Origin of the sequence: Sphingomonas sp. 3-13AW, assembly GCF_049311085.1 — a bacterium.
GTDB lineage: Bacteria > Pseudomonadota > Alphaproteobacteria > Sphingomonadales > Sphingomonadaceae > Sphingomonas.
Genome location: NZ_JASNVZ010000023.1, coordinates 1 through 54,150 on the forward strand (window position 1 = coordinate 1; position 54,150 = coordinate 54,150).

Below are 54,150 nucleotides of genomic sequence, written 5' to 3' on the forward strand. Positions count from 1 at the left end.
CCTTCTGCCGCCTCAAGGACTTCCGCCGCGTCGCTACCCGCTACGACAAGCTCGCGGCCAACTTCCTCTCAGGCGTCGCGCTCGCAACAGCTATCGCGTTCTGGCTCTGAATGAGTCTCAACCCTAGCGGTCGACGCGCGGCTTCCAGGTCATCACGCGGTAGACATAGCCGACCACGATCACGATCGAGAGGATGATCGTCACCGGCCCCACAAATTGCTCCAGCTCGCGGAAGTTGGAGCCAAAATAAAGGCCGGCCCAGGCGAGCACCGTGTTCCAGATGGCGCTGCCGGCAAAGGTCGCGATGATGAACCGCCAGTGCGGCATGCAGGCCATGCCCGCGGGCAGCGAGACCATGGTGCGAAACGTCGGCAGGAAGCGGAACACGAACACCACCCAGGCGCCGCGCGAATGGAAGAAGCGCTGCAGCTTCTCCACATCCTCCCACTCCAGCGTCAACCAGCGGCCCCAGCGATCGACAAAGGGCTTGAGCCCCCGATAGCCGAAACGCCGCCCCAGCGCGTACCAGAAGTAATTGCCCGCGACCGATCCGACCGTGCCCCACAGCACCAGCGGGCCCATCGACATGGTGCCGCGGGCGACGGCCATGCCGCCCAGGCCCATGATCACTTCGGAAGGGACCGGCGGCACCACGTTTTCAAGCGCCATCAGCAGGGCGATGCCGAGGTAGCCACCCCAGGCGATCGCCTCGAGAATAAAGTCTGTCATGGCGTGCCTAACGCGCGAACCCGGGGATGGACCGCCAAGCTCAGCTCCGTTCTGCCACGCGACGCTCGATCGCTTCCCAGATCATCGCACCGGTGTCGGTGCCGTTGAAGCGGTCGATCGCGACGATGCCGGTGGGGGAGGTGACGTTGATCTCGGTCAGCCACTTGCCGCCGATCACGTCGATGCCGACGAACAACAGCCCGCGGCGCTTCAGTTCGGGGCCGAGCTCCGCACAGATCTCCCGCTCGCGTGGCGTGAGCTCGGTCTTTGCCGCCGATCCGCCGACCGCCAGGTTCGACCGGATCTCGCCTTCGCCCGGCATCCGGTTGATCGCGCCCGCGACCTCGCCGTCGATCAGGACGATGCGCTTGTCGCCCTCGGCGATTTCCGGAAGGAATGCCTGCACCATGTGCGGCTCGCGATAGGCGGTGTTGAATACCTCGATCAGCGACGACAGGTTCTGCCCGTCGGCGTCGATCTTGAAGATCGCCTTGCCGCCGTTGCCGTGCAGCGGCTTCACCACGATCGAGCGGTGCTCGGCCAGGAACAGGCGCGCCGCCTCCACCGATCGCGTGATCAGCGTCGGCGGCATGAAATGCGCATAGTCGAGGACGAACAGCTTTTCGGGCGCGTTCCGCACGTTCGCGGGGTCGTTCACCACCAGGGTGCGATCGGAAATCCGCTCCAGCAGGTGGGTGGCGGTGATATAGCCCAGGTCAAAGGGCGGGTCCTGCCGCATCAGCACGACGTCGGCCTCGTCGCCCAGGTCGAGGTTGACCGGCGCGCCAAAGCTGAAGTGGCTGCCCTCCACCCGCTGCACCGTCACCGGATGCGCGCGCGCCCAGAGCCGGCCCGCCTGATAGTTCAGATCCTCGGCCGCATAGTGGAACAGCCGGTGGCCCCGCGCCTGTGCCGCCAGCATCAGGGCAAAGCTCGAATCGCCCGTGATGTTGATCGAATCGAGCGGATCCATCTGGACGGCGACGGTCAGCAGCATGCCGGAACTCCTTGTTGCCCGGCGGAGGTAGGGCCGCACCCCGGGATTGTCACGCGACGCTCGGCCTCGTCAGCCGATCCATGCATTCTCGATGTGGCGCAGCGGCACCCCGCGCGCGACCAGCACCACGTCGATGCGGATGTCGTCGCCCGGCCCGGCATAGCGCGGCGCGAGCATTTCCGCCGCCGCCGCCACGCGCCGCAGCCGCCGCTCGTCGATCGCAAGGTCGAGGGCGGCAGCGGTCCCGCGCGCCTTCACCTCGACGAACGCCACGATCGATCCGCGCCGCACCACCAGGTCGATCTCGCCCGCCTTGGTCCGGACCCGCCGGTCGAGGATGCGCCAGCCCTTCAGCCGCAGATACCACGCCGCCCACCGTTCCCCCGCGCGGCCCTGCGCCTCGGCCACGCGGCGGTCCCTCATTGGCCCTTCAACTCCATCGCGCGGGCATAGAGTTCCTTGCGGTCGAGGCCGAGTTTCTTGGCGACCTCGCCCGCCGCCTTGGAGACGGGAAGGCGGGTCAAAGCTTCCATCAGCGCGGCGTCCGCGGTTTCCGCATCGGCAGGCGGCGCCTCGCCCGGCGGGCCGACGACGATCACGATCTCTCCGCGCGGCGGCGCTTCGGCGTAGCGTTCGGCAAGCTTGGATAGCGTGCCCGTCACGCATTCCTCGAACTTCTTGGTGATTTCGCGGGCGACCGCCGCCTCGCGATCGCCGAGCCCCTCGGCCAGGGCGGCGAGCGTGGCGCCGAGCCGCGGCCCGCTTTCATAGAGGACGAGGGTCGCGCGCACTGCCGCGACCTCGGCGATCGCCTCGGCACGGGCATGCTGCTTGGGCGGCAGGAAACCCAGGTAGAAGAAGCGGTCGGTCGGCAACCCCGCCAGCGTCAGCGCCGCGATTGCCGCGCACGGCCCCGGCACCGTCACCACCAGATGGCCCGCCGCCCGCGCGTCGCGGACCAGCTTGTAGCCGGGGTCCGAGATCAGCGGCGTGCCCGCGTCGGACACCAGAGCCACCGCTTCCTGCGCCATGCGCGCGACGAGTCCGGGGCGAACGCCCTCGGCATTATGGTCGTGATAGGGGATCATCGGCCGCTTGGTGCCGATGTGGCGAAGCAGCCCCGCGGTGACGCGACTGTCCTCCACGGCAATCACGTCGGCGGACGAAAGGATCGTCGCTGCGCGGGGGGACAGGTCGCCGAGATTGCCGATCGGGGTCGCGACGATGTAGAGGCCGGGGGAGAGTGGTGCGATCATCAGGGGAATGTCATGGCAGAGGCGGCGACCGTACCGCAATGGACGCGTCGGCTGATCCGCACGGCGGCAGTCGCAGGAGCGCTCATGCTGGCAGGGTGCCAGACGCTGGTTCCGCGGGGTGTTCCCGACCGGGGACCGCCCCCGCCCAAGGAGCAGCCCACCCAGGGAACCGGCCAGGAAACGATTCAGGCGGGTATCCCGGAGGACAAGCAGCGCCACCGCGTCGCGCTGCTGGTGCCGCTCACCGGCCCGAACGCCGGGGTGGGGCAGAGCCTCGCCAACGCGACTCAGCTGGCGTTGCTCGACTCGCGCAGCGAACAGGTCCGGATCACCACCTATGACACTGCGCCCGGCGCCGCCGCGGCGGCGCAGCGCGCCCTGGCGGAGGGCAACCGCCTGATCCTCGGGCCGCTGCTGGCGGACGATGTCCGCGCGGTCGCGCCGATCGCCAAGCGCGCCGGCGTGCCGGTGCTCAGCTATTCCAACGACATTACGGTCGCCGGCAACGGTGCCTATGTGATGGGCTATTCGCCGTCCCAGTCGATCGGGCGCGTGGTCAATTATGCCAAGCAGACCGGCATCACGAGCTTTGCCGGGCTGGTCCCCTCGGGCGTCTATGGGCAGCGCGCCTCGACCGCGTTCCTGCGCGCCGTCGAAAGCGCGGGCGGCCAGGTCGTCTCGCTCCAGACGTACAACCGCGGCAACGGCGGCATTGCGGCGGCGGTAACCCGCCTTCCCAAGAACTCGCCCTATCAGGCGATCCTGATCGCCGACAGCGCAGGGACGGCGGCCACCGCCGTGCCGCTGCTGCGCAAGGAAGCCGCCGACGCGCGCGTGCTCGGGACCGAGCTGTGGAACACCGACGCGGCCGCGCTCAACAAGCCGGCGCTCAACGGCGCCTGGTTCGCCAGCGTCTCCGACGGCCTCTACCGGCAATATGCGACCAAGTACCGCGCCCGCTTCGGCACGGCGCCGTACCGCCTGTCGAGCCTGGGCTATGATTCGGTGCTGCTCACCATCCGCATCGCGCGCGACTGGAAGCTGGGCAGCCCGTTCCCGGAGTCGAAGCTGACGGACAGCGGCGGTTTTGCCGGTCTCGACGGCGCGTTCCGCTTCGGCCGCGACGGCATCGCCGAGCGCGCGCTGGAGGTACAGGAAGTCCGCAACGGCGCGACCGTCACGGTCTCGCCGGCACCGCGCACCTTCGAATAAGGCCATAGGGGCTCCGGCCGTGGCCGGAGCCCCTCAGTCGCCTGCGACAGTCCGAAGGATCGCGTCGAGCAGCGGCATGCCTGCCGCCGTGACCGCCAGCCGGTCGCCCGCATGGGTGACGAGGCCCTGCGCGGCGAGGCGCTCGATCGCGTCCAGCTTCACCACCGAAGCGATGGTCGTGTGGCCGAGCGCCGCGACGCGTGCCAGGTCGATCCCCTCGCCCATGCGCAGCCCCATCACCAGCGCCTCGGTCACGCGCTCGGCGGGCGTCAGCGCAACTTCGCTTTCGGCGCCATGGCCGTTGCGCTCGACTGCCGTCAGCCAGTTCTCGGGCTTCTTGCGGCGGAAGGTCGCGATGCCGTCGCGCCGCCCGTGCGCACCCGGACCGACGCCCGCATAGTCGCGGTATCGCCAATAGGTGAGGTTGTGGCGGCTCTCCGCCCCCGGCCGGGCATGGTTGGACACTTCGTAGAGCGGTAATCCGGCGGCGCGGGTCCGTGACTGCGTCGTCTCCCACAGGTCGGCGGCAAGGTCTTCGTCGGGCAGCGTCAGTTCGCCCTTCGCCGCCAGCGTCGCAAAGCGCGTGCCCGGCTCGATAGTCAGCTGGTAGAGCGACAGATGCTCCGTGCCGAAGCCGAGCGCGCGGTCGAGTTCGGCCTCCCACTGCGCCACGCTTTGCCCGGGCCGCGCATAAATGAGGTCGAAGCTCACTCGCTGGAAATGGCGTTGGGCCGTGGCCAGCGCGGCCAGCCCCTCGTCGACACCATGCGCCCGCCCGAGGAATCCGAGCGCCGCATCGTCCAGCGCCTGCAGCCCCAGCGACACGCGATTGACGCCAGCCGCCGCCAGATCGGCAAAGCGTGCGGCCTCGACTGACGAGGGATTTGCCTCGAGCGTGATCTCGATACCGGGCTCGGCGGCCCAGGCCTGCGTCGCCGCCTCGATCACGGCGGCGACGGTAGCGGGCGGCATCAGCGAGGGGGTGCCGCCGCCGAAGAAGATCGAGGCCAGTCGCCGGCCGGGAAGGCGCACCGCCTCATAGGCGAGGTCGGCGAGCAGCGCGTCGCGCCACGCCTGTTGGTCGACCGCCTCCCGGACATGGCTGTTGAAGTCGCAATAAGGGCATTTCGAGACGCAGAACGGCCAGTGGACGTAGAGCGCCAGCGGGGCATCGGATGAGGTTTGTTCCGCGGACATCACTGCCCCATATGGTGCGCATGCGAACGAGGCAAAATATCCTGTTGGCGGCGTTGATGGCGCTTGCCGCCTGCTCCTCCCCCGAGACGGCCGAGCGGGTGGTCGAACCGCGCGGATTCAAGGGGACGGCCCCCCGCGGAACCGCGCTGATGCGCCAGGCCATGCAGCAGGGGCATGATGCGGCGCGGGCCGAGGTCGGGCTGCCGCCGCTGGTCTGGTCGGATGCGCTGGCGGATGGTGCCCGCACCTATGCCCAGACGCTGGCCAAGACGGGGCGCTTCGAACATTCCCCGGAGTCGCTGGCGGCGAATCGCGTCGGCGAGAACCTGTGGACCGGTACGCGCGGCGCCTATCGCTTTGACGAGATGATCGGCCACTGGCGCGGGGAGAAGCGGGATTATCTGCACCTGCCGGTGCCCAATTTCTCGCGCACCGGGAAATGGCAGGACGTCGCCCATTACGGGCAGCTCGTGTCGCGCCGGACGCTGCGCTACGGCTGTGCCTTCGCGAGTAACAAGCGCGACGACTATCTGGTCTGCCGCTACGATCCGCCCGGCAACCTGGTGGGGTCCACCGTCTACTGACGGCGGCGGATGCACCGGGCACCCGCCGCCCGCAGGATTACAGGACCGCCGCGACCATCTGGCGAAAGGCGTCGGCGCGATGGCTCATCGCATGCTTCTGCGCGGGCTCGATCTCGCCAAAGGTCTGATCCATGCCGTTCGCCACGAACATCGGGTCATAGCCGAAACCGCGATCTCCGCGCGGAGGCCAGACCAGCGTGCCGTCGACCCGGCCCTCGAACCATTCGACATGCCCGTCCGGCCAGGCAAGTGCGAGCGCGCACACGAAATGGGCAGCGCGGCTGACGTCGGGGCCGAGTGCGGCCAGCCGCTCCTCCACCCGGCGCATCGCCAGGTCGAAATCCTTGCCGTCGCCGCCCCAGCGTGCCGAGAAAATGCCGGGCTCGCCGCCCAGCGCCTCGACGCACAGGCCGCTGTCGTCCGCCAGCGCCGGGAAACCCGACAGGTCGGCGGCCTGCAGCGCCTTCAGCTCGGCATTGGCGACAAAGGTCGTGCCAGTCTCTTCGGGCTCCGGCAGGTCGAGCGCGCTCGCTGAAACCGGCTCGATGCCATGGGGGCCGAGCAGTTCGGCGATCTCGCGCACCTTGCCGGGGTTGTGGCTGGCGATCACCAGCTTGCCGGGGGCAAGCTTGCGGATCGCCTGCGGCTCGCGACCTTCGCCGCTCACCGGCCGGCGGCCTTCAGCTGGGCGGCAAAGATCTCGCCGCAGCCGATCCGGGCGAGGCGCAGCAGCCGCAGCAGCGCTTCCTCGTCATAACAGGCGCCCTCGGCCGTCGCCTGAACCTCGGCGATGTTGCCGTCGCTGGTCAGCACGAAATTGGCATCGGCGTCGGCCGCCGAATCCTCGGGGTAATCGAGGTCGAGCACCGGCGTGCCTTCATAGATGCCGCAGCTGACGGCGGCGACCTGGCGCGAGATCGGATCGGCGGTCAGCTTGCCTGCCGCCAGCAGCCCGTCGACCGCCAGCCGCAGCGCTACCCAGGCGCCGGAGATCGCGGCGGTGCGGGTGCCGCCATCCGCCTGGATCACGTCGCAGTCGATCGTGATCTGGCGCTCGCCCAGCGCCTTCAGGTCGCAAACAGCGCGCAGCGAGCGGCCGATCAGCCGCTGGATTTCCTGCGTACGGCCGGACTGCTTGCCCTTGGCCGCTTCACGGCTGCCGCGGGTGTGGGTGGCGCGCGGCAGCATGCCGTATTCGGCCGTGACCCAGCCTTCGCCCTTGCCGCGCAGGAACGGCGGCACCCGCTCTTCGACGGATGCGGTGACCAGCACCTTGGTCTCGCCAAAGCCGATCAGCACCGAACCTTCGGCGTGGCGGGTGAAGTTCGGCTGGATGGAGATGGTGCGCATTTCGTCGGGGGCGCGGCCGGATGGGCGCATGGGTTCATTCTCCTGCAAGATCGTTGCGGGCACCTAGACTGCCGACGGGCGTTTCGCCAGTCCGCGCAAGGGAGGGACGAGACTTGATCCGATTGACGATCGTGGCGGGGGCGGCACTGGCCCTTGCGGCATGTACCCCAAATGGCGGCGGTGCCGCATCGGCTGGCAGCGACGCTGCAACGGCAGGAGAGACGATCCGGCTGGAGACGGGACGCTGCTTCGGGGCGTGCCCGGTCTATAGCGTGACGGTGCGTCCGGACGGCACGGGCACGTTCGTGGGACAGCAGTTCACCGCCGTCACGGGGAGCCGCGACTTCACGCTCACGCCCGCCCAGTATCGCGCCTTCGCCGCTCGTCTGGCGCCGTATCGACCGACGGAAGGCGAGCAGCGCTATGCGCCCGGGTCTCCGCTCTGCCCGACCTATGCCACCGACATGTCCTCGATCGATGTGAGTTGGTCGGGCGGCGCCGGTGGGACGCGGAACCTGTATTTCTACCTCGGTTGCGTCAGCGAGGACCGGCCGGACGCACGCACCGCGCTGCGGACGGCGCCGGAACTGCTGCCGATCGCGGCGTTCATCGGCGAGCGTCCCGTCGGCCGCTGAAGCGCAGGCGTGCCAAGGCCGTTCCGATTCCCTGTGCAACTTCCTACATAGGTGCCATGAACCCACCCATTACCGAGTTGACCGACCGCGCGCGTGACGTGTTTCGCACGGTGGTGGAATCCTATCTGGAATCCGGCCTCCCCGTCGGCTCGCGCACCATTTCCCAGAGGTCGGGGCTGAAGCTTTCCGCCGCCTCCATCCGCAACGTCATGCAGGATCTGGAAGAGGCGGGGCTGCTTGCCGCGCCGCATACCAGCGCCGGGCGCATGCCGACCGACCAGGGCCTCCGCCTGTTCGTCGATGGCATGATGCACGTGATGGAGCCCTCGGCACAGGAACGCGCCGCGATCGAGGCGCAGGCGAGCATCGCCGGATCGGTCGAGGAGGCGCTTGCCGGTACCACCGCCGCGCTTTCCGGCCTGTCTTCCTGCGCGGGCATGGTGATGGTGCCCAAGCGCGACGTGGTGATGCGGCAGTTCAGCTTCGCTCCGCTCGGGCACGACCGCGCGCTTGCCGTGCTGGTCGGCTCGGACGGTTCGATCGAGAATCGCGTTGTCGAGCTGCCCCCCGGCATGACTGCGTCGGCGCTTACGGAGGCGTCCAATTATCTCACCGCGCGGCTCGGCGGGCAGACGCTTGCCGATGCCCGCGCCGGCATTGAGCAGGAGATCCAGGCCGAGCGGGCCGCGCTGGACGAAGCGGCGCGCACCCTGGTGTCGCGAGGCCTCGCCCTGTGGAGCGAGGATGGTGACCGACGCCCGGTGCTGATCGTGCGGGGACAGGCGCGGCTGCTCGATCCGTCCGCTGCCGCCGACCTCGACCGCGTCCGCCAGCTGCTCGACGAGCTGGAGGGCAAGGAGGAGATCGCGCGCCTGCTGGTTTCGGCGAGCGAGGGCGATGCCGCCCGCATCTTCATCGGTTCGGAGAACAAGCTGTTCGCGCTTTCCGGCTCGTCGGTGATCGCCAAGCCCGTGCGCGCGCTCGACGGCCGCGTCGTCGGTGTGGTGGGCGTGATCGGCCCTGTGCGGTTGAACTACGCGCGAGTCGTGCCCATGGTGGATTTTACCGCTGCAACGCTCACGCGGTTGCTGGCCTGATGTTCGAGAGAAGAGAATGATCCAGGAAGAGAAGACGCCGAACGAGTCCCCGGAAGACCTGCGCGAGGAAACCGCCCAGGAAGCGCCCGAGGTTGCCGAGCACGACCGTGCCGGTGATCTGGAAGCGGAGCTTGCCGAGACCAAGGCGCAGCTCCTCTATGCGCGGGCCGATATCCAGAACGTCCGCCGTCGCGCCGAAAAGGAAGTGGGCGACGCCCGCTCCTATGCGGTGACCGGCTTTGCCCGCGACATCCTCTCGGTCGCAGACAATCTGTCGCGCGCGCTGTCCGCGATCCCCGCCGACCTGCGCGAGGACGAAAAGCTGAAGGGCCTCGTCGTGGGCCTGGAAGCGACCCGGCGGGAGCTGGAGAGCGTCTTCTCGCGCCACGGCATCTCCCGCATCGACGCCGAGGGCGAGGTGCTCGACCCCAACCGCCACCAGGCGATGCTCGAAATCCCGAACGGCGATGTCGAGCCGGGCACGATCGTGCAGGAAATCCAGACCGGCTACATGATCAAGGACCGGCTGCTGCGTCCGGCGCTCGTCGGCGTCGCCAAGAAGCCCGACGCCTGAGCGGGACGGCCGGATAGCGATAGCGCCATGTCTCCGGGCGCGCCCAGCGCGCTGAACCTGCCGCGGTTCGATCACCTCTCCAACCGCCGTGCGATCATCGATCGCGCGGCGCTGGCGGAGGAGCTCGCCGCCCTTGATGTCCCTGACACGGCCGGGCTGCGTCAGGCGGCGAGCATGTTGCTGCGCGACGCGCTCGACCAAGGCCGTGCGGAGATCGAGCGCCGCTTCCTCGAAAAGCCCACCCAGGGCCTGCAGACGGCGGCGGCGGGGGCCTATCTCACCGACCGCGTGCTGCGGCTGCTGCTCGATTTCATCGTCACCCGCCTTCACCCCAACCCCAATCCCACCGCGGGTGAGCGGATGGTGGTGGTCGCGGTCGGCGGATACGGCCGCGGCGAAATGGCGCCGTACTCCGACGTCGACATCGGCTTCCTCACGCCGGGCAAGCAGCCGCCCTGGTGCGAGCAGGTCATCGAATCGATGCTGTACGCGCTCTGGGACATCGGCCTGAAGGTCGGGCATTCGTCCCGTTCGCTGGACGAGATGATCCGCCAGTCCCGCGCCGATCACACGGTCCGCACCGCGCTTCTGGAGGGCCGATTCCTGTGGGGCGATGCCGCGCTCTATGACGAGGCAGCCGGCCGCTTCCGCGCGGAAGTGCAGGACGACGGCGCCCGCCATTTCGTTGCCGAAAAGCTCGCCGAGCGCGAGGCGCGGCATCGCAAGATGGGCGACAGCCGCTACGTCGTCGAACCCAATGTGAAGGAGGGCAAGGGCGGTCTGCGCGATCTCCACGCGCTCTTCTGGATCGGCAAGTTCGCCTATGGCGTGCGCCGCGCGGCCGAACTGGTCGACCACGGCCTGTTCACGCCGCAGGAATATCGCCAGTTCCAGCGCGCCGAGAACTTCCTGTGGGCGGTGCGCTGCCACCTGCACCTGATCGCCGGCCGCGCCGAGGAGCGGCTGACCTTCGACGTTCAGCGCCAGATCGCGGAGCGGATGCGCTACGCCGACCGGCCGGGCAAGTCGAAGGTCGAGCGGTTCATGCAGTTCTATTTCCTGCAGGCAAAGCGCGTCGGCTATCTCAGCGGGCTGTTCCTAGCCCACCTGGACGAGACGTTTGCGGGTCGCGGGCGCCGCTTCGGCCTGCCGCAGCTCCGGCGCCGGCCCAGCCGGCTCAAGGGCTTCGTGCTCGACCGCGGGCGGCTGGCGCTGCCGCATGACCGCTTCTTCGTCGAGGATCCGGTTCGCCTGGTCGAGATCTTTGCGCTGGCCGATCTGCACGCGGTGGAGGTGCATCCGCTTGCGATGCGGGCGGCGGCACGCGACGCCCATCTCATCACCGATCACCGCCGTGATCCGCGTGCCAACGCCCTGTTCCTCGATGTGCTGACGTCGCCGCGGACGCCGGAAAAGGTGCTGCGCTGGATGAGCGAGGCCGGGGTGCTCGGCCGGCTGGTTCCGGACTTCGGCCGCGTCGTCGCCCAGATGCAGTTCGACATGTACCACCATTATACGGTGGACGAGCACACCATCCGCGCGATCGGGCTGCTCAACCAGATCGAACGCGGCGAACTGGCGCAGGACCACCCGCTCTCCACGGCGCTGTTCCCCGGCGTCGTCCAGCGACGTGCGCTCTATGTCGCGGTGTTCCTGCACGACATCGCAAAGGGGCGGAACGGTGACCATTCCATCCTGGGCGCTGCCGTCGCGGAACGGCTCTGCCCGCGCTTCGGCCTGACCGCGGCAGAGACGGAAACCGTGGCCTGGCTGGTTCGCTACCACCTGCTGATGTCCGCCACCGCGTTCAAGCGCGACCTCTCCGACTTCAAGACCATCCTCGATTTTGCCGAGGTGGTGCAGAGCCCGCAGCGGCTGCGCATGTTGTTGATCCTGACCATCGTCGACATTCGCGCGGTGGGGCCGGGGGTCTGGAACGGCTGGAAACGCCAGCTCCTGAGCACGCTTTTCGACTCCGCCGAGGAAGTGCTGCGCCTGGGGCACAAGCAGCGCGGCCGTGGCGAGCGGATCGCCGCCAAGCAGCAGTCGCTGCAGCAGGCGCTCGGCTGGGACGATGGTCGCATGGCCACGCTGGTGGGCCAGTTGCCCGAAGCCTATTGGGTGGCGGAGCCGCTCGACGTGCTGGAGCGGAACGCGCGGCTGATGGACGGGGCGGGGGACTGCCCGCTCGCGATCGATGCGGTGGCCGATCCGGAACGGGATGCGACGCTGGTGACGGTCCATGCCGCCGACCACCCCGGCCTGTTCTACCGCATCGCCGGTGCGATCCACGCGGCGGGCGGCAACATCATCGACGCGCGCATTCACACCACCCGGACCGGCATGGCGTTGGACAATTTCCTGGTCCAGAACCCGCAGGGTGGCCGCTTCGACGAGGCGGGGCAGCTCGACCGGCTCCGCACCGCGATCACCGACTCGCTCGCGAATCGTGCACGGCTGACGGAGCGGCTGTCGGCCAAGCCGCTCCAGCACCCGCGCGCCGGCGCCTTTTCGATCACGCCCAACGTGCTGATCGACAATCAGGCGTCGAACCGCTTCACCGTGGTGGAGGTCAACGCCCGGGACCGGCCCGCGCTGCTCCACCATCTCGCCCACGCGCTGTTCCAGTCGAAGGTGACGATCCACTCCGCCCATGTCGCCACCTTTGGCGAGCGCGCGGTGGATACCTTCTACCTCACCGACCTCACCGGGGACCGCATCACCGCCCCCGCCCGCATCCGCGCGCTGGAAATGCGGCTGCTGGAAGCGGCAGGGGGGTCGGTCGACGCAGTGGCGGCGTAGCGAAGCCCCTCACACGAACATCAGGAACAGGAGCCACATGGAGAGGAGGGCAAAGCCGATCCGATGTGCCCAGGGATTTCGCCAGAACATCAGCACGATCGGAATCCCCAGCCGCGGACCGTAGACGGCCCCTGCAAACAGAAAATAGTCCAGAAGGCTGGGAGCCGTGACTAGGATGATGTTGTAGGTCGCGCTCACGAGGGGCGGGACCAGCAAGGTGCCCAGGATGACATGGCGCTGGCCGAAGTAATGCGCTTCCAGCGATCCGCCTTCCTGCAGATCGCCTGGAAACATCGCGTGGCTGACGAAGATGTACGGAAGTGCCATCGCCATGGAGACTAGCATTTCCCACGGGCCCATCGTCAGGTTGTCCCGGGCATTCCAGAACGATCCCCATTGCTGGGCTACGGCAAGGAGGATGAACAGTCCCAACAGCGGAGGGACGATCCCGATCGTCCAATTGCCCCGCCGCCGCCATGTATCCGCAAAGCTGGACGTGACGTTTGCGACGGCCAGGCCAAGAAGCAGCCCGTAGAACGAGAATAGAAACTCGAAACCATTCATGATGCCTTCCCCCCGGACTGCGTAGATCGCGGCTACGGCAGGCACTATGCCGCTGCAACTTCTAAACGTCAGGGGCGGTGATCATGGCAGGGCTGGGGACTTGACCTTGTGCTACCCGCAAAGCCGGGGCCCAGCGGGGGGCATGGCTTTTCTACACAAACGAAAACGGGCGACGAAAACCGCCGCCCGCTGTCGTTGTTGGCTGAAGTCGCCGTGCTTACTTGGGTGCGAGCACCATCAGCATCTGGCGGCCTTCCATGCGCGGATAGGCTTCGACCTTGCCGATCTCGGCCACGTCCTGCTGCACGCGCTGGAGCAGCTGCATGCCGAGCTGGCCGTGCGAGAGCTCGCGACCGCGGAAGCGCAGCGTGATCTTGACCTTGTCGCCTTCGCCCAGGAAGTCGTGGATCTTCTTCATCTTCGTATCATAATCATGATCGTCGATGTTCGGACGCATTTTGATCTCCTTGATCTCCTGCGTCTTCTGGGTCTTACGGGCGATGTTCGCCTTCTTCTGCGCCTCGTACTTGAACTTGCCTACGTCCAGGAACTTGGCGACGGGCGGGTCCGCGTTCGGCGAGACCTCGACCAGATCGAGCCCGACCTCCGCGGCCTGCTCGATTGCCTCGCGCGTATACATCACACCCAGATTCTCGCCGTCCTGGTCGATCACGCGGACCTTGGGCGACTGGATGAATTCGTTGAAACGCGGGCCGTTCATCGGCGGGGGCGCCATCGGGCGGCGCATCGTGGGCGGACGGATAGGTGTAGCTCCTTGAGGTTGTAACGAGTCTCTATGTAGGGGACGCGGACGCCCGTGAAAAGTTCACTCGCGCCGAACTTGCTTCAAAAGACGCCGATTGCTGTACGGTAAACCACGTAGGAGGCGTTTCTCAACGCCCCCTCGTCGCTTAACTCCGGCGCAGGTCCGGTGCCACGGCCTCGGCGGTCAGCATCGCGACCGCTTCGTCCAGGCTCAGCATCTGCTGGCCCTGGCTGCCCAGGCGGCGCAGCGCGACGGTGCCTTCCTCCGCCTCGCGCTTGCCGACCACCAGCAGGTTGGGGACCTTGGCCAGCGAATGCTCGCGGACCTTGTAGTTGATCTTCTCGTTGCGAAGGTCGGTCTCGACCCGCAGGCCCGCCGCCTTCAGCTTGGCGACCACTTCCTGCGCGTAAGGATCGGCGTCCGAGACGATGGTCGCGACCACCGCCTGCACCGGTGCGAGCCACAACGGGAACCGACCCGCATGATGCTCGATCAGGATGCCCAGGAAGCGCTCGAACGTGCCCAGGATGGCGCGGTGGAGCATGACCGGGCGGTGACGATTGCCGTCCTCGCCCACATAGCTCGCGTCGAGTCGCTCCGGCAGAACCCGGTCCGACTGGATAGTGCCGACCTGCCAGGTGCGGCCGATCGCGTCGGTGAGGTGGAATTCCAGCTTGGGCGCATAAAAGGCACCTTCGCCTTCCAGCTCCTCGAAGTTCGCCTTGATCTCGTCCGACAGGCCGGATGCCAGCACCGCACGGCGCAGCTCGTCCTCGGCGACGTCCCACATCGCGTCGCTGCCGAAGCGCTTTTCCGGGCGCAACGCCAGCTTCACGGCATAGTTGTCGAAGCCCAGGTCGCGGTACACGCTGTCCAGCAGCTCGCAGAATTTGCGGACCTCGTCGACCAGCTGGTCCTCGCGCACGAAGATATGCGCGTCGTCCTGGGTGAACTGGCGCACGCGCATGATGCCGTGCAGCGCGCCGTGCGGCTCGTTGCGGTGGCAGCAGCCGAACTCGGCCATGCGGATGGGCAGGTCGCGGTAGGATTTGATCCCCTGGCGGAAGATCAGGACGTGCGCCGGGCAGTTCATCGGCTTGAGCGCCATCAGGTCGGCATCGCCCGAGATCACCGCGCCCTCGTCCTCGGTGTTCGGGACTTCGTCGGGCACGACGAACATGTTCTCGCGATACTTGCCCCAGTGGCCGGACTGCTCCCACTGGCGCGCGTCCATCAGCTGGGGGGTCTTCACCTCCTCATAGCCCGCCGCATCCAGCCGGCGACGCATATAGGCCTCCAGCTGGCGCCACATGATGTAGCCCTTGGGGTGCCAGAACACGGAGCCCTGCGCCTCCGACTGGAGGTGGAACAGGTCCATCTCCGCGCCGATCTTGCGATGGTCGCGCTTGGCGGCTTCCTCCAGCCGGGTGAGGTGCTGTTCAAGCTGCTTCTTGTTGAGCCAGCCGGTGCCATAGATGCGGCTCAGCATCGCGTTCTTCTGGTCGCCGCGCCAATAGGCGCCCGACACCCGCGTCAGCTTGAACGCCTGCGGATCGAGCTTGCCGGTCGATTCGAGGTGCGGCCCGCGGCACATGTCGAGCCACGCGTCGTCGCCCTTGCCGGCGCGATAGACGGTCAGCTCCTCATGGTCGGGCAGTTCCGCGGCCCACTCCGCCTTGAACGTCTCGCCCTTTTCACGCCAGCGCGCGATCAGTGCCTCGCGGGTCCAGACTTCGCGGATCAGCGGCTGGTTCTGCGCGATCACGCGGCGCATCTCCTCCTCGATCGCGGGCAGGTCCTCCTCGGTGAAGGGCCGGTCCTTGGGCGCGAAGTCATAGTAGAAGCCGTCGTCGGTCGAGGGCCCGAAGGTGATCTGCGTCCCCGGGAACAGGTTCTGCACCGCCTCGGCGAGCACATGGGCATAGTCGTGGCGCGCAAGCTCCAGCGCGTCCGCTTCGTCCTTGGCCGTCAGCAGCGCGAGGTTCGCGTCGCCCTCGAACGGGCGCTGCAGGTCGCGCAGCTCGCCATCGACGCGCGCGGCGATCGCTGCCTTGCGAAGGCCGGGCCCGATCGCCTGCGCGATGTCCGCGGGGGTAGTCCCCGGCGCTACCTCGCGGACGGAACCGTCGGGCAGCGTGATGCGGAACATAGCGGACATGGGATCACTTCTCAGCTGGTTGGATAGACCACGGCCAATGTCGTGGTCCGGCTCCCATAGACAAGTCGCACGCGTTGGTCACCTGTGACGGCGGGGTCCGTGGCACAAAGCCGGGTCTCATTCATTGTTGCGGCTGAAACGGTGCCGCAGCACGCCCATATCGGGCGGTGCGGTCCTGCCGGACCCCGAAATCCCGAACCTCAAGGAACGTTCATGCCGAGCAACGCCAAAGCCTTTGCGGCCCAATCCGCCGAGTCCCCGCTGGCTCCCTTCCACTTCGATCGGCGTGACCCGGGCCCGCGCGACGTGGCGATCGAGATTCAGTTCTGCGGCGTCTGCCACTCCGACCTCCATACCGTGCGCGGCGAATGGGGCGGCACGCTCTACCCGTGCGTGCCCGGGCATGAGATCGTCGGCCGCGTGACCGCCGTCGGCAGCGAGGTGACCAAGTTCAAGGCCGGCGACACCGCCGGCGTCGGCTGCATGGTCGACAGCTGCGGCGAATGCCCCTCCTGCCGCGAGGGCGAGGAGCAATATTGCGAGACCACCGGCTTCGTCGGCACCTACAACGGCCCGGACCCGGTGTTGGGCGGCCACACCTTTGGCGGCTATTCCGACCACATCGTCGTCGACGAAGGCTTTGTGCTGAAGGTAGGCCACCACGCGGACGATCTTGCCGCCGTCGCGCCGCTCCTGTGTGCCGGCATCACCACCTATTCGCCGCTCAAGCACTGGAAGGTGGGCCCGGGTCAGAAGGTCGGCATCGTCGGCCTGGGCGGCCTCGGCCACATGGGCGTGAAGATCGCCGCCGCGATGGGCGCGGAAGTCTATGTGTTCAGCACCTCGCCGAACAAGCGAGAGGATGCCAAGCGCCTGGGCGCCGTCGAGCTGATCGTGTCCAAGGACGCGGACGCGATGGCGGAGCATGTCGGCAGCTTCGACTTCATCCTGAACACGGTCGCGGCCAGCCACGACCTCGACCAGTTCCTGAACCTGCTCAAGCGCGACGGCACCATGACGCTGGTGGGCGTGCCGGAAGAGCCGCATCCCTCGCCGTCGGTCGGGGCGCTGGTGTTCCGTCGCCGCTCGCTCGCCGGCTCGCTGATCGGTGGCATCGCGGAGACGCAGGAGATGCTCGACTTCTGCGCCGAGCACGGCCTGACCGCCGACATCGAGATGATCGACATCCAGGACATCAACACCGCGTTCGAACGCATGGTGAAGAGCGACGTGAAGTACCGCTTCGTCATCGACATGCAATCGCTCAAGCAGGCGGCCTAACCGTCCGGGCGGGGTGCGCAGCGCGGCGCATCCCGCCTCGGTTCAGCTCGCGCCGAACGGCACCACCATGTTGCCGTGCGCGTGGCCGATCGCGGCGCGTCCCAGATAGGGTACGCCCAGCACGCCCGACCAGCGCGTCATGATCTCGTCCAGCGTCTCGCCGAATTCGCCGTTTTCGGGAACGTCCGTCACCTGGCCCAGCCGGATGCCGGCAAGCCCATGCAACTGGGTGGCGTTGCCGACCGTGAACATCATCCGGTCGATGCGATAGATCGCCTCGGACACTTCCTCGATATAGAGCACATGGTCGGTGAGGTCCGGCAGCCAGGGCGTGCCCACCAGCGCGTCGAGAATGGCAAGGTTGAAGGCCGCGGCCGGCCGGCCGCCGAGGCCGGGCTCCAGCACATGCGGGTCGCGGTTCACCAGCCACGCCAGCGCACGCCCGACAGAAGCACCGGCATCCGATCGGCCAATGTCGATCGGCATCGGCCCGTGAACGGGGTGGCCGATGCGCCGCGCATAGAGCGCCCCCAGCAGGAACCCCATGTCGGAATAGCCGAGATAGGTCTTGGCGCCGGCTGCCCGGTTCAACTGCGGCATCACCGCGCCCAGGATGCGGTTCGATCCATAGCCGCCGCGCGCAAACCAGATCGCGTCGAAGCCGGGATCGTTGGCAAATTCCAGGAAGGCCGCCGCGCGCACCGCATCGCTTCCGGCGAAATGCCCGTCTTCCAGGAAGCATTGCGGATGCACCACCAGGTCGACTTGCGGAAAGGTGATCGCCGCGAACGCCTGCACCCGCGCTGCCGCTTCCGGCGTGATGGCGCGGGCAGGGGCGACGATTCCGATGCGCATGAACTGCCTTTCGCCAACGCCGGACTGTCTCCGGCCGAGCGCCAGTGGCTTGCCCCCCGGCCGCCCCGCCGATAGCGCGGAGAAATGGACCACGGCAAATCCTTCTTCCTCGTCGGCATCGGCGGCAGCGGCATGCTGCCCCTCGCAACCATCCTCGCCCGACGTGGCGCGACGGTCGCGGGTTCCGACCGGGCGCTCGACAACCCGGCGCTGGCGGCGAAGTTCGCTGCCCTGCGCGCACAGGGGATCGCGCTCTACCCGCAGGACGGCAGCGGCATCACCTCCGCCGACCAGACGGTCGTCGCCTCCGCCGCGGTCGAGGCGACGGTCGCCGACATGGTCGCTGCCGACCGGTTGGGCGCACCGCGCATGACCCGCCCGCAGCTTCTCGCCGAACTGTTCAACGCCAGTCCGCTCGGCATCGGCGTCGCCGGCACCAGCGGCAAGTCGACCGTCACCGGCATGATCGCCTGGATTCTGCACGCCACCGGCCGCGATCCGACGGTGATGAACGGCGCGGTGATGAAGAATTTCGTGTCCCCTGACACGCCCTTCGCCAGCGCGCTGGTGGGCAGCGGCGATGCGTTCGTGAGCGAAGTGGACGAGAGCGACGGCTCCATCGCCTTCTACCGTCCGCGCATCGCGGTGCTGAACAACGTCAGCCTCGACCACAAGACGCTGGAGGAGCTGCGCACGCTTTTCGGCGGCTTCGCCGATCGCGCACAGACGGCCGTGATCAATGTGGGCGACCTGGAGTCGGCGGCGCTCGCCGCCGCCGTCCCTTCACCCAAGCTGCTGAGCTTTGCGGTGGAGGCACCTGCCGACCTGTCGGCGGAAGCGCTGGCGCCCGAGCCGTTCGGCATCGCGTTCGACCTTGTCGCCGCGGGCCAACGCCGGAGGGTGCGGCTGGGCGTGCCCGGCCGCCATAATGTCGCCAATGCGCTCGCGGCGATCGGTGCGGCGGTGGCCGCCGGCATCGACCGCGACGAAGCCGCCGCCGCGATCGAGGGCTTCGTTGGCCTTAAGCGCCGGTTCGAGCTGGTGGGGGAGGCGAATGGCGTCGCCGTGCTCGATGACTTCGGCCACAACCCCGACAAGATCGGCGCGACGCTGGATACGCTCCACGACTTCCCCGGCCGGCTGCTGCTGCTGTTCCAGCCGCACGGCTATGGCCCGCTGAAGGTGATGCGACGCGAGCTGGTGGCGATGTTCCTTAGCAAGCTGGCGCCCGGCGATCGGCTGGTGCTGCCGGACCCGGTCTATCAGGGCGGCACCGTCGCGCGCGAAGTGACCAGCGCCGACGTCGTCGCCGACTTGGCGGTAGCCGGTGTCGAGGCGCGCCACATCCCCGATCGCGCCGCCGCCGCCGCGCATCTGGTGGCGGAGGCGAAGCCCGGCGACCGCATCGTCATCATGGGCGCCCGCGACGACACGCTCAGCCTGCTGGCTGCCGACATGGTGGAGACGTTGAAAAGCTGACTTGTCGTAATGACAAGCACAGTTGACACGGCTTGTGCCGAATGTCAGGTTCCCTTTACAGAAAGAAAGGGAGCCTTGTCATGAAAGCGTCCAACCCCGCCGTGAAACGCTACACTCGCCGCATGGCGTGGGCGTTCGCGGCCTATGCTGCCGCGCTGTTGGCCGCGAACGCCATCGACCACGGCTATCATCCGCAGGGCGCGAACCTGATCGCCCTGTCGATCCTGCCCGCGCTGCCGATCATCGCCATCATCGCGATCATCGGCCGCTATCTGGTGGAGGAGCGGGACGAGTTCGTCCGCCAGCGCGTGGCCACTTCGATGTTGTTCGGGACCGGGGTGCTGCTGGCCACAGGGACGGTGCACAACTTCTTGTCGGGCAGCGGAGCGATCGACCCGATGCCGCGGCTGTGGATATTCCCGCTTTGGTGCTTCAGCTGGGCAGCGGCGCAATGCGTCCTCGCCCTGCGCGACCGCTTTGCGCGTCAGCCGGCATGAAGAACCGCCTGCGTGTGCTGCGCGCCGAGCGCGGCTGGAGCCAGCAGGATCTCGCCGAGCGGCTGGAGGTTTCCCGCCAGAGCGTCAACGCGATCGAGACCGGCCGCTACGACCCCTCGCTCCCGCTCGCCTTCCGCATCGCGGACCTGTTCGAACGATCTATCGAGGAGATCTTCGTCAACCCGGCGCTGGAGGGGGCGGTCGAGGAGTGAGCCGAGTCGCCAAACGGGCGTCGCTTGAGGGGGTGGAGGTTGCCCGCTGGCGGACAGCCTGTCCGGATGTGGACACAAGTCCGACTGTCGATTGCCCGTAAGTATCCGATTACGCACGATTTTCTGCTTTTCGGCAAACTGCGCGACAATGCCCACATGCTAACCAAGTAGCACATACCGGAAAGTGCGTTTTTTGTTCGCGTGACCGCCGAGCCATCGCTCCGCTGTCGCTGGAAGGGTGAGTTCAACATGCGCGTTTCAACCCATAGGACTTCGGGGCAAAACCCCCGGGAACAGGCGAGGCGCAGGCGGACCCGCGGTCCGGCCCTGCTGGTTCTTTACCTGCTCGTGCTCGCAATGGTCACCCCTGGCATCGGCCGCCTGGCTTCGGGGGATCTGTCGCTCGGCAATCGCACCGCGACCCCGTTCCAGATCGCCTTCAGGCTCGACACGGCGGTGTTCGACGCGGACCTCATCATTGGTGCGGAAGGGATGCGGGCTTCGGCCGCGCTCAATCTCGCTGGATCGTAACGCCGCCGGGCGGGCGTGCATCTCCCTCCCGACGGTGAGGTCCGGCAAGGGCACTGCTGCCGCGCGCGGTGCGGGCTGGCTTCACGGCTCGGGCGTCGTGTCCTTCGGGGCGCGACGGGGCTGTCCTACACCCCTCCCGCCGTGGCATGGGGCGGCGATGGCATCCTTCCGCATCTCCCGCCTTCTCCGGCCGCTGCTCCGCGCGGCATCGGGTCGGGCCGCGAAGAAACGGTTTCTCGCCTCAACTTCCTCAACTTTCGCGGTGCACCATGACTGACACAGCTCCTCCCGAGCGTCCGCTCGCGTTCCACCATACGCCCGGCACCGGGCCAACGATCGTGTTCCTGCCGGGCTATGCCTCCGACATGACCGGCAGCAAGGCGCTGGCGATCGAGGCCTGGGCCAAGGCGGAGGGGAGGGCGTTCATCCGCTTTGATTACGGCGGCTGCGGCCAGAGCCCGGGGAGCTTCGAGGAACAGACGCTGGCGCTGTGGCGGGACGATGCGCTGGCGATCATCGACTATGCGGTCGAGGGGCCGGTGGTGCTGGTCGGTTCGTCGATGGGCGGCTGGATCATGCTGCTCGCCGCGCGCGACCGGCCGGATCGGGTCGTGGGGTTGGTCGGCATCGCGCCCGCACCCGACTTCACCGACTGGGGCTTTACCCAGCAGGAGAAGCTGACCCTGCTCACCCAGGGGCGGCTTGAGAAGCCGTCGCCCTATTCGGACCAGCCGACCGTCACCACGCGCGCCTTCTGGAGCTCGGGCGAGGCGAACCGCCTGATGCACGCCGTCATTCCCGTCAATGTGCCGGTGCGGCTGATCCAGGGTCAGGAGGACAAGGACGTGCCGTTCACGCGCACCGTCCACCTCGCCGCGGTGCTGCGTTCAGCCGACGTGCAGACGGTGCTGGTCAAGGATGGCGACCACCGCCTGTCCCGTCCGCAGGATATCGACCTGATCCTGCGCGCGATCCAAGATGTGATTCCCGCCTGATGCTCCTGCCGCTGCTCCTTCTCGCCCAGACCGCGCCTGCTGCTTCGCCGTCCGCGGGGCCGCCGACGCCCGCGCGCAGCAACCGCTATGCCGAGTGCGTCGATCAGGCGCGTCGCGATCCGGCGGCTGCCGAACGCGGCGCCTCGGCTTGGCAGCTGGCGGGCGGCGGCTTCCTGGCGCAGCAGTGCCTGGGCATTGCCTATACCACGCAGCAGCGCTGGGATGCGGCGGCGGCAGCGTTCGAGGCGGCGGCGCGATCGGCGGAGGTCGCAAGGGACCAGCGCTCCGGCAGCTTCTGGGCGCAGTCCGGCAACGCCTGGCTGGCGGCGGGCGATACGGCCAAGGCACAGGCGGCGCTCGATGCGGCGCTGATCGGCGGCACGCTCAGCGGCCTCGATCTGGGGGAGGCGCATCTCGATCGTGCCCGTACCCTGGTTGCCGCAGGCCGGCCGAACGATGCGCGTGCTGATCTTGATCGTGCGCTGGCGCTGGCGGGTGAGGATCCGCTGGCGTGGTTGCTTTCGGCGACGCTCGCGCGGCGCACCGGCGACCTGCTGCGTGCCCGCAAGGACATCACCCGCGCGCTGGCGCTGTCCTCCGACGATGCCTCGGTGCAGCTGGAGGCGGGCAATATCGCCGCGGTCGAGGGGAATGAGGCGGCTGCGCGGGCCGCATGGGAAACCGCCGTACGGATGGCGCCGGGGACTGGCCCCGCTCAGGCTGCCGCCGGTGCGCTCGCGCGGCTCGGCAGCAGCGGCGCTGCTCAGTCGAGGTAGAAGTCGACCGTCGTGACGACGCGCACCTTCTTGAAGGGCGTGTCGGCAACGCCATAGCCCGCCTGCTCGCCGTCGCGTGCCTCGACCGAAAAATAGCCCTGGGTCGCGCTCTTGATGCCGCCGACCCGGGTCTTGCTGTCCTTGGCGAACTGCTCGGCGGCCGCGCGGGCGTCGCGGGTCGCCTCGGCCACCATCGGCGGCTTGATGTCGTTGAGCTTGGTGAAGCTGTAGTTCATGCCGGAGCCTTCCTGCAGCAGCACGCCTTCGCGGACGAGGTCGAACTGGCGGGCGACGGCCTGGCGGGCACGGGGGATGTCGGTCGTACGCAGCTGCAGCCGCTGGCTGATCGTCACGGTCTGGACGCCGTTCATATAGGACTGGCTGACGCCGGCGCCGGCGGCGGCAAGCGCGTCGGGCGGAAAGCCCAGGCTGTCGAAGAAGCGGCGGATGGTCTGCGTGTCTCGGTCGATATCCGCCTGCACCGCCGCGAGGTCGAGGCCCTGCTTGGAGTAGTTGAGCGTCCACACCGCAAGATCGGCGGTGACGTTGCGCTCGGCGAGGCCACGAACGGTCACGGACCGGTCAGCATGATGGGCACGCACCAGCCCGTTGCCGAGCAGATAGCCGCCCAGGATCAGGCCGAACGCCACGATGGCGGCCGCCACCAGCAGCGCCTTGCTGCGTTCCGTCATCCTGCCGCTTTCCATCGCGCGCTCCTGACCCATATAGGCGGAAGCCTATCGTGCCCCGGGCGCGATGAACAGTTGCTGATGACGAACGGGAATCCTCTTCGATGAAGTACTTGCACACCATGATCCGCGTGACCGACCCGGAGGCGACGATCCGCTTCTTCAACGTGCTCGGCCTGCAGGAAACCCGCCGCATCGAGAACGAGCAGGGCCGCTTCACGCTGATCTTTCTGGCCGCGGACGAGGACAGCAACGGTCCGGGCAAGCGCGCCGAGGCAGAGGTGGAGCTGACCTACAATTGGGATCCCGAGGCATATGGCGAGGGCCGCAACTTCGGCCACCTCGCCTACCGCGTGGAGAACATCTACGAGAGCTGCCAGCGGCTGATGGACGCGGGCGTCACGATCAACCGTCCTCCGCGCGACGGCAACATGGCCTTCATCCGCACCCCCGACAACATCTCGATCGAGCTGCTCCAGGCGGGCGACCCGCTGCCGCCGGCCGAGCCGTGGGTGTCGATGCCCAACACGGGTCACTGGTAATGGCCGGGGCGGCGTCTCCGATCGAGGTCGTCCGGCTGCCGGCGCTGTCGGACAACTATGTCTGGCTGCTCCACGATCCCGCCTCTGGCGAGACGGTGGTGGTCGATCCGGCGGAGGCGCCGCCCGTCCTCGATGCACTCGCCGAGCGCGGGTGGACGCTGACGGCGATCTGGAACACCCACTGGCACGGCGACCACACCGGCGGGAACGCCGGACTGAAGGAAGCAACCGGCGTGCCGGTGTTCGCGCCGGCGGCGGAGGCTGCCAAGATCCCGACGCTGGACCATCCGCTCCGCGAGGGCGACCAGCTGCGGATCGGCGACCATGTCGCGACCGTGATGGAGGTGCCCGCGCATACCGCCGGCCACATCGCCTTCTGGTTTGCCGAGGATGCGCTGCTGTTCAGTGGGGACATGTTGTTCGCGATGGGTTGCGGCCGGTTGTTCGAGGGCACGGCAGAGCAGATGTACGCCGCCATGCGCCGGTTCGAGGCGCTGCCGGATGCGACCCGGGTGTTCTGCGGGCATGAATATACCCAGTCCAACGGCCGCTATGCCCTGGCCGCCGAGCCGGGCAACACCGCGATCGCGGAGCGGATGGTCGAGGTCGACCGGTTGCGCGCGGCGGGGGAGGCGACGGTTCCGACGACGATCAGCCTGGAGCGTGCAACCAATCCCTTCCTGCGTGCGTCGTCCGTGCAGGAGCTTGCCGAGCGCCGGCAGGCCAAGGACAGCTTCCGCGGATAAGCGCGTCGAGAACCGCGCCCGGGCGGAGAGGAGGACGGCGATGAACCGCTGGACGTTGATGTTGGCAGCCACCGCATTGCTGGGCGGCTGCGCGACCGCGGTCGACGAGGCCAAGCGCCAGGCGGCCGGGGAGCGGGAACTGGCCAAGGCGCTGGAGGGCTATACCCCCGGGCGCACGCTCAACTGCATCGACCCGAGCTTTGCCGGCGCGCCGCAGATGGTCGGCGACTCGCTGCTCTACCGGCCCGTCGGGGGCACGATCTACCGCAACGTCGTGCAGCCGAACTGCCCGGCGTTCCGCGGCGACCAGATCGTCGTCGCCGAGCTCTATGGCTCCCAGGTCTGCCGCAACGACCGCTTTCGGCTGGTGCAGCGTGGCGGCGGGAGCATCCCGTCCGCCTATTGCCGGTTCGGCTCGTTCGTCGAGTACAAGAAGAACCGCTGAGCGCCGGCCCGCCGGGGAGGCGGGCCGGCCCCCAGTTACAGCACGTAGCGGCTGAGGTCGGTGTTGCGGGCGATGCCGGCGAGCTGCCTTTCCACATAGGGAGCGTCGACCACCAGCGTCTCGCCACGGCGATCCTCCGCGTCGAAGCTCACTTCCTCCAGCAGCTTTTCCATCACCGTCTGCAGGCGGCGGGCGCCGATATTCTCGACCTCGCCATTCACCTCGGCGGCGATCCGGGCGATCGCGCGGATGGCGTCGGGGGTGAAGTCGACGGTGACGCCTTCCGTGCCGATCAGCGCCTTGTACTGCTGCGGCAGCGAGGCGGTGGTGTCGGACAGGATCGACACGAAGTCATCCTCGGTCAGGCCCTTCAGTTCCACGCGGATCGGCAGGCGGCCCTGGAGTTCGGGCAGCAGGTCGCTCGGCTTGGCGACATGGAACGCGCCCGAGGCGATGAAGAGGATGTGGTCGGTCTTCATCGGCCCGTATTTGGTGGCGACGGTCGTGCCCTCGATCAGCGGCAGGAGGTCGCGCTGGACGCCCTCACGGCTCACCGAGCCGCCCCGCACGTCCGAGACCGCGATCTTGTCGATCTCGTCCAGGAAGACGATGCCATTGGCTTCCGCGTCCGCGAGCGCGGTGCGGCTGACCTCGTCCTGGTCGAGACGCTTGTCGGCCTCTTCCTCGACGAGCTTTTCCCAGGCGGCCGGCACGGTCAGCTTGCGGCGCTTCATCTGGCCGCCGCCGAACGCCTTGCCCATCATCTCGGACAGGTTGATCATCTGCGGCGCGCCGCCGGGGATCTCGAACGGCATCGAGGGCTGTGCCTCCAGCTCGATCTCGATCTCCTTGTCGTTGAGGTGGCCGTCGGCCAGGCGCTGGCGGAATGCCTCGCGCGTCGCTTCGCTGGCGCCCTTGCCGGTGAGGGCATCGAGCAGGCGGGCCATCGCGGCTTCCTCTGCCTTGTCCTTGACGGCGAGGCGGCGGCGTTCCTTCTCAAGCCGGATCGCTTCCTCGACCAGGTCGCGGGCGATCTGCTCGACGTCGCGACCGACATAGCCCACCTCGGTGAACTTGGTCGCCTCGACCTTCACGAAGGGCGCGTCGGCGAGCTTGGCCAGGCGGCGGCTGATCTCGGTCTTGCCGCAGCCGGTCGGGCCGATCATCAGGATGTTCTTGGGGCTGACCTCGTCGCGCAGATCGGGCGAGAGCTGTTGCCGGCGCCAGCGGTTGCGCATCGCGACGGCGACGGCCCGCTTGGCATCCTTTTGCCCGATGATGTGCGCGTCGAGTGCAGCGACGATCGCCTTGGGAGTGAGATTCTCGTTCATTGCTTCGCTTCTCAAGCCCCGGCCCTCCGGTGGAGAGCGGGGTGGGGATGTTCGCGGGACCGGCGGCGGTCAGGCCGTCGGCAGGCTTTCCACGGTCAGCCGGTCGTTGGTGTAGACGCACAGCTCGCCGGCGATCTTCATCGCCTTGCGGCAGATCGTCTCGGCATCCTGTTCATAGTCGTCGAGCGCCCGCGCGGCGGCGAGGGCGAAGTTGCCGCCCGACCCGATCGCGGCGATGCCGCCTTCCGGCTCCAGCACGTCGCCGTTGCCGGTGACGACCAGCGTTACTTCCTTGTCGGCCACGATCAGCATCGCCTCGAGGTTGCGCAGGAACTTGTCCGTGCGCCAATCCTTGGCGAGCTCGACCGCCGCGCGCAGCAGCTGGCCCTGGTGCCGTTCGAGCTTGGCCTCCAGCCGCTCGAACAGGGTGAAGGCGTCGGCGGTCGCACCGGCGAAGCCGGCGATGACGCTGCCGTCGCCCAGCGGACGCACCTTGCGGGCGTTGGGCTTCATCACCGTCGGGCCCTGGGAGACCTGGCCATCGCCTGCGATGACGACGCGGCCGTTCTTGCGCACGGAAAGGATTGTGGTGCCGTGCCACACCATGTCTTTGCTCATGGCCGGCATGTGGGGCGCGCGGGGCGGCGTTGCAATAATGTCGCGTTCGATCGTTGCGAAGGCCGCGCAGGCTGCCCGTTTCGGCGGAAGGTGAGGCTAAGGTGAGGCCAAGAACACGGTTCGCGCCGCCCGCCTGGACGCGAAGCAGCGGCGCTGCCCGGACCCCTGGCCCCCGGCTTTTCGCCGGGGACGCAGGAGCCCGGTGCCGGTCAGCGCTCCATCCCCTTTGCCTTTCCCCAGGCGCGGGCGGCGGTGTAGCCGAGGTAGCCGGTGCCGAAGAGAGCGTAGAGCTCCTCGGGGATGCCGCGCAGATAGGTGGTCATGCCGCGCGCCACGGCCTGCGCGAGTGCGGGCTGGAATGCCGAGAGGATCCCCATCGGGATCGACCAGAGCAGCAGCACGTACATCACGTAGAGGAAGCTGGGCCGCGCGCGGCTGGTCCAGGGATCGTCCGCCTGCGCCTCTGCCACGATGGCGGAAAGCTGGATGCGGGTCGCCTCCAGCTCCCGCAGGTTTTCGAGCTTCAGCAGTTCGAGCTTGGCTGCGTCGCGCGCCTTGGCGTCGGGGATGATGCGATCGAGCAGCCCTGCGATCGGGCCGATCACGCCGTCGATGATGCTCATGTACCTGTCCTTTCCTGTGCGTTCGGACGGTGGAAGTTGAGGAAGTTGAGGCGTGCGGACTATCCAATCCGGTTTGCGAGCCAGCCGTAGAGGAACGCCTCGTTCGCGGGCCGCTGCTCGGCGAGATCGAGGTAGCGGGCGCCCTGCAGCGCGTCGCACGCCTTCACCAGCACCGCCTCTCCCAGCGTGCCGCGGCTGGCGAGAAAGGCGTCGAGGGCCGCTAGTGTGGCCGGGTCGACGGCGCCGTCGACCCGCAGGTCGGCATAGTCGGTGGCGCCGCGATTGAGCGCGTTGAGCGCACGCTGGAGAAAGCCGGTGGCGACCCGTGGCCCCATGTTGATGCCGGTGTCGAACAGCTCTGCGGCAAGCGCGGGGGCGCGGGTGGCCACGGCGTCGAAGCGGGGCCGTTTCCAATAGAGGCGTCGATAGATGTCGGCCGCGACCTCGCGCGGCAGCGACCGCATCGGGCCGTCATAGCCGTTGGCGCGGGCCACGGCCTGGGTGACGCCCCAGCGCGTGGCCCGCCGCGATCGGCGGGGTGGTCCACATACCCGCCCTCCCGCGCAAGGACCTCTTCGATCAGTCCGTCGATGGTTGTTTCGGTGGTCATGCCATCCTCCTGTGCAAGGAGAATGGTGAACCATATGGGTTCGAATTAGGAAAGCTGTGATCAGGCGGGGAGTTGGGTCGTTGCGAGGGCGGTGGGGGGCGTCGGAGGCGGAAGGCGGCTGGTCCGCTTTCAAGTGGTAGCTCTGCGGTCCGGCCGTCTATTCAGCCTGAGAACCGTCGCGGCTACGCACCCCGGAGAGAATCTGCTCGACGCGCTGCCGATGTTCCGTTCCCCATTCGCAGAGTGGGAGCAGCGCCAGCACGAGCGTCTGGCCGAAATCGGACATGGCGTAATAGACTTTCGGGGGGACCTGCTGATGGTCGTGTCGGGTCAGGACACCCATGTCGACCAGTTCTCGCAACTGCTGGATCAGGACCTTTTCGCTGATACCGGCAACCGCTCGCTTGATCTCCCCGAACCGCCTGGGCTCCGACCGCAGGTGATAGAGGATCAATGGCTTCCACTTCCCGCCGATCACAGCGAGGGAAACATCGAGACCACAGACCGGAACATTCGCGCTCATACCGGTAAGTTACACATACCTTTAGGTAGGTTCTACCCGGAAAGGATGTGTCGTTCCATATGATGCTCAGTCAGGCGGAATGGTCGGGGTTCCTCCCCTCCAAGGGCCTGGCGGTAAGCAGAAGGAACAAGGCTTCCATGCCGACCAACGAAGACATCATCCGCGAGCTCTATGCTGCGGCCGAAGGCTCCCGTCTGGACCTCGATCGATTTGCCTCCCTGTTTCACGAGGACGGATATTTCCTGGACGAGTCGTCAGGAATGCGATGGACCGGACAGGAGGTTCGCCAGCCGATCGAGGCTATCTCGGCAGTCTTCCCCGACATGCATCGCGAACTGCTGCGCTTCTACACGACCGGCGACGTGGTGATCGTCGAGCTAAAGCTGCAAGGCACGCACAAGGGCGATTTCCACACCCCTGAAGGTGTGCTGCCGCCGACGGGCCGCACGTTCGATGTGCCATGCTGTGACGTGTTTCATCTCAGGGACGGCAAGGTGGAATCATTTCACTGCTACAACCAGTTTTACACCTGGTGGAAGCAACTCGGCGGCTAGAAGTCGAAAAGCTGTGTCAGGACGCTCAGCATTGGCTGGACGCGCGTAGGCCCGGCCGCTCGGGAGTCTGGGTCGCTGACCTCCGCGCATGCAGCGCGTGGGGAAGGCGCCCTGATGCCCAAGGTGTTCTATTCCGCGCAGACGGGCGAACGGCTATGCGTCGATTGCGCCGTGCCGGCCTTCCGGGGCCGAACTCCACTGGACCGCACGCACCAGGGCGCCGGCCGCAAAGGGCCACATGGCGTTCTGCAAGGCGGTGGAGATGCCGCTCAACAACTGGATGCGCGCAATGCCGTCCGCGCGCGGCGCGATGACACCGAACGGGATGTTGGCGGCCTGTTGCGCGGTGAAACTGGCCGACCAGAAGGCCACGATAAGGCCGATCACGAGCACGATCAGGCTCACCACGAACAGGATCGCGGGGGCCCGGCGCATCGACCAAGTAATCATTGCGTTCATCCAATTTCTCCGCGTCATTTCAATAGTCGATGAACACGGTGCTAGAACTTCTCAGGAATGAGGCAAGTAGAAAGCTTCGGATGATCTGGCCCCGATGGTCATCGTTTCTGGCGTTTCGGATAGGCATGAAGAAATGGCGTGTGTCTGCGCCGCTGCCTCAAGGGGCGATCAGGTTGCCGTCGGGGTCGATGTCGTCGGCGTCCTCACGCGGGACGTAGTTGACCACCCACTGGGGCTTGCCATCGGGCGAGAGGTCGATGTCGGGGACGCCGATTGGGTCGGTGCCAGTCTCTACCCAGCCCGCACCCATGCAGCGGTCGCACACGGCGCGCTTGCTGCGGAAGCTGACGAGGTCGATCTCGACGTTCCACTCGCCATAGCCGTGGCAGACGGGGCAGCGGGCGTCGAGCATGCCGTTGCGCGGCTTCAGCGCGATGATGTCGAAGGCGTGGGGGCTGTCCGGTCCCGTGCACAGGACGATGTTGCTGGCGTGTGGCATCGGGGCGTCAACGCGCCGCGGCGGGGTCGGGTCCGGGTGGGTCCGGGGGATGGCCCCCGGACCCTGACGGTTGGGGTCAGTCCGGCTTGTCGGTGCCGGCCTTGCGCTGCTGGGCGCGGCGGGAAAAGATGTTCAAGGCCTCGACCAGCACCGAGAAGCCCATCGCGGCATAGATATACCCCTTGGGCACATGGACGCCGAAGCCGTCGGCGATCAGCACCGCGCCGATCATCAGCAGGAAGCCCAGCGCGAGCATGACGACGGTGGGGTTGCGCGCGATGAAGTTCGCGAGCGGATCGGCCGCGAGCACCATGGCGCCGACCGCGACCAGCACCGCGATCACCATCACGGCGAGGTTCTCGGTCATGCCGACGGCGGTGAGGATCGAATCGATCGAGAACACCATGTCGAGCAGGATGATCTGGATGATGGCCGAGCCGAAGGTGATCGCCGCCACCTGCTTCTTGTCGAGGAGGTCGTCGCTGGGGGTGGGATCCACATTGTGGTGGATCTCCTTGGTCGCCTTCCAGATCAGGAACAGGCCACCGGCGACCAGGATCAGGTCGCGCCAAGAGAAGGCGGTCTCGAACGCGGGCTGGCCATAGTCGTTGAGCGGACCCTGGATGCCCAGGTCAAAGACGACGGCGGTCAAGCCGACCAGCCAGGCGATCATCGACAGCAGGATCAGGCGCATGACAAGCGCGAGGCCGATGCCCAGGCGCCGTGCCTTGGCACGCTGTGCTTCGGGGAGCTTGTTCGACAGGATCGAGATGAAGATGAGGTTGTCGATGCCGAGCACGACCTCCATCACCACGAGTGCGGCGAGCGCGGCCCAGGCGGCCGGATCGTTGAGAAGGGCGAGAAGACTGTCCATGCCGGCACCCTAGGGGGCAGAGGGGCGCTTCACAACGCGGATCGCGCAATCCCGTGTCGCGGACGCGGCGGGGGCGATGTGCGCGCCCCGCCGGTCCGGATGTGGCGCCTTACTGGCGCGGCTTGAGCAGGCCGTGCATGCCCAGCCAGCTGGAGAAGGCCGGGAACCAGCCGGTGCTGGTGGTGCTCTTTTGATACATGCCGAAGCCGTGGCCACCCTGTTCATAGAGGTGGAATTCGACCGGGCGCTTGGCGGCCTTCCAGCTTTCGATGAGGCCGAAGCCGCTGCTGGCGAAGAAGGGATCGTCGGCGGCAAGCGCCACGAACATCGGCGGGGCGTCGGCCGGCACGGTCACTTCGGAAAGCGGGCCGTAGATGAGGCCGATGAAGGCGGGCTTGGTGTCTTGCGCCGAAAGCGTGGTCGCGAGCGTGAGCATCGCGCCGGCGGAGAAGCCGACCATGCCGATGCGATCGGGGTCGATGCGCCATTCGGGCGCACGCTGGCGGATCAGCGCGAAGGCGGCGCGGGAGTCGGCGATCTGCGGCGCGAGGGCGGCCATCGCGTCGCCGGGGTTGGGACGCGGCGGGCGCGCGGCGGTGGCCGAGAACATCTCCGTCATCGAGCGTTCGAAGGCGGGCATGTCGGCCGGCGTCTGGTTGAGGCGATACTTCAGGACGAAGGCGGCGACGCCCTGTGCGGCAAGCGCGCGGGCGACGTCCCAACCCTCGTTCTGCATCGACAGGGTGCGGAAGCCGCCGCCCGGGGTGACGATCACGGCCGCGCCGGTCGCCTTGCCCGGATCGGGCAGGAAGGGGGTGAGCGTCGCCTCGGTCACGTTGCGGGCAAAGACGCTGTTGTACTGGCTGTGCCAGGACTCCTTGGCCTTGGCGCCGGGGAGGGCGCCGGTCTTGAGCGGGATCGCGTCGGGCTGGGCCGGGATCTGGATCGGCACCATCCGGTCGCTCTGGGCATAGGCCGGGGCGGCGACGGCGCAGGTGGCGACGAGTGCGGCGGCCGCCGAGCGCAGGCAGGCGCGGCGGACGCGGTGGGCAAGACTGGACCGGTGGATCATGGGCAACATGGCAACGCTCTCCCTGTTCTATTTGAAGTCGAAGTTCCTGCCGGCTTGCGCGATCGCGGGCGCGGCCGGAAAGCCTAGCGGATGGCGGCCGATCGAGCGGCCGGATGCGGGGGTCGAGAGGGGCGGCAGCGGGTCAGGAACATGGGTGCCTGCGCGCATCCATCGCGCATGACGGGTGGGCGGGCCCACCGACGGGGTCGTTCTTCATGCCTCTCCTGCGTCTCTCGTGCGCCGTTTGGTTGTATCGTACATCGATTCCGTGGGAAGCCAAGTGTTCTCGGCCGGTTTAGGGAGAGCGGCGCGCGACGGCATCGCCTGGTCAAGTATCGGGCGGCGCCAATAGTATGGCTTCACAGCAACCCGGACGGCGGATACTGCATCCGCCGAGCTTTCGCACGAAGAGCCGGGGGGAAACGACTTTGCGCAGGACCTGGGTGAAAATACTGGCGTCGGTTTCGGTTTCGATGCTGGCGTGGGGCGCGGCCGTGCCCGCCGATGCGCAGTTCGGGATGCTGGGCGACCTTGCCAAGCGCGCCGGGGTGACGATGCCGAGCCTGCGCAAGGAGCCGATCTCGACCAGCCTGCCCGACGCGCGCTGGGGCGACCCGAGCCAGGACGGCTTCGTGCCGCCGAGTCCCAAGCGCAACCTTGCCGAGCTGCAGCGCACCGGCAACGGCGGCTTTGTCCTGCAGCCCGGCTATTACAGCTTCCACGACCAGAGCTATTGCCTGCACGCGGGCACGCACGGGCCGGGCAATGGCGAGGGCTATCTCTATGCGCCGCCGCTGGGGGCCGCGAAGGACGCGGTGATCACGATCGTGCGCAACTCGGTCCAGCATCCCGAGATCGAGCAGCGCACGATCCAGGCGCTGCTGTGGGCGATCCTGTCGCGCGCCAAGCTGGAGGACCTGCCCGATGCGCAGCGGATGGCGGCGGCTCAGTTGCTGACGCCGCGCCAGCTTGCGGGGCTCAACCGGGGCGTGCTCGACATGCTGTCGGCCGGGCCGATCGCGGACAATCTGCCGAGCGAGGTGCGTTCGGTGTTGCGGGCCGAGGCCGATCTGCGCCGGATGCTGACGACGCCCGGCACGAGCTATGGCGAGCTGGAGCGGGTGGCGGTGCTGGCAGGCATGGCCCCCGTGGGTCCCGGCAGCATCGACGTGCCGAGCGGCCGCTGGAGCCACCATCCCGACGGCTATTGGGTGCGCTACCTGCCCGGCAGCTACACCAACACCGTGGTCGAGGTGTGGGTGCCCGCGGGCGCGGCGGGGATCGGCAAGGAGTTCGACCTGGCGACGCACATCGCGGTGCCGGGCAACACCGCACGCCAGCGACTGATGCAGTCGGGACGCGCCTACAAGTCGTGAGGGGACGCCGCCCCGGCGCGATCAGGCGCCGGGGACGGGGATCGGCTGGACGCTGTCGGCTTCGAAGCTGCCGATCGGATAGGCGCAATAATCGGCGGCATAATAGGCGCTGGGGCGGTGGTTGCCCGAAGCGCCGAGGCCGCCGAACGGCATGTTGGCGGCGGCGCCGGTGGTCGGCCGGTTGCGGTTGACGATGCCCGCGCGCGAGGCGTCGAGGAACGCCTGCCACTGGCCCGGATCGCTGCTGACGAGGCCGGCGGAGAGGCCGAAGGCGGTGGCGTTGGCGGCGGCGATCGCGGCCTGGAAATCGGGAACGCGGGTGACCTGGAGCACGGGCGCGAATACCTCCGCATCCGGAACCGAGACGCCGGTCACGTCGAGGATCGAGGGGGTGACGAAGGCGTCGCTGCGACCCGCCACCTGCGCAAACGGGCGGATCACGCGGGCGCCGGTGGCGACGAGGCGCTCGACCGCGGCGTGGGCGCCGGCAGCGGCCGGGGCGGAGACGAGCGGCCCCATGAAGGCATCGCCCGGCTCATCCCAGGCGGCGATGCGGAGGCGGGCGGTGAGCGCGTCGAGCGCGTCGATGATGGCGTCACCCATCGCGCCCTGCGGCACGATCAGCCGGCGCGCGCAGGAGCAGCGCTGGCCGGTGGTGACGAAGGCCGAATGGACGATGATCGAGGCCGCATCCTCGGGCGAATCCCAGACGATCAGCGGATTGTTGCCGCCCAGTTCGAGCGCGAGGATGAGGTGCGGGCGGTCGATGGTCGCACGCTTGAGCGCGGCGCCGGCGCCGGCCGATCCCGTGAACAACAGCCCGTCGATGTCGCAGGCGACCAGCGCCTCGCCGGTCTCGCGCGCGCCCTGGACGAGGTTGAGCACGCCGGCCGGAAGCCCCGCCTTTTCCCACAGCGCCACCATGTGTGCGCCGACGGCCGGGGTAACTTCCGAGGGCTTGAACACGATGGTGTTGCCCGCGAGCAGGGCGGGGACGATGTGGCCGTTGGGAAGGTGGCCGGGGAAGTTGTACGGCCCGAGCACGGCCATGACGCCGTGCGCGCGGTGGCGCAGGACGGCGCGACCGAAGGCGGTGTCGCTGGCGCGTTCGCCCGCACGCTCGGCCTGGGCGGCGATCGAGACAGCGACCTTGCCGATCATCGAGCCGACTTCTCCGCGGGTTTCCCACAGCAGCTTGCCGGTTTCGCGCGAAAGCAGCGCGGCGAAGTGCTCCCGGTCGGCCTCCAGCACCTCGGCATAGCGGCGCACGACGGCGATCCGGTCTTCGAGCGGTGCGTTGCGCCACGCGGGCAGGGCGGCGCGCGCGCGGGCGACGGCGGCCTCACATTCGGCTTGGCCGGCGGCGGTACCTTCCCAGACGGTGGCACCGGAGGCGGGGTCGATCGAGCGGAACAGGGTCATCATTCACTCATCCGGATCTGGTCGCCATCGCGCAGGCGGAGCGCATCGGCAGTGGCAGGGTCAATCGCCAGCGTTTCGCCATCGACGCGGGCGGCCGCGCGGGTGGCGCGGAAATCGGCAATCCTGGTCGTCGAAAGCAGGGCCGCGGGCGCGCTGCCCACATCGCCCAGCTTCAGGCGGAAGGTCCGGCTGTCCCGCACGGTCGCGACCGAATCGCGGGCGCAGGTAACGGTCGGACCGCCGTCGAAGATGTCGACCAGCCCCGAACGCTCGAAGCCTTCCCGTTCCAGCAGCGCCAGGGCCGCTTCGCCGTCGCGATGGACCCGGCCGATCGCGTCCGAGGCTGAGCGGTCGATCAACTCGACATAGATGGGATGGCGCGGCGCCAGGTCCAGGATGAACTGGCCGTCGGTGGCGGTGACCATATGGTCCGCCTGTTCGAACGGCAGGCGGTAGAATTTGCTCGCGACCCCCTCCCAGAACGGCGAGGTGTCGTCGTCATCGAACCAGCCGCGCAGCTCCGCCATCACGGTGTGCGAGAAGCGCATCGGATCCGCGCCGATCAGCATATAGCGCGACCGGGCAAGCAGGCTGCCCGCGCCCCCACCGCCGCCGCGCAGGCGGGGGTGGACGAAGAGCGAGCCGACCTCCGTCCAGCCGGCGCATTCATTGACCAGGACCAGCGCCTGGTGATCGAAACGCGTGCGCGCCGCTGGCGAATATTGGGCGAGGGTGACGATGCGAAAGGAAAAGTGCGGGCGGGTGAGCCCCACCGCCGCGCGCACGCCGGCGACGCCGAGCACCTCGCCCGTGTCGCTCTCCTCCAGCATCAGCGTGTACCAGGCCTCTGCCGGGGCGACCGTACCGGCGAAGCTCTCCTCCGCCAGCGCCAGTCGTTCGGCGAGCACGTCGTCATTCTCGGGCAGGCTGGTGAAGCCGCGGCCGGACAGGACCGCGAGCTCCTTCAACGCAATCAAATCCGCCGGTCCGGCGGGTCGTACCACCAGCATCAGGCCGCCTGTGCCACCTGTGCACGAACGGCATCGCATGCGCGCGCAAGGCGGGTCACCGCCTCCGCTGCCTCTTCATGGCTGAGGGTAAGCGGGGGCAGGAGGCGCACGCAATTCTCTCCGCCGCCTGCGATCAGCAGCCCGTGGTCGCGCGCGATGCCCATGAACTCGCGATTGTTGGGGATCATGCGCAGGCCGATGAGCAGACCCTTGCCGCGAACGTCCTGGATGACGTCGGGATAGCGGGCGGCGAGGTCGACCAGCTGGCGGCGCAGGCCCTCTGCCACGTCGCAAGCGTGCGCGAGGGTGGCAGGACTGGAAATCTCGTCAAAGGCGGCGAGCGCCACGGCCATCGCGAGCGGGCTGCCGCCGAAGGTGGTGCCGTGCACGCCCGCGACCATGCCTTTGGCAGCCTCTGTCGTGGCGAGGCAGGCGGCGACGGGATAGCCGGCGCCCAGCGCCTTTGCGACGCACATGATGTCGGGCTCGACGCCTTCGAACCACTGGTGCGCGAACAGGCGGCCGGTGCGGCCCATGCCGCTCTGCACCTCGTCATAGATAAGGAGGACGCCGTGCGCGGTGCACAGGCGGCGCAGCTCGGCCAGCCATTCGCCGGAAAGCGCGCGGGCGCCGCCTTCGCCCTGAACGGGCTCGACGATGACGGCGGCGGTGGTGGGACGGGCGATCGCTTCGGCCAGACCGGCCGCGTCGTCGAGAGTGAGCTGGACATATCCCGGCAGGCGGGGGCCGAACCCTTCGGTGTAGGACGGGTTTCCGGCGGCGTTGATCGCGCCATAGGTGCGGCCGTGGAAGGAGCCGGCAAAGCCGATGACATCGACGCGTTCCGGGGCCCCATTGGCATAGTGATAGCGGCGTGCAGTCTTGAGCGCACATTCGACGCTTTCGGTGCCAGTGCTGGCGAAGAACACGACATCGGCGAAGGTGGCTGCGGTCAGCCGCTCGGCGAGCGCCTCCTGCCCGGGCACGCGGAAGATGTTGGAGACGTGCCAGAGTGTGTTCGCTTGCTCGGTAAGGGCGGCGATCAGCTTGGGGTGGGCGTGGCCGAGGGCGTTGGTGGCGATGCCGCCGACGCAATCGAGATACTGGCGACCCTCGGTATCCCAGAGCCAGCTGCCCTGGCCGCGCGCGACCGCGAGGGGAGCGCGGTTGTAGACGCCCATGAGGTGGTCGGTCATGCCCTGTCTCCTAGAACGGGATCGTGGAAGTCCACCCGGCCGATCGGCACGGGGGCGAGGAGGCGCTGAAGCGCGCCGGAAAGGCTGCGCACCGGTTCTGGCACCAGTTCGGTGTACCAGGCGGCGTTGGCGGGCCCGATGCCGTGTTCTGCGCTGAAGCTGCCGCCATATTCGCCAACCACCGCGCGAAAGACGGTGGCGCGAGCGGCCTCTGCCACGGCAGGGTCGAACGGGCCGGCGTCGGCGGGCCACACCATGTTGAAGTGGAGCCCGCCGTCCCCGATGTGGCCGAAGTCGCAGAGGCGAAGCTGCGGTGCGACCGCCCGGACGCGCGCGGCAAGGTCGCTACGGAAGCGCATGACGTCGCCACGGCGCAGCGCGATGTCGCAGGCGACGACCTTGCCCGAGGCACGCAGCCCCTCTGGCACGGCATGGCGGATCGCCCAGAGATCGTCACGGCGGTCGAGCATCGCATCGACGACCGCGCCGCGCTCCATCCACGGGGCGAGGGCGTCGCCCAGCCGCTCCTCCAGCCATTCAACGTCGAAGGCGGCACCGGCGGAAAGCTCGACCAGCACCGTATAGGCCGGGCGCTGTCCGGCAAAGGGATCGCGCAGGCGCGGGACATGGGTGAGGGCGGCGTCGAGCGCGGGGGCGGAAATCCCCTCGAACGCGGTCAGCAGCGTGCCGAAGCTGGCTTCGAGCGCGAGCAGCAGGTCGACGGCAGTCTCGTCGCGGTCGAGCGCGAGCATGGCGGTGACACGGGTGGGGGCGAGCGGCGAGAGCGCGAGGGTGGCGCGGGTGACGACGCCGAGCGCGCCGGCGCTGCCGACCAGCAGCTGCTTGAGGTCGATGCCGGTGTTGTTCTTCCACAAGGGCGCGCCGAGCTGGAGGACGCGGGGCTCGGCCTCCGACGTCACCACCTCGATCGCGAGCAGGTTGCGGCGGACGTCGCCGTAGCGCAGCAGGCGCGCGCCCCCGGTGTTGGCGCCGATCATGCCGCCGATCGACGGGTCGGCGCCGAGATCGATCGGGAAGCTGAGGCCGTGCGGGAGGGCGGCGGCGTTGAGCGCGGAGAGGCGCACGCCGGCGTCGACCTCTGCCGTGCGGTTGACGGGATCGATCGCGGGAGGGCGGGCAAGCCGGTCGAGGTTGAGGACGAGCAGGTCCGCGTCCGCTCCCGCAATGCCGGCGGCGACCAGGCCGGTGCGGGCGCCCTGCGGCACCACGCGGACGCCGGCGGCATGGGCGGCGCGCAGGACGGCCGCGATTTCTTGCGCCGAGGCGGGTCGCACCACGCCGAGCGGGCGGCCGGTAACGCCGCGGCCGTCGCTCGCATAGCCGGCGAGGTCGCCCGGGTCGGTCAGCAGGTGGGCGGGGCCGACCGCGTAGCGAAGTGCCCGGGCGAGCGCGTCGTTCATGCGGCCCGGGTCATGGCGAAGATGCCGGTGGCGTTGGCGCTGTCGAACGCGAGGTCGAGGCTGCCGTCGTCCTTCGCATGGCGGGTGATGAACTCGTAAAAGGAGCCCGGCACGGTGCGACGGACAAGCTGGCCGTCGGCGTCGAGGAACAGGCGCTCGACCGGATCGGCGCGGAAGGCGGTCTGGCGGACGCGGCCGCTGGCGGAGATCTCCACGCGCTCCTTGATGGGCCAGCCGTCGTCGCGCAGCGTGTCGGACAGCGCCTCGACATCGGCGACGCGGTCGGTCGCGTGGTTGAAGGCGTTGCCCTCGGTCGCGATCCAGGCGGCTTCGCCGGATTGGGCGAGCAGCGCTTCATAATCGGCGACGGTGACGTCGCCGTGCTGGCGATCGAAGGCGGCGGCGATGCGGGGGAGCGCGGGCTCGGCATCGGCATAGGCCACCGCGCCATCGCGGGCGAAGCCGTCGAGGACGGCGACATCGGCGGGGGTGAGCGGATCGATGGAGGTGCCGAACACGCGGGCGGCGGCCTGAGCAAAGACATCGTCGAAGCGGTCGACGTGCAGCTCGCTCACGAAATATTGCGGGATCGCCTCGGGCAGGTCGCGGTGGCAATAGGCGTGGCCGGTCATCTTGAGCGCGGGCAGTGGGTAAAGGCTGGCGACGGCATAGCCGAGCGGCTCGAGGATGCGGGCAAAGGCGTCCTGGCCGGCGGGAAGCGCGCCGGTCGGCCCTTGCGGAAAGCGGATGGTGCGGAGCGCACCGTGGTCGAACAGGATGTGCCCGCCGGCGGCGCGGCGATCGGCGACATAGCGCGCGCCGCTCGGCACACGGGCGAGCAGGTCGTCGAACAGCACGGTCGCGAGGGCCATGGCGAAGACGGCGCGGGGCACACGATCGCCGGTGACCTCGGCGAGTTCGGCCGGGATGACGAGGGCGTCGAACGCCGCTTCGGTACGATCGCCCAGCACGTTGCGGACCAGCCGCACCAGCACGCTATCATTCTCAATGCGCATGAACGTTCCTCGCTCCAGCCAAGCGTTCACCTCTACGCAGCAGCCATGCTAGCGCAAACGCAAAGGAGTCATGTGCTGATGACCGATGGGAATGAAGGGCGCCGGCTGCTGCCGCCGATGGCCGCGCTGAACAGCTTTGTCGCGGCGGCGCGGCTGGGCGGATTTTCCCGGGCTGGCGAGGCGGTGGGGCTGACCCAGAGCGCGGTCAGCCGGCAGGTGGCGCTGCTGGAGGACTGGGTGCAGGCGCCGCTGTTCGACCGGGTGGGGCGACGGGTGACACTGAACGCGCAAGGGCGTGCCTATGCCGCGGAGATCGCGCCGGCGCTGGAGCGGATCCGCCGCGCGACGGCGCGGGTCGCGGGCGGGCGGCCGACCAACACGCTCGACATCGTGACGCTGCCGAGCTTTGGCATGCGCTGGCTGGCGCCGCGGCTGCCGCGGCTGACCGAGCGCCACCCGGAGCTGGTGGTGAACCTGGCGGCGCGGACCTATCCTCTGGAGGCGGTCGAGGAGCGGTTCGACGCGGCGATCGACTTTGGCCGGCCGGAGTGGCCGGGAATGGTCCACGAGCTGCTGTTCCGCGAGGAAGCCATCCCGGTGTGCGCGCCGGACTGGCTGGCGAAGAATCCGATCCGCGAGCCCGCCGACTTCCTGGGCAAGCCGCTGCTGTTCCAGACCTCCCGCCGGGGGGCGTGGGACCAGTGGCTGCGGGTGGCGGGGGTGGATGCGCCGCCGGTGCCGTCCGGCCCGAGCTTCGAGCATTTCCTGATGCTGGCGCAGGCGGCGGCGGCCGGGGCAGGGGCGGCGCTGGAGCCGAGCTTCCTGATCGGCCCGGAACTGGAAAGCGGCAGCCTGGTGTGCCCGCTCGCGATCCCGCTCACCAGCGACGACGCCTATTATCTGGTGCGCCCGGCAGGGGTTGAGAATCCCGCGCTGGACCGGTTCTGCGACTGGGTGGTCGAGGAAGCGCGGGATTCCCCCAAGGGCTGAGGTCAGGCGCGCATCTTGGCGTCGGGCGCCAGCTTCACCGTCCGGCCGGTGCGCGCGGATTCGTAGATCGCCTCGATCAGCCGGAGGTCGCGCAGGCCCATTTCGCCGGGGGTCAGGATCGGGGTGCCGTCGCGGACGGCATTAGCGAAATGGTCGATCTGCCCGACGAACTGCACGCCGGGATCGCCGGGCGTCAGTTCGCGACCGTTGAGCTGCATCTTCTGGCCCGCATAGCTGGTGGCCGGATTCATCGACAGGACGCCGGTGGTGCCGCGCACCTCCGCGAAGTTGATGCCGGCGGAATCATAGGACGACACCAGCTGCGCGACGGCGCCCGACGGGAACCGCCATTGCGACGACACATGCGCGAAGATTTCGGCAAAGCGAGGATCGCCCGTGGGGCGGAAGGTGGTGGCGCTGATGCTCTCGGGCATCTCCCCGGTCAGGTAGAGCGCCGATTGCAGGCCGTAGATCCCATAATCCTCAAGCGGGCCCCCGCCGGCCAGCGCGCGGCTGGTGCGCCAGTTCTCGGCCGGGCTCGTCGGGCCCATGCGATAGGATTGTTCGGTGCGCAGCAGCCGGATGTCGCCGGCCGCCTTTTCCTTCATCAGCCGCATGGCTTCGAGGTTGTACGGCTCGAAATGGGAGCGATAGGCGATCATCAGCTTGCGATTGGCACGCTTGCCGGCCGCGATCATCCGCTCGCAATCGGCACTGGAAAGCGCCATCGGCTTTTCGCACAGGACGTGCTTGCCCGCCGCAAAGGCGCGGATCGCCCAGTCGGCGTGCAGGCCGGTCGGAAGCACGATGTAGACCGCATCGACGCGCTTGTCGGAAGCAAGCTTGGCATAATCCTCGTAGGAATAGCGTGCGTTCGCCGGGATGCCGTAGGCGTCGCCGACGCGCTGCAGCTTCTCCGGGCTTCCGGACACGATCGCGGCGATGTGGGCGCGCTTCGCATCCTTGAAGCGCGGCATCATCTGGTTGAGGGCATAGCCGCCCAGTCCGACGATCGCGAAGCCGACGCTGTCCGGCGCGCGCGGGCGGGGCGGCGTGGCGGGAAGCTTGACGCCATCGGGCATCGGCTGACCCTTTACGCTTGCGGCGCCCGAAGTCTGGCCCGGCGCGGCCGTGCCGGCACTGGCGATCAGCGATGTTGCGGCAATGCTTCCACCCGCTTCGATGAACCTTCTGCGTGTAAGGAAGCTGCCAACCATCGCCGATCTCCTATTCGGGGGAGCGCTATGCTTACGGCATTTCTGTGAAATGTTCGACAGCTTCGCGGTCCAGTGCGCACAACTGTGACGCTAGGCGCGGGCTACCCCGTCGGCGGTGCCGGAAAGCGGGCGGGTCGGGCGACCTGCCCAGCTCCATTGTGCCGGCAGGCGGCGGTCGAGCGCCTGGAGTTTGGGCGCCAGCCAGGCGCGCACCAGAGGCTCGATGTGCATGGCCACGACCCAGGAGAAGAACGCGATCACCGCCACCGAAACCAGCAGCGCGAGGGTGGGTGGAACGCCGGCGCGAAGCTGCCAGGCGCTGAGCGGAATGCCGATCGGCTGGTGGAGCAGGTAGAGCGGATAGGTCATCAGCCCCATCGCCCGCACGACCGCGGCGCGCGGGCCGAGCCAATGGTGGGCGGCGACGTTCCAGCGGAGCGACGCGGCCACGAACAGGAGCGCGAGGAGGTAGGCCGCCTCTGCGGGAAGGGCGCTCATGGGGAGGCTGGCCCATGCGCCGGCCTGATGCGCCTCGCTGGCGATCTGGACCATGCCGGCGCCCGCGAACAGCGCGAGCGCGAGGATGCGGACGCGGCTGGGGCCCTTTTCGCGCAGGATCCAGATCATCGAGCCGACCGCGAAGAAGCAGCCATGCTGGAGCAGGAACTGCTTTGGCAGGCGATGGGTGGCGAGCCGGGTGACGAGGTCGCCGGCCTCTCCGGCCGGAAAGGCGAGCATCGCGATCCAGAGCGCCGTGGACATGCCGCCAAGGACGAGGACCACGCGCTCCAGCCGGTCGAACCGGTCGCGGCACAGCACCAGGAACATGAGCGCGTAGAAGGCGACCTCGACCGGCAGCGTCCAATAGCTGGACGCGACCCAGGGCCCGGTCGGAAAGATCACCAGCGAGAGGAGATAGCGCTGGATGGTTTCCGTAAGCGGGCTGCCGGCCAGGAGGAGCGGGACCAGCGAGAGCGTCGCGCAGATCCAGATGCCGGGCAGGAGCCGGAGCACCCTGCTGCGGACAAAGGCGGAAGGGCTGCGGCCATTGGCGGTATAGGCAATGACAAATCCGCTGATGACGAAGAAGATCTGCACGCCGACCCAGCCGGTGTCGACCCAGGGCGTCCAGCCGACATAGGCGAGAAACGGCGCCGCGGCCGCGCTCCCGCGCTGGTGCGGATCGGCCCATTCCAGATAGGTCAGGTGATAGATGGTCACGAGCAGCGCGGCGGCGAGGCGCAACAGGTCGAGGCCGACGACCTGACCGGGCGTGGCGCTGGCCGTCATCAGAAGATCTTTTCGCGAATCCGGATGGTGTCGCCCGGCTGGATGCGGGTGTCGGCGGTCACCTTGACCTTGGTTTCCCGCGTTTCTCCGGCGCGGGTGATCATGACCTTGCGGGCGTTCGCCCGATAGGTGAATCCCTGCGCCGTCGCCACCGCGCTGTAGAGGGTGAGGCCCGGCGTGAAGGGGTACATGCCGGGCTTGTTGACCTCCCCCAGGATATAAAAGGGGCGGAAGGCGATCACCTCTGCGGTGACCTTGGGCTCGTTGAGCAGGCCGTTGCCCAGACGCCGCTCAAGCTCGGCACGCAGTTGCGGCACGGTCTTGCCGCCCGCGGGATAATCCCCGACCAGCGGGAAGGAGATGATGCCGAGTTCGGAGACCTGATACTCGCCGGTCATCCCCTCCTCGTCATAGACAGAGATGCGCAGCTTGTCCCCGGCGCCCAGCCGATAGTCCGCCGCCACCGCGCTTGTTCCCGGGGCGGGAGCGACCTGCGCGATACCCGGCGGGGCGGATAGGGCGAGGACAAGAAGGGCGAGTGCTGTTCTGGTCGGTCGGGTGCGCATGACGATTTTCCCCGTTCGCTTGGGCCTGTTCGGTCATGACGCCCGGTCGGCGGGCGTCATGGTTCCGTGGTTGCCGATGGTCATAAAAGCTCGTGCAGATGGGCGAGGCTGCTCACCCCGACGATGACGCTGCTGACGCCGGGTAGCGCGCCGGCAGCCTCCACCGCTTCGCGCGGGGGCGGTCGTCCGCGTTCTCCAAGGACGCCCCGCAGGACGATCGCGGTATCCTGTTCGATGAAGCGCGGGATCAGCTCGGCGTCCGCTGCCTGGCGGTACAGCGACAGCGGGATCTGGACCACGTCCATCGCCGGTGCGTTGGCCGCAATGCGCAGGCTTTCCAGATCGTCGCAGGAGACACCCACCCAATCGGCCTTGCCGTGGACCTTGAAGGACTCAAGCGCCCGGAGCGTGGCCGGGCGGGCGAGCGTCTCGGCAGGCGGGCTGTGCAGCAGCAGCGCGTTGATGCGCGCGCCGCCGAGCCGCCGTTGCGCCGCCTGGACCGCGAGATCGAGCGCAAGCGGCGAGAAATCGAGCTGGATGTTGTTCTGGCGCACGGCGCGCACGACGCTGCGGGCGTGGGTGCCCATCATCGGCCGGGTCCAGCGCTTGATCGAATGGGCGAGGCGCCCGATGGCGCTGTGCCGGCGGCCGATCTTGGTCATGACGAAGATGCCGTTGTTGTGGCCGGCAAGGGCCCCCACGACCTGTTCGCTGGTGCCGCCGCCGTAGATGCCGGCGGTGTCGAACAGGGTGATGCCGCTCGCGGCCGCCATCGCCAGCATGGCGCGTGCCTCGTCCAGACCGCCCGCGCTGGAGATGGAGCCGATCCGGGCACAGCCGATGCCGATCGGCGACATGCCCTGCGCGCGGAGCGATGCGGTGATGGGGGCGTTGCCTGCGCCCGGCGACGGCATGCGCGCGGTCGCGGGATGATCAAGGCAGGCCGGGGCGAGCGGTGGCATATGGGCTGGCATCACTGGACCGACCTGACAGGAGTGCGATGGGGGGCGGCGGCGTGCGGCGAGGGGAAGAGATCGACCGGCGCGCGCGCGGCGGGGGTGCTCCACGTCTGGTACTGACGCCCGCGCCACGCATCCGCCATGCCGAGCCCGGTTGCCCAGAACTGCAGCGCGGCCTCTCGCAGGCTGCGCACGATCGAGACGGGAAGCCGCGCGGCCATCGCCAGTACGGCGGCGCCAACGGCGACCAGCGGGATGCCTCGCCACGGCCCGAGGAAGGCGATCACGGCTAGCGCCGCGAACCCGATCGAAGCGATCGCAAGCCAGACGCCGTACCAGCGGATGAGCTTGTGCGAGACATATTTGTAGATGTTGAACGCCGCCATCGAGAGCACGCGCGGCCGCAGATGGCTGTGGGTCATATAGGCGCGACAGGCGATGCGGCGGCGGCGCCGGAACTCGTCGGCACCCTCTACCACCGCCGTTTCATAGGCGTGGACATCCGGTGCGCTGACCAGCCGCATCCCGCGGAACACCACCGTCATCGACACGATGAAATCGTCGAGCAGGTTGGGCGGCACCTCCGGATAGAAGGCGCGGCGGGTGGCGAAGATCGAGCCATCGGCGCCCATCGTCGAGCCGCTGGCGGACTCGCGTGCCTTGATCTTCTCCTCCAGCCGCCAATAGGCCGAGGAGGCGATGGTCGCGTCGCTCGCGTCGGGGTTGGTGTAGTGGAGCGTGCCGCAGAGGCCGCCGACCTCCGGGTCCGAGAAATAGGCGAGGAGCCGGGGCACGCACAGCGGATCGAGCATGACGTTGGCGTCGGTGAAGATGACGACGTCGGTGTCGCAAGCGGCGACGAGCCGGCGCATCCCCGTGGCCTTGCCGACCCGCTCCCCGGCGGTATCGACCTCCACGAGGTCGCCGGCCGCCTGCAGCAGGGCGAGCGTGTCGTCGGTGCTCTGGTCGACGAAGCAGCGGAACCGCATCGTCGGCCAGACCTCCCGGATGGCGCGCAGGTTCGCGAGCTTGGCGGGGATCGAGGCGGCCTCGTTATAGGCGCAGAAGACCAGGGTGGCGCTGGGTGCGCGGCGGGCGCGCAGCCGCAGGGGCTTGCGCGGCGCGAGGCCGAGCAGCAGCGGGTAGAGGGTGTAGGGGAACAGCGCGAGGGTGCCGGTGAGCAGCGATGCGGCAAGGAGGAGGAGGGCGGTCATGCCGCACCTCCGCCCAGCGCGGCATCTTCGAGTATGGCGCGCAGCGGCGCGGCGGGCATGGCGGCGGCAATCCGCTGACGCCGGTGCTCGCGGATAGCCTCCACGATGTCGGCCCCGCGCGTGCGCCAGTCGAAGCGCCCGTCGCAGGCGGCGAAGGCGTTTTCCTGGAGCCGGTTGAGCCGGTCGACGTCGTGGACGAGGTCGATGCAGAGCTGCGTGAGCGCGCGATGGTCGGGCGCCTCGGCATAGTCCCTGCCGGGCAGCAGCGGCAGGCCGTCGATCGCGCCGGTGATGCCGGCCATGGGCAGCCGCGAGAAGATGTAGCTGGTCAGCCGCACCTTGACCCCGCGGCCGACGGTGTCGGGCACGACCCCCAGCCGTGCGCCCTGAAGATGCGCGTCGAGATCCTCCACGAAGCCCGAGAAGCGCACGGTGGGATGGCGGCGGGCCAGCATCGCGCGGAACTCGGGCTCGACGTCGCCGATGACGTCCATCTCGACTCCAGCCTCGGCCATCGGCGCGGCGCAGGCGTCGAGCCAGTCGCGCAGGATGTTGCGCTTGTGGATGGGACCGCGGCCGCCCAGCAGGGCGACGCGCATCGGCGTGTCGGCGGTGATGCGCCGTGCCGCCCGGCGAGCGCCGTCATAGCCCGGCAGCGTGGTGATGTACTGGCGCGCTCCGGCATTCGCCTCGAACAGCGCGCGTTCGTGCGGGTTGATCAGGCTGACGATGTCGACGGTGCGCGCAACATCGTCCTCCCAGCGGCCGACCTTCCAGCCGTCGAGCCGCATGGCGGCTTTCCTGAGGGGGCTGCTGCCGGTGTAGCTGGCGTATTTCTCGGTCCGGGCGGTGCGTTCATGCTCGTGCGAGAGGTAGAGCAGGCAGCCCTGCGGCTGGGCGTCGCGCCAGCGGGCGATGAGGGGCAGCACATGCGCCGAGGCGATGTGGTCCAGGACCACCGCGTCGAACGGCTTGCGCAACAGCTCGCGCAAGCCATCGTGATAGGCGGCGGTCGCATTGTGCCACATGATGTTGGGCATGCTGCTGAGGAACGAAAGCGCCTGCGGCCGCCGCGACTGCGGCACGAGCCGCCAGCGGGCTCCGTCCTTTTCGAACCATCCGGCGGCCTGTTCGCCGTTGCTGGCGGCAAGCACGGTGAGGTCGCACGCGCCCTTCAGGGACTCGATGACGCCGCGGGAATAGGCGATCTCGCCCCCGAACACGGGGCGGTAGGGGTAGACGCGGGTCACATAGAGGACGCGCATCGATGACAGCTTGAATCCGCCCCGCATCGGTCCGCTCCTGCCGGTGGGTCTCTCGGTCCGGGCATGATGGCGAAGGCCTTCGCAGCGTCCTAGTCGGCGTGAATACCGATGCGCGGCCGGCAAGCGTCCGTCATGTTCCCGGCGGGAGAACGGGAGGTGAGGATGTCGCTAGGCAGGATGGCGGTTGCGCTGACGGTTCTGGTCGGAACGGCGGGCGTTGCGTTGCAGATCCCGCAGGCTGACGGCGATACCGCGCTGGTGGTGCATGTCGGCAACGACCCCGCCGACCTGCGGCAGTTCGAACAATGGCTGGGATGCCCGGTCGACGGGGTGGCGATCAGCACCGGCCAGAGGGACTGGACGGACTGGTCGGGTTCGATCGGGTTCCAGCTGAACCGCTGGCGCGACACCAGGCGGCGGCTGTACTGGGCCATCCCGCTGATCCCGCACGGCGCCTCGCTGGCAGAAGCCGGACGCGGTGCCTATTCGGGGCGCTATGCCCGCGCCGCCCGCGAGATCGTCACCGGCACGCCGGGGGATGCGACCATCCCGATCCGCACCGGCTGGGAGTTCAATGCGGACTTCTTCCCCTGGGCATCGCACGGGCGCGAGGCGGACTATGTCGCCGCCTTTCGCCGCTTTGCCGAGACCTTCCGCGGGGTGTCCCCGCGTTTCCGCTTCGAATGGGTGCCCAACATCGGCGGCACCGACGATCCCGCGGCCTCCTATCCCGGCGACGATGTCGTCGATGTGATCGGGATGGACGCCTATTACGACACGCGCTGGCTGCCGGACGATGCGCGGCTGGCCTGGGCCTATACGGTCGAGCGGCCCTATGGTCTGCGCTGGCTGGAAACCTTTGCCAACGCGCACGGCAAGCCGACCGCCTATGCCGAGTGGGGCGTGATGACGCCCGGTGCGGGGCCTTATATCGAGCAGGCGGCGGCATGGTTCGAACGGACGCGGCCGGTCTACCAGAGCTATTGGAACTCGGATTCCACCTTTCAGGGCAAGCTGAGCGGCGGCAGGCTCAAGCCGGCGGGGGCGGCGTATCGGAACGCCTTTGCCTCATGCAGAGACGCTGACGCATAGCGCGGTCGCGTCCGGGCGGTGCTGCATTCGCCAGTCGGTGCCGCGTGCCACGACGGCGGCGGCGAAGCCGGGCAACGGGCTCCAGCTCTCCGACGACCAGTCGACCCGGCCCCAGCGAGTCGGCGGCCCGGCACGGTGGGTCGTCTGAAAGCTGGCCATCTCCACCGCCATGCCGGTGCCGATGGCCTTCAGATACGCCTCTTTCCGCGTCCAGCAGTCGTAAAAGCCGTGCAGGCGGCGCGCCGGACCCATCGCCCGGAGCAGCCGTCGTTCGGTGGGGCCGAAGCAAAGGGCGGCGACGGCATCGATGTCGATGCCGTGCAGCACCTCCTCCACGTCGCAGCCGATCGGGCGGTCGGTGCAGAAGGCCGCGATCATCACGTTGCGGCGCGAGGACTGGCTGATGTGCATGCTGCCGTCCCGCACCATCGGCCGCCCCAGCCGGTCGCGGGAGAGCGAGACGTCCTTGATCGCGCGCCCGAGCAGATGGGCGAGGTTGCTGCGCATCGCCACCCGCCGCGCGAGGAAGCGGCGCCCGTCAAGGGAGCGCCGTCGCCGGGCCGCCTCCGCGCGCTCTTGCCAGCTGGTTCGTTCGAACAAGGCCTCTTCCGATACCGCATCAAGGTCGATGCGGATCAGGTCGACGACCGCGTTCATCCCGCGGCGCTCGCGGCCAACAATCGCTGCACGCGCTGGATCTGGAGGGCGATGCGGCGCCCGAGGTTTTCGACCTGCGGATTGTCGAGGACCGAGACATGGCCGCCGGCGACGTCCTCGGCACGCAGGTCCGCGATCAGGTTACGCCAGCCCGGCGCATAATCGATCTTGCCCTCCCGCGGCTGGAACAGCGCGACGCGCCCGGAAAGCGGCACCGGTTCATAGGCCTTCACGATGCGCATGAAACGGTCATTGAGGTCGAGCAGGTCGCCGGTTTCGGTGCGCCCCGGAATGTGCCGCCGCCGGAAACGGGAGGCATAGCCGCGCATCGTCTCCATCGCGAACGGCATCCTGCAGCCCATCGGCAAGGTGGCGAGCTGGATCACCTGATGGCGCACGCGCGCGGCGATGGTGCGGTAGCGCGCGGGGTTGGCGGTATCGAGCAGGATGAGGAGCCCGACGGCCGCGCCGCGCCGTTCGAGCTCGGCCGTGACGGCATAGGCAAGGATGCCGCCGTTGCACCAGCCGCCGATCATATAGGGCTCGCCATCGGAGTGCGCCTGGACGCGGTCGGCGACGTCGCGGGCGATGTCGAGCACCGTCACCTCACCCCGGAAGCCGTCGTAGCGATCCACGTCGATCGGCAGGCCGATGATCTGCTGGTCGCTGCCGATGGCGGCGGCCATGGCGCGGTAATAGCCCGGCCGGAGATTGGGCACCGCGTCGATCCAGAAGAGCGGCCGGCCGATGCCGTCCTGGATCATCACGGTATCGGGAACCCGACCGGGTCCGTCGCCCTGTTCCAGCATCGCCGCCATCGTGCGGATCGTCGGCGCGCGCAGCAGCGTGGAGATGGGAAGGCGCTGGCCGAACTCCGCCTCGATCCGGCCCATCATCCGTGCGGCGAGCAGCGAGTGACCGCCCAGTTCCTGGAAGTCGGCAGTGACGCCGATGTCGGGCACCGAGAGGATTTCGGCCCAGATCGCGGCGAGGCGGAGCTCCACGTCCCCATGCGGTGCCTCGTGCGGGGCCTGTTCGCGCGGCTGGGCCTCGACCGCGGGGAGCGCCTTTCGATCGACCTTGCCGCTGGTGGAAAGCGGCATGGTGGCAATCGCGGCGAATTGCGCGGGGATCATGTAGGAAGGCAGGATCTGGCGCAGATGGTCGCGCAGTTCCGCAGAGGCGGGCGCGCGCCGCCCGCGCGGGACATAGAAGGCGGCGAGCCCGACATGGCCGCCCTGGTCGAAGGTCCTGACGGCGGCGAGGGCGACGTCGGGATGCGACGCCAGCGCCGACTCCACATCCCCCAGATCGATGCGATAGCCGCGCACCTTGACCTGCCCGTCGCGGCGGCCGAGCCATTCGCAGCGCCCGTCGCGGCGGATCAGCGCCATGTCGCCGGTGCGATAATAGCGTTCGCCGTCCAGCATCTCGATCCGGGTGAATGCCCTGGCCGTGAGCGCTTCGTCCCGATAGCCCCGCGCGAGGCCGTCGCCGCCGATCAGCAGGTGGCCGGCGGTGTTGGGCGGCTGGGGCCGTCCGGCGTCGTCGAGCACGATCATGCGCGTGTTGTCGATCGGCCGCCCGATCGTGATGCGGTGCGGGCCGACGGCCTCGATACTCGACCAGACGGTGGTCTCCGTCGGGCCGTACATGTTCCACAGCGTCATGCCCGCATGCAGGATGCGGTCGGCGAGATCGCGGGGCAACGCCTCCCCCCCGCACAGCACGGTCAGCCCAGGCCGCCCGGGCCAGCCGCTCGAGAACAGCGCACGCCAGGTCGCGGGCGTCCCCTGCATCACCGTGCAGCCGCTGCGGGCGATGGCCTCTGCCTGGAGCACGGGCTCCCGCGACTCGGCGCTGGTCGCGACCACCACCGTCCCGCCGGCGATCAACGGCAGGAACAGTTCCAGGATCGAGATGTCGAAGGTGGGCGTCGTGATGGCGAGCAGCACGTCGTCCTGGCCGAAGCCGGGGGCGCGGCGCATCGATTCGAGCATGTTGACGGCAGAGCGGTGCTCGATCTCGACGCCCTTGGGAGTGCCGGTCGAACCCGAGGTGTAGATCACATAGGCGAGGTCGGACGGCAGCGTCTCCACGGGGATCACCCCACGACTGGATGCCGGATGGATCGCCGGCAGCTCGTCACAGACCAGCACCGGGACGCCCCAGCCCGGCAGGACGCTGGCGCTCGCGCGGTTGGTGATCACCATCACCGGCCCCGCATCCGCGACGATCGCGTCCAGGCGCGCGGCCGGAAACGAGGGGTCGAGCGGAAGATAGGCAGCGCCCGCCTGCATGATCGCGAGCGGTGCGGCGACCGTGTCGGCGGTGCGGGTCATGCAGACCGCGACCAGGTCTCCCTTGCCTACGCCGGCCAGCCGGAGATGGGTGGTGATTTCGTCGACCCGTTTCCACAGCTCATGATGCGTCCAGCTGGTACCGGCACAGCGGACCGCGGGGTGGATGGCGCGCGACCAGCCGGCCTCGCGCGCATGCTCGTGGATGGTGCGATCGGGGATCGGGCGCGATTCGCCGCGGGCAAGTTCCAGCATCGCCGCCGCCTCGTCCGCATCCAGCATCGGCAGGTCGATGAGCGGGGTTGCAGGTGCCGCGACGACTCCGCGCATCAGCCGCTCCCAATGGCGGGTCATCGCCACGATCGTCTCGGCATCGAAGAGGTCGGTGGCGTAGAGGATCCGCACGCACAGGCGATCTCCGATGTCGGTGATCTCGGTATAGAGATCATATTTGGCGGTACGGGGCGCGACCTGAAGCGAGACCAGGTCCCAGCCCTCAATCTCCCGCGAACGGGGCGGGTCGAGGGTGAACATCGCCTGGAAGATGGGCGCCATGCCCGCTTCGCTGCGGATGCCGAGCGCGTGGACGACCTCTCCGAACGGGACGTCGCTGTTCTCGATGCCCCCGATCGCCACGTCGCGGACGTGGTGGAGATAGTCGGTGAACGGCATGTCGCCGCTCGGCCGGCTGCGCAGCGCCATGCTGTTGATGCAATAGCCCATCATCCGCTGGGTCTCTGGCCGGCGCCGCGTGTCCGCGACTCCGCCGATGATGAGGTCGTCCTGCCCGCTGTAGCGGTGGAGCAGGGTGCAGAAAGTGGCGAGCATCGTCATGTAGAGGGTGACGCCGTTGGCGCGGCTGAGCGCCTGGAGTTGCGCGAGCAGCTCCTCCGGGACCTCGAACACCTCCATCGAGCCGTTGGGCGTGCGCTCCGTCGAGTGCGGGCGATCGGCGGGCAGCTGCAGGATCGGCGGATCCTGGCCCAGGGTCCGGCGCCAGTATTCGATCTGCAGGTCGCGCGAACGCTGGCGCACCGCGTCCTGCTGCCACACGGCATAGTCGCCATATTGGGCGCTGGGATCGGGCAGGCCGTGGGGGCGGCCCTCCCGATAGGCGGCGTGGATGGCGGCGAGTTCCGGCATCATCACGCGGTTGATAGATACGCCGTCGAAGATCAGGTGGTGGAGGACCAGGTAGAGCCGGTGGTCATCGTCGGCGAGCTTTGCCACGCGACCGCGGAACAGCGGCCCGTGCGCCAGGTCGAACGGTTTCCAGGCATCCGCCTCTGCCAGTGCCAGCGCCTCGCGCTCGCGATGCTCCATCAGGGCGATGCCGGTCAGGTCGACATAGGCGAGGTGGCTCGGCATCTCGGCATGGACGACCTGGACCGGCTCGCCGTTGATCTCGCGGAAGGTGGTGCGCCAGGCCTCGTGCCGGCGCACGACCTCGTCAAAGGCGTCGCGGAACGCCTGGAGGTCGAACGGGCCCTTGCGCAGGATCGTGAACGGTTCGTTGTAGAGCGGGGCGTCCGGGCAGCGGGCGGCGTGCAGCCAGACGTGACGCTGTTCGTCGGTGATGGGGATGATCGCGCCGCGGGGGCGGGGGGCAATCGGCGGGGTGCGGGCGATGCGCGCCCGCGCGACCTTGAGGGCAGTCGCCATGTCAGGATGCTCCCATCATGCCGGTGTATCCGATGCCGCCGCCGGGCAGCGCGCGCGCCCGGCGGCCGGTGCGAAAGATCATGCCGGCGGGATCGTCCCCGAACGGGTCGGGCACGAAGCGTTCGGCCGTCAGGTGCGGGCGGTTGCGATAGCCGCGGCCGACGCCGCCGCCGCCGATCCACATCTCGCCCTCTTGGCCGCGGGGAACCTGGCAGCCCTCCGCATCGAGGATGTGGATGGTCGTTCCGGCGATCGGCCGGCCGATGTGCGGGCCACCCGGACGTTCGTTGCGGGCGACGGTGTGGGCGGAACTGACGAGCGCGCATTCGTCATGGCCATAGGTGGCGACGAGGCGGAAGCGGGCGTCGGGCGGGTAGCAGCGCGCGCGCTCGACATCGGTCAGCACCAGGCGCAGCCGGGCGCCCTCGCCAAGCGGCGCCTGTGTCAGCGCGTCGATCGCCTCGTCCCCGGCGACGAGCACGCTGACCGCCTCTGCCTCCAGCCAGAGCCGCATGGCGGCCGGATCGGCGGCGATCGCGTCGTCCATGATGACGAGCGTGGCTCCGGCGGCGAGGGCGGGCCACAGCTCCAGCATCGCAGCCGAGGTTCCCGGCTCCGCCATGTGGCAGATGCGGTCGAAGGGGCGGACACCGCACTCCGCCCGCAGCCAATGGGCCAGCAGCATCAGATTGGCATGGGTGATCTCCGCGCCGCAGGTGGCGCCCCCGATGGTGACGGCGGGCGCGATCCAGGCGACGCCGCGGCTGTCGAGATCGTTCGCGGCGGCGGGGGGCGGCTCGCGGAAATCGGCCGTCAGATCGGGCGATACCGTCAGGATGGCCGCGCCGGCCGCGACGCTGACGACCGGATCACGTTCATTTTGGACCACGAGCAGAACCACCCCGCAGTCGGCGAGCCGGAAGCGGAGCATCTCAACCGATGCATCGGGGGAAAGGGCGAGGCAGGCGGCCCCGACCTTCATGACGGCGAGGCACGCCGCGATCTGATCGATGCCCCGGGGCAGGCAGATGGCGACGGTCTTGCCGCGGTCGGCACCGGCGCGACGGAGATGGTCGGCGATGGCGCAGGCATAGAGATCGAGTTCTGCCCGGGTGATCGACCTCCCGGCGTGGGTGGCAACGATCTCATCCGGTTTGGATGCGGCGTGCCTTGCGACGCACGCGTCCACGGTCGTACTTCCATCCACAGGACGGCGGCTCCCCAGTCTTCGCATATGTCGTCGCCTCTGTTCGACAGATTCTACTCAAACCGGCCCGAGTCCGGGACAAAGAAGCGGCCGTGAGAGGAGGTAATTATCGTTCGCGAGAGCGGGCAATGAAACGTGAGAACTACGGATGTTCGGGG

The 54,150-nt window shown here is 68.5% G+C and carries 54 protein-coding genes and 2 pseudogenes; 21 read left to right on the forward strand and 35 right to left on the reverse strand.

Annotated features, from left to right (window positions below):
- Positions 1-110, forward strand: a pseudogene (locus QP045_RS17520) (IS5/IS1182 family transposase); the annotation flags it as partial.
- A 13-nt stretch (positions 111-123) separates the two neighbouring features.
- On the opposite strand, the gene QP045_RS17525 reads toward QP045_RS17520, so the two are convergent.
- The 4 genes from QP045_RS17525 to rsmI all read right to left on the reverse strand — a co-directional run bounded on the left by QP045_RS17525 (position 124) and on the right by rsmI (position 2,982).
- The gene (locus QP045_RS17525; RefSeq protein WP_422516292.1) at positions 124-729 is read right to left on the reverse strand and encodes a DedA family protein; all 606 of its coding nucleotides are present in this window, start codon (positions 727-729) and stop codon (positions 124-126) included.
- Between the two features lie 40 nt (positions 730-769).
- The gene (gene gshB, locus QP045_RS17530; protein WP_422516293.1) at positions 770-1,726 is read right to left on the reverse strand and encodes a glutathione synthase; all 957 of its coding nucleotides are present in this window, start codon (positions 1,724-1,726) and stop codon (positions 770-772) included.
- 69 nt (positions 1,727-1,795) lie between these two features.
- Positions 1,796-2,149: a YraN family protein gene (locus QP045_RS17535; RefSeq protein WP_422516294.1), complete on the reverse strand. Its 354-nt coding sequence runs from the start codon at positions 2,147-2,149 to the stop codon at positions 1,796-1,798.
- A complete protein-coding gene (gene rsmI, locus QP045_RS17540; RefSeq protein ID WP_422516295.1) occupies positions 2,146-2,982 on the reverse strand; it encodes a 16S rRNA (cytidine(1402)-2'-O)-methyltransferase in 837 nt (278 codons plus the stop codon). Before rsmI ends, QP045_RS17535 begins: the two co-directional genes overlap by 4 nt.
- 12 nt (positions 2,983-2,994) lie before the next feature.
- On the opposite strand from rsmI, the gene QP045_RS17545 reads away from it, so the two are divergent.
- Positions 2,995-4,194, forward strand: coding sequence for a penicillin-binding protein activator (locus QP045_RS17545; RefSeq protein WP_422516296.1), 1,200 nt, complete (start codon positions 2,995-2,997; stop codon positions 4,192-4,194).
- 33 nt (positions 4,195-4,227) lie between these two features.
- On the opposite strand, the gene hemW is transcribed toward QP045_RS17545, so the two are convergent.
- Entirely contained in the window at positions 4,228-5,391 is a 1,164-nt protein-coding gene (gene hemW, locus QP045_RS17550) for a radical SAM family heme chaperone HemW (protein ID WP_422516297.1), read from the reverse strand.
- A 20-nt stretch (positions 5,392-5,411) separates the two neighbouring features.
- On the opposite strand from hemW, the gene QP045_RS17555 reads away from it, so the two are divergent.
- Complete coding sequence (locus tag QP045_RS17555) at positions 5,412-5,975, forward strand: CAP domain-containing protein (RefSeq protein WP_422516298.1); 564 nt, start codon at positions 5,412-5,414, stop codon at positions 5,973-5,975.
- Positions 5,976-6,012: 37 nt separating this feature from the next.
- Here the strand turns inward: QP045_RS17555 and rdgB are convergent, their stop codons facing one another.
- Positions 6,013-6,642 (reverse strand): RdgB/HAM1 family non-canonical purine NTP pyrophosphatase, encoded by a 630-nt coding sequence (gene rdgB / locus QP045_RS17560; protein WP_422516299.1) that lies wholly within the window; start codon positions 6,640-6,642, stop codon positions 6,013-6,015.
- Positions 6,639-7,355 (reverse strand): ribonuclease PH, encoded by a 717-nt coding sequence (rph, locus tag QP045_RS17565; RefSeq protein WP_422516300.1) that lies wholly within the window; start codon positions 7,353-7,355, stop codon positions 6,639-6,641. The genes rdgB and rph overlap by 4 nt, the downstream gene beginning before the upstream one ends.
- Positions 7,356-7,438: 83 nt before the next feature.
- Here rph and QP045_RS17570 point away from each other — a divergent pair, with 83 nt between their 5' ends.
- The 4 genes from QP045_RS17570 to QP045_RS17585 are packed head-to-tail and all read left to right on the forward strand — an operon-like array spanning position 7,439 to position 12,433.
- Positions 7,439-7,960, forward strand: coding sequence for a DUF6438 domain-containing protein (locus QP045_RS17570; protein ID WP_422516301.1), 522 nt, complete (start codon positions 7,439-7,441; stop codon positions 7,958-7,960).
- A gap of 56 nt (positions 7,961-8,016) precedes the next feature.
- The gene (hrcA, locus tag QP045_RS17575; RefSeq protein WP_422516302.1) at positions 8,017-9,057 is read left to right on the forward strand and encodes a heat-inducible transcriptional repressor HrcA; all 1,041 of its coding nucleotides are present in this window, start codon (positions 8,017-8,019) and stop codon (positions 9,055-9,057) included.
- 16 nt (positions 9,058-9,073) lie between these two features.
- Positions 9,074-9,631 (forward strand): nucleotide exchange factor GrpE, encoded by a 558-nt coding sequence (gene grpE, locus QP045_RS17580; RefSeq protein ID WP_422516303.1) that lies wholly within the window; start codon positions 9,074-9,076, stop codon positions 9,629-9,631.
- 27 nt (positions 9,632-9,658) lie between these two features.
- Complete coding sequence (locus QP045_RS17585) at positions 9,659-12,433, forward strand: [protein-PII] uridylyltransferase (RefSeq protein ID WP_422516304.1); 2,775 nt, start codon at positions 9,659-9,661, stop codon at positions 12,431-12,433.
- Positions 12,434-12,442: 9 nt separating this feature from the next.
- On the opposite strand, the gene QP045_RS17590 is transcribed toward QP045_RS17585, so the two are convergent.
- The 3 genes from QP045_RS17590 to thrS all read right to left on the reverse strand — a co-directional run bounded on the left by QP045_RS17590 (position 12,443) and on the right by thrS (position 15,921).
- The gene (locus tag QP045_RS17590; protein WP_422516305.1) at positions 12,443-12,997 is read right to left on the reverse strand and encodes a hypothetical protein; all 555 of its coding nucleotides are present in this window, start codon (positions 12,995-12,997) and stop codon (positions 12,443-12,445) included.
- A gap of 217 nt (positions 12,998-13,214) precedes the next feature.
- Entirely contained in the window at positions 13,215-13,745 is a 531-nt protein-coding gene (gene infC, locus QP045_RS17595) for a translation initiation factor IF-3 (RefSeq protein ID WP_422516306.1), read from the reverse strand.
- A gap of 163 nt (positions 13,746-13,908) precedes the next feature.
- Positions 13,909-15,921: a threonine--tRNA ligase gene (gene thrS, locus QP045_RS17600; protein ID WP_422516307.1), complete on the reverse strand. Its 2,013-nt coding sequence runs from the start codon at positions 15,919-15,921 to the stop codon at positions 13,909-13,911.
- A 213-nt stretch (positions 15,922-16,134) separates the two neighbouring features.
- Between thrS and QP045_RS17605 the strand changes: the two genes are divergently transcribed.
- Complete coding sequence (locus QP045_RS17605; protein WP_422516308.1) at positions 16,135-17,202, forward strand: NAD(P)-dependent alcohol dehydrogenase; 1,068 nt, start codon at positions 16,135-16,137, stop codon at positions 17,200-17,202.
- Positions 17,203-17,244: 42 nt separating this feature from the next.
- On the opposite strand, the gene QP045_RS17610 is transcribed toward QP045_RS17605, so the two are convergent.
- Positions 17,245-18,057: an LD-carboxypeptidase gene (locus QP045_RS17610; RefSeq protein ID WP_422516309.1), complete on the reverse strand. Its 813-nt coding sequence runs from the start codon at positions 18,055-18,057 to the stop codon at positions 17,245-17,247.
- 84 nt (positions 18,058-18,141) lie between these two features.
- On the opposite strand from QP045_RS17610, the gene QP045_RS17615 reads away from it, so the two are divergent.
- The 6 genes from QP045_RS17615 (at position 18,142) to QP045_RS17640 (ending at position 22,547) form a co-directional block, all read left to right on the forward strand.
- Positions 18,142-19,536: a glutamate ligase domain-containing protein gene (locus tag QP045_RS17615; RefSeq protein ID WP_422516310.1), complete on the forward strand. Its 1,395-nt coding sequence runs from the start codon at positions 18,142-18,144 to the stop codon at positions 19,534-19,536.
- A gap of 80 nt (positions 19,537-19,616) precedes the next feature.
- Positions 19,617-20,033 carry a hypothetical protein gene (locus QP045_RS17620; protein ID WP_422516311.1) on the forward strand — a complete coding sequence of 139 codons (417 nt, stop codon included), beginning with the start codon at positions 19,617-19,619 and terminating at the stop codon, positions 20,031-20,033.
- Complete coding sequence (locus tag QP045_RS17625) at positions 20,030-20,245, forward strand: helix-turn-helix transcriptional regulator (protein WP_422516312.1); 216 nt, start codon at positions 20,030-20,032, stop codon at positions 20,243-20,245. The genes QP045_RS17620 and QP045_RS17625 overlap by 4 nt, the downstream gene beginning before the upstream one ends.
- 357 nt (positions 20,246-20,602) lie before the next feature.
- Entirely contained in the window at positions 20,603-20,776 is a 174-nt protein-coding gene (locus QP045_RS17630; protein ID WP_422516313.1) for a hypothetical protein, read from the forward strand.
- Positions 20,777-21,045: 269 nt separating this feature from the next.
- Entirely contained in the window at positions 21,046-21,771 is a 726-nt protein-coding gene (locus QP045_RS17635; RefSeq protein ID WP_422516314.1) for an alpha/beta hydrolase family protein, read from the forward strand.
- Positions 21,771-22,547, forward strand: coding sequence for a tetratricopeptide repeat protein (locus QP045_RS17640; protein ID WP_422516315.1), 777 nt, complete (start codon positions 21,771-21,773; stop codon positions 22,545-22,547). Before QP045_RS17635 ends, QP045_RS17640 begins: the two co-directional genes overlap by 1 nt.
- On the opposite strand, the gene QP045_RS17645 is transcribed toward QP045_RS17640, so the two are convergent.
- The gene (locus QP045_RS17645) at positions 22,535-23,254 is read right to left on the reverse strand and encodes an SIMPL domain-containing protein (protein WP_422516316.1); all 720 of its coding nucleotides are present in this window, start codon (positions 23,252-23,254) and stop codon (positions 22,535-22,537) included. The genes QP045_RS17640 and QP045_RS17645 overlap by 13 nt on opposite strands.
- Positions 23,255-23,340: 86 nt before the next feature.
- On the opposite strand from QP045_RS17645, the gene QP045_RS17650 reads away from it, so the two are divergent.
- From QP045_RS17650 to QP045_RS17660, 3 genes are read left to right on the forward strand one after another with little or no spacing between them, the layout of a single operon-like run.
- Positions 23,341-23,778: a VOC family protein gene (locus QP045_RS17650; RefSeq protein ID WP_422516317.1), complete on the forward strand. Its 438-nt coding sequence runs from the start codon at positions 23,341-23,343 to the stop codon at positions 23,776-23,778.
- Positions 23,778-24,524 (forward strand): hydroxyacylglutathione hydrolase, encoded by a 747-nt coding sequence (gene gloB / locus QP045_RS17655; protein WP_422516318.1) that lies wholly within the window; start codon positions 23,778-23,780, stop codon positions 24,522-24,524. The genes QP045_RS17650 and gloB overlap by 1 nt, the downstream gene beginning before the upstream one ends.
- A gap of 40 nt (positions 24,525-24,564) precedes the next feature.
- On the forward strand, positions 24,565-24,969 hold the full coding sequence (locus tag QP045_RS17660) for a hypothetical protein (protein ID WP_422516319.1): 405 nt from the start codon (positions 24,565-24,567) through the stop codon (positions 24,967-24,969).
- 35 nt (positions 24,970-25,004) lie between these two features.
- Here QP045_RS17660 and hslU read toward each other — a convergent pair whose 3' ends face one another.
- The 5 genes and pseudogenes from hslU to QP045_RS17685 form a co-directional block, all read right to left on the reverse strand.
- Positions 25,005-26,300: an ATP-dependent protease ATPase subunit HslU gene (hslU, locus tag QP045_RS17665; RefSeq protein ID WP_422516320.1), complete on the reverse strand. Its 1,296-nt coding sequence runs from the start codon at positions 26,298-26,300 to the stop codon at positions 25,005-25,007.
- Between the two features lie 69 nt (positions 26,301-26,369).
- Complete coding sequence (gene hslV / locus QP045_RS17670; RefSeq protein ID WP_422516321.1) at positions 26,370-26,927, reverse strand: ATP-dependent protease subunit HslV; 558 nt, start codon at positions 26,925-26,927, stop codon at positions 26,370-26,372.
- 200 nt (positions 26,928-27,127) lie between these two features.
- Complete coding sequence (locus QP045_RS17675) at positions 27,128-27,541, reverse strand: 3TM-type holin (RefSeq protein ID WP_422516322.1); 414 nt, start codon at positions 27,539-27,541, stop codon at positions 27,128-27,130.
- A 59-nt stretch (positions 27,542-27,600) separates the two neighbouring features.
- A pseudogene (locus tag QP045_RS17680) lies at positions 27,601-28,151 on the reverse strand (glycoside hydrolase family 108 protein).
- Between the two features lie 157 nt (positions 28,152-28,308).
- Positions 28,309-28,674 (reverse strand): winged helix-turn-helix transcriptional regulator, encoded by a 366-nt coding sequence (locus tag QP045_RS17685; RefSeq protein WP_422516323.1) that lies wholly within the window; start codon positions 28,672-28,674, stop codon positions 28,309-28,311.
- Between the two features lie 137 nt (positions 28,675-28,811).
- Between QP045_RS17685 and QP045_RS17690 the strand changes: the two genes are divergently transcribed.
- Positions 28,812-29,228: a nuclear transport factor 2 family protein gene (locus tag QP045_RS17690; protein WP_422516324.1), complete on the forward strand. Its 417-nt coding sequence runs from the start codon at positions 28,812-28,814 to the stop codon at positions 29,226-29,228.
- A gap of 153 nt (positions 29,229-29,381) precedes the next feature.
- Here QP045_RS17690 and QP045_RS17695 read toward each other — a convergent pair whose 3' ends face one another.
- The 4 genes from QP045_RS17695 to QP045_RS17710 form a co-directional block, all read right to left on the reverse strand.
- Complete coding sequence (locus QP045_RS17695) at positions 29,382-29,687, reverse strand: hypothetical protein (protein ID WP_422516325.1); 306 nt, start codon at positions 29,685-29,687, stop codon at positions 29,382-29,384.
- A gap of 157 nt (positions 29,688-29,844) precedes the next feature.
- Entirely contained in the window at positions 29,845-30,186 is a 342-nt protein-coding gene (locus tag QP045_RS17700) for a hypothetical protein (RefSeq protein ID WP_422516326.1), read from the reverse strand.
- A gap of 76 nt (positions 30,187-30,262) precedes the next feature.
- Positions 30,263-31,060 (reverse strand): TerC family protein, encoded by a 798-nt coding sequence (locus tag QP045_RS17705; protein WP_422516327.1) that lies wholly within the window; start codon positions 31,058-31,060, stop codon positions 30,263-30,265.
- Between the two features lie 109 nt (positions 31,061-31,169).
- Complete coding sequence (locus QP045_RS17710; RefSeq protein WP_422516351.1) at positions 31,170-32,132, reverse strand: alpha/beta hydrolase; 963 nt, start codon at positions 32,130-32,132, stop codon at positions 31,170-31,172.
- A 473-nt stretch (positions 32,133-32,605) separates the two neighbouring features.
- On the opposite strand from QP045_RS17710, the gene QP045_RS17715 reads away from it, so the two are divergent.
- The gene (locus QP045_RS17715) at positions 32,606-33,508 is read left to right on the forward strand and encodes a hypothetical protein (RefSeq protein WP_422516328.1); all 903 of its coding nucleotides are present in this window, start codon (positions 32,606-32,608) and stop codon (positions 33,506-33,508) included.
- A gap of 21 nt (positions 33,509-33,529) precedes the next feature.
- Here the strand turns inward: QP045_RS17715 and astD are convergent, their stop codons facing one another.
- From astD to QP045_RS17740, 5 genes are read right to left on the reverse strand one after another with little or no spacing between them, the layout of a single operon-like run.
- The gene (astD, locus tag QP045_RS17720) at positions 33,530-34,930 is read right to left on the reverse strand and encodes a succinylglutamate-semialdehyde dehydrogenase (protein ID WP_422516329.1); all 1,401 of its coding nucleotides are present in this window, start codon (positions 34,928-34,930) and stop codon (positions 33,530-33,532) included.
- On the reverse strand, positions 34,930-35,940 hold the full coding sequence (locus tag QP045_RS17725; protein ID WP_422516330.1) for an arginine N-succinyltransferase: 1,011 nt from the start codon (positions 35,938-35,940) through the stop codon (positions 34,930-34,932). The genes astD and QP045_RS17725 overlap by 1 nt, the downstream gene beginning before the upstream one ends.
- A complete protein-coding gene (locus QP045_RS17730) occupies positions 35,940-37,136 on the reverse strand; it encodes an aspartate aminotransferase family protein (protein ID WP_422516331.1) in 1,197 nt (398 codons plus the stop codon). Before QP045_RS17730 ends, QP045_RS17725 begins: the two co-directional genes overlap by 1 nt.
- Entirely contained in the window at positions 37,133-38,557 is a 1,425-nt protein-coding gene (locus QP045_RS17735) for an FAD-binding oxidoreductase (protein WP_422516332.1), read from the reverse strand. The genes QP045_RS17730 and QP045_RS17735 overlap by 4 nt, the downstream gene beginning before the upstream one ends.
- Positions 38,554-39,573, reverse strand: a complete 1,020-nt coding sequence (locus QP045_RS17740) for a 2-oxoadipate dioxygenase/decarboxylase family protein (protein ID WP_422516333.1) — start codon at positions 39,571-39,573, stop codon at positions 38,554-38,556. Before QP045_RS17740 ends, QP045_RS17735 begins: the two co-directional genes overlap by 4 nt.
- Positions 39,574-39,651: 78 nt before the next feature.
- Between QP045_RS17740 and QP045_RS17745 the strand changes: the two genes are divergently transcribed.
- Positions 39,652-40,563: a LysR substrate-binding domain-containing protein gene (locus QP045_RS17745; RefSeq protein WP_422516334.1), complete on the forward strand. Its 912-nt coding sequence runs from the start codon at positions 39,652-39,654 to the stop codon at positions 40,561-40,563.
- 2 nt (positions 40,564-40,565) lie between these two features.
- Here the strand turns inward: QP045_RS17745 and QP045_RS17750 are convergent, their stop codons facing one another.
- The 6 genes from QP045_RS17750 to QP045_RS17775 form a co-directional block, all read right to left on the reverse strand.
- Positions 40,566-41,780, reverse strand: a complete 1,215-nt coding sequence (locus QP045_RS17750) for a Gfo/Idh/MocA family protein (RefSeq protein ID WP_422516335.1) — start codon at positions 41,778-41,780, stop codon at positions 40,566-40,568.
- A gap of 90 nt (positions 41,781-41,870) precedes the next feature.
- On the reverse strand, positions 41,871-43,070 hold the full coding sequence (locus QP045_RS17755) for an acyltransferase family protein (protein ID WP_422516336.1): 1,200 nt from the start codon (positions 43,068-43,070) through the stop codon (positions 41,871-41,873).
- A complete protein-coding gene (locus QP045_RS17760; RefSeq protein WP_422516337.1) occupies positions 43,070-43,636 on the reverse strand; it encodes a polysaccharide biosynthesis/export family protein in 567 nt (188 codons plus the stop codon). The genes QP045_RS17755 and QP045_RS17760 overlap by 1 nt, the downstream gene beginning before the upstream one ends.
- An 80-nt stretch (positions 43,637-43,716) precedes the next feature.
- Entirely contained in the window at positions 43,717-44,550 is an 834-nt protein-coding gene (locus QP045_RS17765; RefSeq protein WP_422516338.1) for an aldo/keto reductase, read from the reverse strand.
- Positions 44,551-44,609: 59 nt separating this feature from the next.
- Complete coding sequence (locus QP045_RS17770) at positions 44,610-45,809, reverse strand: glycosyltransferase (protein ID WP_422516339.1); 1,200 nt, start codon at positions 45,807-45,809, stop codon at positions 44,610-44,612.
- On the reverse strand, positions 45,806-47,101 hold the full coding sequence (locus tag QP045_RS17775; RefSeq protein ID WP_422516340.1) for a hypothetical protein: 1,296 nt from the start codon (positions 47,099-47,101) through the stop codon (positions 45,806-45,808). Before QP045_RS17775 ends, QP045_RS17770 begins: the two co-directional genes overlap by 4 nt.
- Positions 47,102-47,236: 135 nt before the next feature.
- On the opposite strand from QP045_RS17775, the gene QP045_RS17780 reads away from it, so the two are divergent.
- Complete coding sequence (locus tag QP045_RS17780) at positions 47,237-48,166, forward strand: glycosyl hydrolase (RefSeq protein WP_422516341.1); 930 nt, start codon at positions 47,237-47,239, stop codon at positions 48,164-48,166.
- Here the strand turns inward: QP045_RS17780 and QP045_RS17785 are convergent.
- From QP045_RS17785 to QP045_RS17795, 3 genes are read right to left on the reverse strand one after another with little or no spacing between them, the layout of a single operon-like run.
- Positions 48,143-48,823, reverse strand: coding sequence for a 4'-phosphopantetheinyl transferase family protein (locus tag QP045_RS17785; protein WP_422516342.1), 681 nt, complete (start codon positions 48,821-48,823; stop codon positions 48,143-48,145). The two genes, QP045_RS17780 and QP045_RS17785, sit on opposite strands and share 24 nt — an antisense overlap.
- Entirely contained in the window at positions 48,820-52,785 is a 3,966-nt protein-coding gene (locus QP045_RS17790; protein WP_422516343.1) for a non-ribosomal peptide synthetase, read from the reverse strand. The genes QP045_RS17785 and QP045_RS17790 overlap by 4 nt, the downstream gene beginning before the upstream one ends.
- Position 52,786: 1 nt before the next feature.
- Positions 52,787-53,974: an AMP-binding protein gene (locus QP045_RS17795; protein ID WP_422516344.1), complete on the reverse strand. Its 1,188-nt coding sequence runs from the start codon at positions 53,972-53,974 to the stop codon at positions 52,787-52,789.
- Positions 53,975-54,150 lie beyond the last annotated feature (176 nt).

Excerpts from the sequence above, each read along its gene's own strand:
- QP045_RS17525 (WP_422516292.1), bottom strand. The coding sequence starts at position 729 with ATGACAGACTTTATTCTCGAGGCGATCGCCTGGGGTGGCTACCTCGGC.
- gshB (WP_422516293.1), bottom strand. The coding sequence starts at position 1,726 with ATGCTGCTGACCGTCGCCGTCCAGATGGATCCGCTCGATTCGATCAAC.
- QP045_RS17535 (WP_422516294.1), bottom strand. The coding sequence starts at position 2,149 with ATGAGGGACCGCCGCGTGGCCGAGGCGCAGGGCCGCGCGGGGGAACGG.
- rsmI (WP_422516295.1), bottom strand. The coding sequence starts at position 2,982 with ATGATCGCACCACTCTCCCCCGGCCTCTACATCGTCGCGACCCCGATC.
- QP045_RS17545 (WP_422516296.1), top strand. The coding sequence starts at position 2,995 with ATGGCAGAGGCGGCGACCGTACCGCAATGGACGCGTCGGCTGATCCGC.
- hemW (WP_422516297.1), bottom strand. The coding sequence starts at position 5,391 with ATGTCCGCGGAACAAACCTCATCCGATGCCCCGCTGGCGCTCTACGTC.
- QP045_RS17555 (WP_422516298.1), top strand. The coding sequence starts at position 5,412 with ATGCGAACGAGGCAAAATATCCTGTTGGCGGCGTTGATGGCGCTTGCC.
- rph (WP_422516300.1), bottom strand. The coding sequence starts at position 7,355 with ATGCGCCCATCCGGCCGCGCCCCCGACGAAATGCGCACCATCTCCATC.
- hrcA (WP_422516302.1), top strand. The coding sequence starts at position 8,017 with ATGAACCCACCCATTACCGAGTTGACCGACCGCGCGCGTGACGTGTTT.
- grpE (WP_422516303.1), top strand. The coding sequence starts at position 9,074 with ATGATCCAGGAAGAGAAGACGCCGAACGAGTCCCCGGAAGACCTGCGC.
- QP045_RS17585 (WP_422516304.1), top strand. The coding sequence starts at position 9,659 with ATGTCTCCGGGCGCGCCCAGCGCGCTGAACCTGCCGCGGTTCGATCAC.
- QP045_RS17590 (WP_422516305.1), bottom strand. The coding sequence starts at position 12,997 with ATGAATGGTTTCGAGTTTCTATTCTCGTTCTACGGGCTGCTTCTTGGC.
- infC (WP_422516306.1), bottom strand. The coding sequence starts at position 13,745 with ATGCGCCGCCCGATGGCGCCCCCGCCGATGAACGGCCCGCGTTTCAAC.
- thrS (WP_422516307.1), bottom strand. The coding sequence starts at position 15,921 with ATGTCCGCTATGTTCCGCATCACGCTGCCCGACGGTTCCGTCCGCGAG.
- QP045_RS17605 (WP_422516308.1), top strand. The coding sequence starts at position 16,135 with ATGCCGAGCAACGCCAAAGCCTTTGCGGCCCAATCCGCCGAGTCCCCG.
- QP045_RS17610 (WP_422516309.1), bottom strand. The coding sequence starts at position 18,057 with ATGCGCATCGGAATCGTCGCCCCTGCCCGCGCCATCACGCCGGAAGCG.
- QP045_RS17615 (WP_422516310.1), top strand. The coding sequence starts at position 18,142 with ATGGACCACGGCAAATCCTTCTTCCTCGTCGGCATCGGCGGCAGCGGC.
- QP045_RS17620 (WP_422516311.1), top strand. The coding sequence starts at position 19,617 with ATGAAAGCGTCCAACCCCGCCGTGAAACGCTACACTCGCCGCATGGCG.
- QP045_RS17625 (WP_422516312.1), top strand. The coding sequence starts at position 20,030 with ATGAAGAACCGCCTGCGTGTGCTGCGCGCCGAGCGCGGCTGGAGCCAG.
- QP045_RS17630 (WP_422516313.1), top strand. The coding sequence starts at position 20,603 with ATGGTCACCCCTGGCATCGGCCGCCTGGCTTCGGGGGATCTGTCGCTC.
- QP045_RS17635 (WP_422516314.1), top strand. The coding sequence starts at position 21,046 with ATGACTGACACAGCTCCTCCCGAGCGTCCGCTCGCGTTCCACCATACG.
- QP045_RS17640 (WP_422516315.1), top strand. The coding sequence starts at position 21,771 with ATGCTCCTGCCGCTGCTCCTTCTCGCCCAGACCGCGCCTGCTGCTTCG.
- QP045_RS17645 (WP_422516316.1), bottom strand. The coding sequence starts at position 23,254 with ATGGAAAGCGGCAGGATGACGGAACGCAGCAAGGCGCTGCTGGTGGCG.
- QP045_RS17650 (WP_422516317.1), top strand. The coding sequence starts at position 23,341 with ATGAAGTACTTGCACACCATGATCCGCGTGACCGACCCGGAGGCGACG.
- gloB (WP_422516318.1), top strand. The coding sequence starts at position 23,778 with ATGGCCGGGGCGGCGTCTCCGATCGAGGTCGTCCGGCTGCCGGCGCTG.
- QP045_RS17660 (WP_422516319.1), top strand. The coding sequence starts at position 24,565 with ATGAACCGCTGGACGTTGATGTTGGCAGCCACCGCATTGCTGGGCGGC.
- hslU (WP_422516320.1), bottom strand. The coding sequence starts at position 26,300 with ATGAACGAGAATCTCACTCCCAAGGCGATCGTCGCTGCACTCGACGCG.
- hslV (WP_422516321.1), bottom strand. The coding sequence starts at position 26,927 with ATGCCGGCCATGAGCAAAGACATGGTGTGGCACGGCACCACAATCCTT.
- QP045_RS17675 (WP_422516322.1), bottom strand. The coding sequence starts at position 27,541 with ATGAGCATCATCGACGGCGTGATCGGCCCGATCGCAGGGCTGCTCGAT.
- QP045_RS17685 (WP_422516323.1), bottom strand. The coding sequence starts at position 28,674 with ATGAGCGCGAATGTTCCGGTCTGTGGTCTCGATGTTTCCCTCGCTGTG.
- QP045_RS17690 (WP_422516324.1), top strand. The coding sequence starts at position 28,812 with ATGCCGACCAACGAAGACATCATCCGCGAGCTCTATGCTGCGGCCGAA.
- QP045_RS17695 (WP_422516325.1), bottom strand. The coding sequence starts at position 29,687 with ATGAACGCAATGATTACTTGGTCGATGCGCCGGGCCCCCGCGATCCTG.
- QP045_RS17700 (WP_422516326.1), bottom strand. The coding sequence starts at position 30,186 with ATGCCACACGCCAGCAACATCGTCCTGTGCACGGGACCGGACAGCCCC.
- QP045_RS17705 (WP_422516327.1), bottom strand. The coding sequence starts at position 31,060 with ATGGACAGTCTTCTCGCCCTTCTCAACGATCCGGCCGCCTGGGCCGCG.
- QP045_RS17710 (WP_422516351.1), bottom strand. The coding sequence starts at position 32,132 with ATGATCCACCGGTCCAGTCTTGCCCACCGCGTCCGCCGCGCCTGCCTG.
- QP045_RS17715 (WP_422516328.1), top strand. The coding sequence starts at position 32,606 with ATGCTGGCGTGGGGCGCGGCCGTGCCCGCCGATGCGCAGTTCGGGATG.
- astD (WP_422516329.1), bottom strand. The coding sequence starts at position 34,930 with ATGACCCTGTTCCGCTCGATCGACCCCGCCTCCGGTGCCACCGTCTGG.
- QP045_RS17725 (WP_422516330.1), bottom strand. The coding sequence starts at position 35,940 with ATGCTGGTGGTACGACCCGCCGGACCGGCGGATTTGATTGCGTTGAAG.
- QP045_RS17730 (WP_422516331.1), bottom strand. The coding sequence starts at position 37,136 with ATGACCGACCACCTCATGGGCGTCTACAACCGCGCTCCCCTCGCGGTC.
- QP045_RS17735 (WP_422516332.1), bottom strand. The coding sequence starts at position 38,557 with ATGAACGACGCGCTCGCCCGGGCACTTCGCTACGCGGTCGGCCCCGCC.
- QP045_RS17740 (WP_422516333.1), bottom strand. The coding sequence starts at position 39,573 with ATGCGCATTGAGAATGATAGCGTGCTGGTGCGGCTGGTCCGCAACGTG.
- QP045_RS17745 (WP_422516334.1), top strand. The coding sequence starts at position 39,652 with ATGACCGATGGGAATGAAGGGCGCCGGCTGCTGCCGCCGATGGCCGCG.
- QP045_RS17750 (WP_422516335.1), bottom strand. The coding sequence starts at position 41,780 with ATGGTTGGCAGCTTCCTTACACGCAGAAGGTTCATCGAAGCGGGTGGA.
- QP045_RS17755 (WP_422516336.1), bottom strand. The coding sequence starts at position 43,070 with ATGACGGCCAGCGCCACGCCCGGTCAGGTCGTCGGCCTCGACCTGTTG.
- QP045_RS17760 (WP_422516337.1), bottom strand. The coding sequence starts at position 43,636 with ATGCGCACCCGACCGACCAGAACAGCACTCGCCCTTCTTGTCCTCGCC.
- QP045_RS17765 (WP_422516338.1), bottom strand. The coding sequence starts at position 44,550 with ATGCCGTCGCCGGGCGCAGGCAACGCCCCCATCACCGCATCGCTCCGC.
- QP045_RS17770 (WP_422516339.1), bottom strand. The coding sequence starts at position 45,809 with ATGACCGCCCTCCTCCTCCTTGCCGCATCGCTGCTCACCGGCACCCTC.
- QP045_RS17775 (WP_422516340.1), bottom strand. The coding sequence starts at position 47,101 with ATGCGGGGCGGATTCAAGCTGTCATCGATGCGCGTCCTCTATGTGACC.
- QP045_RS17780 (WP_422516341.1), top strand. The coding sequence starts at position 47,237 with ATGTCGCTAGGCAGGATGGCGGTTGCGCTGACGGTTCTGGTCGGAACG.
- QP045_RS17785 (WP_422516342.1), bottom strand. The coding sequence starts at position 48,823 with ATGAACGCGGTCGTCGACCTGATCCGCATCGACCTTGATGCGGTATCG.
- QP045_RS17790 (WP_422516343.1), bottom strand. The coding sequence starts at position 52,785 with ATGGCGACTGCCCTCAAGGTCGCGCGGGCGCGCATCGCCCGCACCCCG.